At 40.8% G+C, this 57,671-nt stretch carries 47 protein-coding genes and 3 pseudogenes (2 of these 50 cut by a window edge); 1 reads left to right on the top strand and 49 read right to left on the bottom strand.

Annotation, left to right across the window (positions count from 1 at the left end; translation table 11 throughout):
- From AC0VYC_RS08415 to AC0VYC_RS08180, 48 genes and pseudogenes are all read right to left on the bottom strand, one after another.
- Positions 1–946, bottom strand: the 5' portion of a protein-coding gene (locus AC0VYC_RS08415) for an MrcB family domain-containing protein (protein ID WP_335350582.1). 161 nt of this gene lie to the left of the window's left edge; only the first 946 of its 1,107 coding nucleotides appear in the window; the start codon lies at positions 944–946; its stop codon lies beyond the left edge, outside the window.
- 112 nt (positions 947–1,058) lie between these two features.
- A complete protein-coding gene (locus tag AC0VYC_RS08410) occupies positions 1,059–2,237 on the bottom strand; it encodes a glycine C-acetyltransferase (RefSeq protein ID WP_475390032.1) in 1,179 nt (392 codons plus the stop codon).
- Complete coding sequence (gene tdh, locus AC0VYC_RS08405; RefSeq protein ID WP_335350584.1) at positions 2,237–3,301, bottom strand: L-threonine 3-dehydrogenase; 1,065 nt, start codon at positions 3,299–3,301, stop codon at positions 2,237–2,239. Before tdh ends, AC0VYC_RS08410 begins: the two co-directional genes overlap by 1 nt.
- A 178-nt stretch (positions 3,302–3,479) precedes the next feature.
- Positions 3,480–6,524, bottom strand: a complete 3,045-nt coding sequence (locus AC0VYC_RS08400) for an efflux RND transporter permease subunit (RefSeq protein WP_475389897.1) — start codon at positions 6,522–6,524, stop codon at positions 3,480–3,482.
- 203 nt (positions 6,525–6,727) lie between these two features.
- Positions 6,728–6,988 (bottom strand): stage V sporulation protein SpoVS, encoded by a 261-nt coding sequence (gene spoVS / locus AC0VYC_RS08395; RefSeq protein WP_003211281.1) that lies wholly within the window; start codon positions 6,986–6,988, stop codon positions 6,728–6,730.
- Positions 6,989–7,190: 202 nt separating this feature from the next.
- Entirely contained in the window at positions 7,191–7,985 is a 795-nt protein-coding gene (locus AC0VYC_RS08390) for a TIGR00282 family metallophosphoesterase (RefSeq protein WP_019744184.1), read from the bottom strand.
- Positions 7,986–8,074: 89 nt separating this feature from the next.
- Positions 8,075–9,637, bottom strand: coding sequence for a ribonuclease Y (gene rny, locus AC0VYC_RS08385; RefSeq protein WP_003211958.1), 1,563 nt, complete (start codon positions 9,635–9,637; stop codon positions 8,075–8,077).
- 300 nt (positions 9,638–9,937) lie between these two features.
- Complete coding sequence (recA, locus tag AC0VYC_RS08380) at positions 9,938–10,981, bottom strand: recombinase RecA (protein WP_007499478.1); 1,044 nt, start codon at positions 10,979–10,981, stop codon at positions 9,938–9,940.
- A gap of 177 nt (positions 10,982–11,158) precedes the next feature.
- A complete protein-coding gene (locus AC0VYC_RS08375) occupies positions 11,159–12,409 on the bottom strand; it encodes a competence/damage-inducible protein A (RefSeq protein WP_475389894.1) in 1,251 nt (416 codons plus the stop codon).
- A gap of 16 nt (positions 12,410–12,425) precedes the next feature.
- Entirely contained in the window at positions 12,426–13,007 is a 582-nt protein-coding gene (gene pgsA, locus AC0VYC_RS08370; protein ID WP_475389892.1) for a CDP-diacylglycerol--glycerol-3-phosphate 3-phosphatidyltransferase, read from the bottom strand.
- Between the two features lie 73 nt (positions 13,008–13,080).
- Entirely contained in the window at positions 13,081–13,992 is a 912-nt protein-coding gene (locus AC0VYC_RS08365) for a helix-turn-helix domain-containing protein (RefSeq protein WP_041507265.1), read from the bottom strand.
- A 23-nt stretch (positions 13,993–14,015) separates the two neighbouring features.
- Positions 14,016–14,807, bottom strand: a complete 792-nt coding sequence (locus tag AC0VYC_RS08360; protein WP_039166619.1) for a DUF3388 domain-containing protein — start codon at positions 14,805–14,807, stop codon at positions 14,016–14,018.
- 131 nt (positions 14,808–14,938) lie between these two features.
- A complete protein-coding gene (locus AC0VYC_RS08355) occupies positions 14,939–15,196 on the bottom strand; it encodes a DUF3243 domain-containing protein (RefSeq protein WP_003211590.1) in 258 nt (85 codons plus the stop codon).
- 72 nt (positions 15,197–15,268) lie between these two features.
- Positions 15,269–15,996 (bottom strand): annotated as a pseudogene (gene ymfI, locus AC0VYC_RS08350) (elongation factor P 5-aminopentanone reductase).
- Between the two features lie 29 nt (positions 15,997–16,025).
- Positions 16,026–19,144, bottom strand: a pseudogene (locus AC0VYC_RS08345) (MMPL family transporter).
- Positions 19,122–19,598 carry a MarR family winged helix-turn-helix transcriptional regulator gene (locus tag AC0VYC_RS08340; RefSeq protein WP_024720380.1) on the bottom strand — a complete coding sequence of 159 codons (477 nt, stop codon included), beginning with the start codon at positions 19,596–19,598 and terminating at the stop codon, positions 19,122–19,124. Before AC0VYC_RS08340 ends, AC0VYC_RS08345 begins: the two are co-directional and overlap by 23 nt.
- Before the next feature lie 151 nt (positions 19,599–19,749).
- The gene (gene yfmH / locus AC0VYC_RS08335; protein ID WP_024720379.1) at positions 19,750–21,042 is read right to left on the bottom strand and encodes an EF-P 5-aminopentanol modification-associated protein YfmH; all 1,293 of its coding nucleotides are present in this window, start codon (positions 21,040–21,042) and stop codon (positions 19,750–19,752) included.
- Complete coding sequence (gene yfmF / locus AC0VYC_RS08330; protein ID WP_041090422.1) at positions 21,039–22,319, bottom strand: EF-P 5-aminopentanol modification-associated protein YfmF; 1,281 nt, start codon at positions 22,317–22,319, stop codon at positions 21,039–21,041. Before yfmF ends, yfmH begins: the two co-directional genes overlap by 4 nt.
- Before the next feature lie 145 nt (positions 22,320–22,464).
- Entirely contained in the window at positions 22,465–25,581 is a 3,117-nt protein-coding gene (locus AC0VYC_RS08325) for an MMPL family transporter (RefSeq protein ID WP_475389889.1), read from the bottom strand.
- A 319-nt stretch (positions 25,582–25,900) separates the two neighbouring features.
- Positions 25,901–27,129: pseudogene (locus AC0VYC_RS08320) on the bottom strand (MFS transporter).
- A gap of 102 nt (positions 27,130–27,231) precedes the next feature.
- A complete protein-coding gene (locus AC0VYC_RS08315; RefSeq protein WP_008344706.1) occupies positions 27,232–27,957 on the bottom strand; it encodes a GntR family transcriptional regulator in 726 nt (241 codons plus the stop codon).
- A 164-nt stretch (positions 27,958–28,121) separates the two neighbouring features.
- Complete coding sequence (locus AC0VYC_RS08310; RefSeq protein ID WP_427243669.1) at positions 28,122–30,494, bottom strand: FtsK/SpoIIIE family DNA translocase; 2,373 nt, start codon at positions 30,492–30,494, stop codon at positions 28,122–28,124.
- A 110-nt stretch (positions 30,495–30,604) separates the two neighbouring features.
- Positions 30,605–30,841, bottom strand: coding sequence for a YlzJ-like family protein (locus AC0VYC_RS08305; RefSeq protein WP_008344712.1), 237 nt, complete (start codon positions 30,839–30,841; stop codon positions 30,605–30,607).
- The gene (locus AC0VYC_RS08300) at positions 30,838–31,566 is read right to left on the bottom strand and encodes a ClpP family protease (RefSeq protein ID WP_008344713.1); all 729 of its coding nucleotides are present in this window, start codon (positions 31,564–31,566) and stop codon (positions 30,838–30,840) included. The genes AC0VYC_RS08305 and AC0VYC_RS08300 overlap by 4 nt, the downstream gene beginning before the upstream one ends.
- 121 nt (positions 31,567–31,687) lie before the next feature.
- Positions 31,688–33,355 carry a ribonuclease J2 gene (gene rnjB, locus AC0VYC_RS08295; protein WP_008344715.1) on the bottom strand — a complete coding sequence of 556 codons (1,668 nt, stop codon included), beginning with the start codon at positions 33,353–33,355 and terminating at the stop codon, positions 31,688–31,690.
- Between the two features lie 171 nt (positions 33,356–33,526).
- Positions 33,527–34,393, bottom strand: coding sequence for a 4-hydroxy-tetrahydrodipicolinate synthase (dapA, locus tag AC0VYC_RS08290; RefSeq protein ID WP_008344717.1), 867 nt, complete (start codon positions 34,391–34,393; stop codon positions 33,527–33,529).
- Between the two features lie 30 nt (positions 34,394–34,423).
- The gene (gene dapG / locus AC0VYC_RS08285; RefSeq protein WP_019744173.1) at positions 34,424–35,638 is read right to left on the bottom strand and encodes an aspartate kinase; all 1,215 of its coding nucleotides are present in this window, start codon (positions 35,636–35,638) and stop codon (positions 34,424–34,426) included.
- Between the two features lie 92 nt (positions 35,639–35,730).
- On the bottom strand, positions 35,731–36,750 hold the full coding sequence (gene asd / locus AC0VYC_RS08280) for an aspartate-semialdehyde dehydrogenase (protein WP_017359063.1): 1,020 nt from the start codon (positions 36,748–36,750) through the stop codon (positions 35,731–35,733).
- A gap of 139 nt (positions 36,751–36,889) precedes the next feature.
- On the bottom strand, positions 36,890–37,483 hold the full coding sequence (dpaB, locus tag AC0VYC_RS08275; RefSeq protein WP_017359064.1) for a dipicolinate synthase subunit B: 594 nt from the start codon (positions 37,481–37,483) through the stop codon (positions 36,890–36,892).
- Entirely contained in the window at positions 37,480–38,382 is a 903-nt protein-coding gene (dpaA, locus tag AC0VYC_RS08270) for a dipicolinic acid synthetase subunit A (protein ID WP_047945907.1), read from the bottom strand. The genes dpaB and dpaA overlap by 4 nt, the downstream gene beginning before the upstream one ends.
- Before the next feature lie 123 nt (positions 38,383–38,505).
- On the bottom strand, positions 38,506–38,778 hold the full coding sequence (locus AC0VYC_RS08265) for a YlmC/YmxH family sporulation protein (RefSeq protein WP_008344726.1): 273 nt from the start codon (positions 38,776–38,778) through the stop codon (positions 38,506–38,508).
- Positions 38,779–38,839: 61 nt separating this feature from the next.
- On the bottom strand, positions 38,840–40,807 hold the full coding sequence (gene asnB, locus AC0VYC_RS08260) for an asparagine synthase (glutamine-hydrolyzing) (RefSeq protein WP_335350588.1): 1,968 nt from the start codon (positions 40,805–40,807) through the stop codon (positions 38,840–38,842).
- A 12-nt stretch (positions 40,808–40,819) separates the two neighbouring features.
- A complete protein-coding gene (locus AC0VYC_RS08255) occupies positions 40,820–41,374 on the bottom strand; it encodes a hypothetical protein (protein WP_335350589.1) in 555 nt (184 codons plus the stop codon).
- A complete protein-coding gene (locus AC0VYC_RS08250) occupies positions 41,343–42,338 on the bottom strand; it encodes a hypothetical protein (protein ID WP_096881426.1) in 996 nt (331 codons plus the stop codon). Before AC0VYC_RS08250 ends, AC0VYC_RS08255 begins: the two co-directional genes overlap by 32 nt.
- Before the next feature lie 25 nt (positions 42,339–42,363).
- Complete coding sequence (locus AC0VYC_RS08245) at positions 42,364–43,557, bottom strand: acyl-CoA dehydrogenase family protein (RefSeq protein WP_161565248.1); 1,194 nt, start codon at positions 43,555–43,557, stop codon at positions 42,364–42,366.
- Complete coding sequence (locus tag AC0VYC_RS08240; protein ID WP_475389881.1) at positions 43,523–44,833, bottom strand: type III PLP-dependent enzyme domain-containing protein; 1,311 nt, start codon at positions 44,831–44,833, stop codon at positions 43,523–43,525. The genes AC0VYC_RS08245 and AC0VYC_RS08240 overlap by 35 nt, the downstream gene beginning before the upstream one ends.
- Positions 44,820–46,076 (bottom strand): ATP-grasp domain-containing protein, encoded by a 1,257-nt coding sequence (locus AC0VYC_RS08235; protein WP_335350591.1) that lies wholly within the window; start codon positions 46,074–46,076, stop codon positions 44,820–44,822. Before AC0VYC_RS08235 ends, AC0VYC_RS08240 begins: the two co-directional genes overlap by 14 nt.
- 4 nt (positions 46,077–46,080) lie before the next feature.
- A complete protein-coding gene (locus AC0VYC_RS08230) occupies positions 46,081–47,211 on the bottom strand; it encodes a nucleotidyltransferase family protein (protein WP_335350592.1) in 1,131 nt (376 codons plus the stop codon).
- Positions 47,198–48,334, bottom strand: a complete 1,137-nt coding sequence (locus AC0VYC_RS08225; protein ID WP_475389878.1) for an aminoacyl--tRNA ligase-related protein — start codon at positions 48,332–48,334, stop codon at positions 47,198–47,200. Before AC0VYC_RS08225 ends, AC0VYC_RS08230 begins: the two co-directional genes overlap by 14 nt.
- A complete protein-coding gene (locus AC0VYC_RS08220; RefSeq protein WP_335350594.1) occupies positions 48,335–49,186 on the bottom strand; it encodes an HAD hydrolase family protein in 852 nt (283 codons plus the stop codon).
- Positions 49,187–49,189: 3 nt separating this feature from the next.
- On the bottom strand, positions 49,190–50,272 hold the full coding sequence (locus AC0VYC_RS08215) for an inositol-3-phosphate synthase (RefSeq protein WP_048001544.1): 1,083 nt from the start codon (positions 50,270–50,272) through the stop codon (positions 49,190–49,192).
- Between the two features lie 24 nt (positions 50,273–50,296).
- On the bottom strand, positions 50,297–51,103 hold the full coding sequence (locus AC0VYC_RS08210) for a histidinol-phosphatase (protein ID WP_041090464.1): 807 nt from the start codon (positions 51,101–51,103) through the stop codon (positions 50,297–50,299).
- 16 nt (positions 51,104–51,119) lie between these two features.
- Positions 51,120–51,893: an SDR family NAD(P)-dependent oxidoreductase gene (locus AC0VYC_RS08205; RefSeq protein WP_058337328.1), complete on the bottom strand. Its 774-nt coding sequence runs from the start codon at positions 51,891–51,893 to the stop codon at positions 51,120–51,122.
- Positions 51,894–51,907: 14 nt separating this feature from the next.
- Positions 51,908–52,636, bottom strand: a complete 729-nt coding sequence (locus AC0VYC_RS08200) for an SDR family NAD(P)-dependent oxidoreductase (protein ID WP_041507281.1) — start codon at positions 52,634–52,636, stop codon at positions 51,908–51,910.
- Positions 52,633–53,622, bottom strand: coding sequence for a phosphotransferase enzyme family protein (locus tag AC0VYC_RS08195; RefSeq protein WP_212360354.1), 990 nt, complete (start codon positions 53,620–53,622; stop codon positions 52,633–52,635). Before AC0VYC_RS08195 ends, AC0VYC_RS08200 begins: the two co-directional genes overlap by 4 nt.
- 16 nt (positions 53,623–53,638) lie before the next feature.
- On the bottom strand, positions 53,639–54,178 hold the full coding sequence (locus AC0VYC_RS08190) for a P-loop NTPase family protein (protein ID WP_475389874.1): 540 nt from the start codon (positions 54,176–54,178) through the stop codon (positions 53,639–53,641).
- A 14-nt stretch (positions 54,179–54,192) separates the two neighbouring features.
- On the bottom strand, positions 54,193–55,227 hold the full coding sequence (locus AC0VYC_RS08185) for a hypothetical protein (RefSeq protein WP_335350595.1): 1,035 nt from the start codon (positions 55,225–55,227) through the stop codon (positions 54,193–54,195).
- A 5-nt stretch (positions 55,228–55,232) separates the two neighbouring features.
- Complete coding sequence (locus tag AC0VYC_RS08180; protein ID WP_178930150.1) at positions 55,233–56,462, bottom strand: methionine adenosyltransferase; 1,230 nt, start codon at positions 56,460–56,462, stop codon at positions 55,233–55,235.
- A gap of 109 nt (positions 56,463–56,571) precedes the next feature.
- Between AC0VYC_RS08180 and AC0VYC_RS08175 the strand changes: the two genes are divergently transcribed.
- Positions 56,572–57,654 (top strand): serine hydrolase domain-containing protein, encoded by a 1,083-nt coding sequence (locus tag AC0VYC_RS08175; protein ID WP_335350596.1) that lies wholly within the window; start codon positions 56,572–56,574, stop codon positions 57,652–57,654.
- Here AC0VYC_RS08175 and AC0VYC_RS08170 read toward each other — a convergent pair.
- Positions 57,651–57,671, bottom strand: partial view of a phosphoenolpyruvate carboxykinase (ATP) gene (locus AC0VYC_RS08170; protein ID WP_144678812.1) — the final stretch only. Its footprint extends 1,149 nt past the window's final position; the window shows 21 of its 1,170 coding nt (coding positions 1,150–1,170); its start codon lies off the right edge, out of view; it ends in the stop codon at positions 57,651–57,653. The genes AC0VYC_RS08175 and AC0VYC_RS08170 overlap by 4 nt on opposite strands.

Below are 57,671 nucleotides of genomic sequence, written 5' to 3'. Positions count from 1 at the left end.
TTTCTTGTTCAGATAAGAAGAATGGAAAGTCATGGTGAGTCAACTTAGATCCTTTTACTTCTATAAGCTTCTCTTTTCCATCAGGGTAATAAGATTTAATATCAAATCCGTGACCATCTTCTGTTTCAGCTACCCAATCGACAGCTTCCGCTAATTGTTCCCGTCCCACTGCTTTTAATTGCTCTACTTCCTTATGATAAACAAATTTCTCTGCTATTCTACCTGTCTCTTCATTTTGCTTTGCTCTTTCTTCTCTTAATTGTTTATAAACATCTCTATGAATGATTCTTTTTCTTTTAAATTTGTTCTGATGTTCCACTTTTGGAATAAGGTCCTGATCCAAATATACTTCGTAAACAAAATCATAAAAAAACTCATTTAAAGAATTGATATCTTGTATTAATTGGTGATGGTCAAAATGATCAATATTATACTTTTTAAAGATCAATGAGCTTGCTACATATTTTTTAGGTCTTAATGATTTACCCAAATGAAAATCACCTATATGAAAGCCCTCTAGTCTTTTATGATGCTTTAATTCAGGCTGTAGCCTTTCCCTCCAAATGGCTGCCTCTTCCCTAATTTCAGATAGAGATAAATTTTCAGTTCCAGTTTCAATTGTTAAATAAAAATCTTCCCCATTCTCAGCGAATAAAATAACAATAAATATCCCTTTTTGTGTCGTTGTTTTTTGAGAATTAGGATTTGAGGTTAATCTCTTGTCTAAAAGTGCAATCCAAAAACATTCTGCAACTTTTCCATTTCCTGTAGATGCTTTAATATCGATCCTATCCAAATTCCTCATATGGCGTTTTTCTAATTCATAACGAATGTTGTTTGGGATTTCTTTATTAAACATGTTGTGAAAAGGGTGATTTTTATCTGTTCTCCCTTTGTTCTTATAATCTAAAAATTGTTCATGAAAATCTTTTTTATTAAATAACATTTGTCTCACCACTTACCTCAATAGATCTTTTTACATACATTATACATAACAAACGGTAGATTTGATGAAATATGGAAAGATTAGCGCAAAAGAAAAGAGAGCCTCAGCTCTCTCAATCAAGTATCTTCAGTTTTTTTGCTTCTTCTTCGATGATTGTCAGTGCACGGTCAAGCTCTTCTTTTGTGTGCTCTGCTGTGATGATGGCTCTAATTCTCGCTTTTCCTTTCGCTACAGTTGGGAAAGCAATGCCTTGAGCGAAAACGCCGCGCTCGATTAATGCTTTTGAAAAACGGAAAGTGAGTGCCTCGTCTCCAATCATCATCGGAATAATAGGCGTTTCTGTTGGTGCCACCTCAAATCCAAGACCGATGACTTTTTCTTTAAAATAGGCCGCGTTCTCCCAAAGTATTTCAATGCGCTCCGGTTCGTCTAACAGCACTTCAATGGCTTCTTCACAGGCTCTTGTGACAGCCGGCGGATGTGAGGTGCTGAATAAAAACGGTCTTGCTTTATGCTTTAAATAGTCGATTAAAACGGCAGAACCAGCGACGTAACCGCCTAGCACACCAACTGCCTTACTAAGTGTGCCAACCTGAATATGCACTCTGCCGTCAAGTTGAAAATGATTCACTGTTCCGCGCCCATTTTCACCAAGTACTCCAGACGCATGGGCATCGTCTATCATCACAAAGGCATCATATGCTTCTGCAAGTCTTACAATCTCAGGAAGCGGTGCAATATCTCCATCCATTGAGAAAACACCATCTGTCACGATAAGACGGACGCGGTAATTCATCGATTTCTTTAAAATTTTCTCAAGCTCTTCCATATTAGAATGAGCATATACTTTTTTATCTGCCTTTGTTAAGCGAATCCCATCGATGATTGAGGCATGGTTCAGCTCATCTGAAATGACAATATCATCTTTTGTGAGAATACTGGATAAGACCCCTTGGTTGGTCGTAAAGCCTGATTGGAATACGAGGGCTGCCTCTGTCTTTTTAAAAGCTGCGAGCTTTTTTTCAAGCCGTTCATGCATTGTCATCGTTCCAGCAATGGTTCGTACAGATCCTGTTCCAGCACCGAATTCATCAATCGCCTCTTTTGCCGCTTTCATCAGCCTTGGATGTGAGGTGAGACCTAAGTAGTTATTTGAAGAGAGTTGTATGACGGATTGTTCATTTAATGTCACCGTGGAAGATTGTTTGGAATCGATTTCTTTCAGTGTTTGATGGGTGCCTTGCTGCTTCATTGTGTCCAATTCATCTTGTAAATACGTAAATTCTTTCATCATTTCGTCCCCCTTTGATATGATGGCATGATCAGTACGACCTTCCCGCACGTACCATTTCTCATGAGTTCAAATCCCTTTTCAAAATCTTCAAATGGCAGCGTATGGGTGACAACCGGCTGTACATCAATGGTATTCGTTCTTAAAAGTTCGGATACTTGACGCCACGTCTCAAACATTTTTCTCCCCGTGATCCCTTGCACGGTTAATCCCCTAAAAACAATTTGATTCGTAATGTCAATGGTTACCGGCCGCTCTGGCAAACTTAGTATATTCACTTTCCCTCCATTTGCACAAGCTTCGAGTGCTTGATTAATCGCAACGGGATGTCCTGACATCTCACACATCACGTCTGCCCCTTCCATCCGCGTGAGCTGCTTAATCATGGCAACAGGATCATCTTTTCCGATATCCACGATATGATCTGCACCCATTTTACGGGCAAGATCCAGTCTGTATTCATTTTTATCAACAGCGAACACTTGGACAGCCCCGGAGGCTTTTGCAACCGCAATCGCCATTAAACCAATGGGACCACAGCCAAAAATCGCCACTGACTTTCCTGAAACAGGTGTATGCAGAACTGTATGAACAGCATTTCCAAGCGGTTCTTGAATAGATGCAAGTTCCACTGGCATTTGAGCTGGATTATGCCACACATTTTGTTCTGGTACTTTGACATATTCAGCAAAACAGCCATCAATGTCTACCCCTAAAATTTTCGTTTCGCTGCACAAATGCTGCTGACCCGTTAAACACATATAACACTGATTACAGACAATATGCGTCTCAGCCGATACAAAATCCCCTACTTTTGCTCGTGAGACTTGGTTCCCCGTTTTGACAACTTCCCCTGTGAATTCATGACCAAAAATGTACGGTGCTTTGACTCTCCCCTTCGCCCAATCATCCCAATTATAAATATGCACATCCGTTCCGCATATCGATGTAGCCTTTACCTGGATGAGCACTTCATGATCACTTATTTCTGGAATCGGCATTTCCATCATCGCCGCTCCGTAAGCGCTTTCTTTTTTAACAATCGCTTTCATCGTTCCACACATGACGTACAACCCCTTTGTTAAAAAACTTCTCCCAATCCGATCTTATCATGTCTTATTTTAGACGTAAATACCACTGTCTTTCAGGAGAAGACAAATGAACACTCCACATATTTTTTTAGATATTTTTCTAAAAAAAAAAAGCAAATCTCCTTTTATTCGGAGATTTGCTTTTAAGTTATCAGCGTTTTTTTGAAACGGCTACATATAAAGCCGGCACAATCAGTAGTGTCAGAATCGTTGAGAAAAAGACACCTGATACGATACAGATCGCTAGCGGCTTAAAGAGTGGGTCATTACTTAAAGCAACGGGCATAAGAGCGACAAGTGCTGTAAATGCTGTCAGCAAAATAGGTCTAATCCTTGCCCTCCCCGCTTCAATCACAGCTGCCTGTTGATCGAGACCTTGCTTGCGCCTCTGTTCAATAAATTCAAACAAAACGACCGCATTTCGGACAACAATACCTGCCAATGAGACAATCCCCATTGTGGCCATAAAGCTAAATGGCGTTTGAGTGACAAATAGTCCAATAATGGCTCCGGATATCGCTAAGTAAACCGTTCCAAGAACTAAAAGCGGCAGCATGAGTGAATTGAACTGGAAAGCGATGGTCACATAAATGAGCAGCAGGACTACCCCAAATAAGAGACTAATTTCAATAAAGAATTGGGTTTGATCTTCATTTTCTCCGCCCTGAGAAATGGTCAAATTCTTCGTTGCATCGCTTTTCCCAACTTCATTTATGACTTCTGTCATATCGTCTTTAAACGTATCTGATGTACCAGGATATGCCTTTAACGTGATCGTCGGCATCCCGTTTTCATGCGGAATGCTTTCAAATTGCTCTGTTTCTTTTTCCTTTACGTATCGGCTAAGCGGCTCAAGTTGAGGCATCCCCCCCTCATTTGTACTCACAGGCACCTTGATGTCTTTTAGCTTCAGTCCGTTTTGATGTGTGCTCATGTCTTGTTTCACTACGAGGTCGATGTCATCTGTTCCTTGTTTAAAGGTGCCTAAAGGAATTCCTTCTGTGACAAGGCCAAGCTGTCTGCTGACAAACTGAGCAGTGAGCCCATCCTCTGCCATTCGGTCACGATTTAATTCAAATGAGATGGTTTTCACCGGTTGATTGACATCGTCTGTGATCAGACTTGCTCCGCTTTCTTTCATTTCTTTTGTGAGCTTCTCTTTCACATCCACGAGCTTTGAAAATTGTTCTCCTGCAATGGTTACGGTCACAGGCGCTCCCGTTGGCGGTCCTTGAACAATGGTTTTCATAAAGATATCAGCATCTTTAAATTTCTTTCGCAATGGCTCTGTCATACGATCGATCAATGCTTTGCTTGTCATCTGCTCATTGTCTACTCTGACAACAACCTGACCCGTATGATCACTTGCGTTTGAGATACTTTCATTAAACAAGTTCGGCACACCGCCGCCTGCAAAAATGGCCGTCTCTTCAATGCCTTTTTGCTGTTTGATCTCTTGTTCTATTTTCTCTAAAGTTTCATTTGTTTTATCTAAGGTTGTTTCACTTGGTAGTGTCACAGTGACAACAACCTCTTTCTTATTCGCCGCAGGGAAAAACTCAAATGGTGTGGCGAAAATAAGCAAAAAGGCAAGTGTGGCAACGAGCAAACCACTTAATCCAATGAGAAGTGGTCGCTTCACGATGTTTGTCAGTACTCGATCTGCATAAAAATCGGCTAACCTTTTTAATGGTTTGCCTAAAAAGCCCGGTTCTTTTTGAATCTTCTTGTTCTTTCTTTTTCGGTTTGCTGTATATTGGTACACTGGCACAAGTGTCAATGAAATGACCATTGACGCAAGTACAGTTGTGACTAGAACAGACGGTAACGCTCGAATAAATGAACCGTTCGCACCAGAAAGGAAAACAAGCGGCAAGAAGGCAAAGACAACAGCTAGTGTTGACGTCAAAATGGATCCAGCCACTTCTTTTACACCTGCAATTGTTCCTTTAAGCGGACTTTCGTATTTTTTCATCTGCCTCAAAATATTATCGTTGACGACAATGGCGTCATCTACAAGTATCCCTAGCGCAATGATAAAGCCAATAATTGAAATTTGATTAAGGTCCACTTGTAAAAACGGCAGCGGGATGGTTCCGATCGTTATGGATAGCGGAATCGCAAGTGAAACGATAAACGCACCACCAATGGTTAGGCCAAGTGTGGTGACGACAATGACGGCGATGACGGCCACGATCGCTTCTTTGATTAAATCGTTAAAAATGGCATCTACTTCACTTTTTTGTGAATAGTAGTCTATCCAATCCACACCATTTGGCAGCTCTTTCTCTTTTTCAATGACCGCACTGACTTTGTCATACATTTTAGGAATATCCAGTCCTGGCTTAATATTGACTGTAAATGAATAGGCTGGCTTTCCGTTATATGAAACAATATCACTTTTCTCTTTTTCTACTTCTTTTAAACGACCAAGCTCACCGATTGTAACAGGCTCTCGGCTCGTTTTTGAGAAAATCTCAATCTTTTTCATTTGATCTAAACGATCATAGGCATCAATGGACAGCTTGACCTTTTCTCCATCTGCCTGGACGTCACCTAGAGGGGATGTGTCAAATTCTTGATTGATGGCATTTGTGACATCGGTCACGTTTAACCCGTTATCCTCCAGTTTACTTGAATCCAAGTTCAATATTGCTTGTTTGTCATTGAACCCTTTGATGACGACACCATCAACACCTTTGATGTCCTCCACTTTTTCTTTTAATGCACGCAGCGATTCCTGACTTTTTGCTAAATCAGATGAGTTACTTGCTACAATCATATAAGAACCAACTGGCACATTGCCAAACTCATCCTTTACATCTGGCTCCATCACACCATCTGGAAAAGAAGAGGCGGCATTTGTGGTTTCACTCTTGATTTGACTTGCCACCTTTTGAAAATCGGCTTGATCATCAATTTCAAGCACAATATTTGAGAAACCAATAGCAGAAACAGAGCTTGTCTTCTCTACACCATTGATATCAGAAATGGCCGACTCGAGCTTATTGGTGACATCACTTTCTACCTGTTTTGCATCAGCACCAGGGAAAACAGTCGAAATGGTTACAATATTTGCTTGAAACTCTGGCAGTTCTCGTTTAGGAAGCTGTGTAAACAAATAACCTCCAGCAATGAGAACGATAAAAAATAAAATAAAAACAAGCTTTCCCCTTTTTAAAAAAGCTTCAATCATTATTTCACCTACTTAAATATTTATTTTTGATGAAGTATTTTCAACTTAATCTTAATTTATCATCATGGTGAAAAAATGCAAGCTCTAATATGTCATTTTCTATCTATTTTGTGAAAGAAATATGTTATATGAGAAATGTATAGCGGTAAACAAAAACAACCTGCTTACATGATGTAAGCAGGTTGAAAATAATAAAATTAGAATTATCGTGGTTCAACAATCAGTTTGATTGCTGTTCTTTCTTCTCCATCGATAAGAATGTCAGTAAAGGCTGGAATGCATATCAAATCCACTCCGCTAGGCGCAACAAATCCCCTTGCAATGGCGACAGCCTTGACCGCCTGATTCAGTGCTCCAGCGCCGATAGCCTGTATTTCCGCTGCACCGCGTTCACGTAAAACGCCAGCTAATGCTCCTGCTACTGAATTTGGATTTGACTTTGCTGAAACTTTTAAAATTTCCATTTTTGCTCCCCCTTAAATTTACAATGGATAAGTGAGTGTTCATTAGAACAATCTTTGTTAGATGTTGCTATTTTTTTGAAAATCCATCCCCAAAATGTTTTTCAAAAATAGCAGGCTACCTACCATTTTTACTATATTCACGATAGAGGGCGCATATTCCTTCTTTCTGATTAATATTTTTCTGAAATAAATATGTGAATATTTATTCAAAGAAAATATGGTCATCATTTATCAAAATTCGATCAATTTTGACAGCTTTTTTCGACGGTTCGTCAATTTCTACGATCACTGCACTTAATGTCGTGCGGCCTTCTGCAATTTCAAAACGGACAGGGAGGCTCGTTTTAAATCGTTTAATAATCGTTTCCCGATCAACACCTAAAATACCGTCATAAGGACCAGTCATGCCAACATCCGAAATATAAGCAGTTCCTTTTGGCAAGACACGGTTATCTGCTGTTTGAACATGTGTATGCGTTCCAACGACACACGATGCACGGCCATCAGTATACCAACCCATTGCTTGCTTTTCACTTGTGGCTTCACCATGAAAATCAATAAAAATAAACGGTGTACGTTTTGAAGCTTCTGCTATGAGCTCATCTACTTTTTGAAATGGGCAGTCAATCGGAGGTAAAAATGTGCGGCCTTGCAAGTTGATGACAGCTAGTTCTTTACCTTGTTTTTTAATAAAAGTGAGACCTTTCCCTGGTGTACCTTGCGGGAAGTTTGCCGGACGAACAATATGGGGTGCATCATCGATGAAATCGAAAATGTCTCTTTTATCCCATGTATGGTTCCCCATCGTGAGCACATCAGCCCCAGCTTGAAGCAGCTCGTGATAGATTTTTTCAGTAAGCCCTTTCCCATGAGCCGCATTTTCTCCATTGACAATCGTAAAGTGTGGCTGATATTTTTTCTTTAGCTTTGGCAAGTATTCTTTCAGTGTATCTCTGCCAGGTGAACCAACGATATCTCCAACAAATAATATTTTCATACGTTTTGAACCCTTTCTCTTATAAAATGATCTTCTTATCAGTGTTGCATATTTACACAAAAAAATAAAGCGGCGCTAAGCGCACCGCTCTATTTTGCATACTCTACTGCGCGAGTTTCTCGAATAACTGTCACTTTAATGTGACCAGGGTAATCGAGCTCGTCCTCAATCCGCTTACGAATATCCCTTGCTAGACGGTGAGCTTCAAGATCATTAATTGAATCTGGCTTCACCATAATACGCACTTCACGTCCAGCTTGTATCGCAAACGATTTTTCAACACCTTCATAAGATTCAGAGATGTCTTCTAATTTCTCAAGTCTCCGAATGTAATTTTCAAGCGTCTCACTTCTTGCACCAGGGCGTGCTGCAGATAATGCATCGGCTGCCGCAACAAGAACAGCGATAATAGATGTCGGTTCTTGGTCACCATGGTGAGATGCAATACTGTTGATGACAACAGGATGCTCTTTATATTTCGTCGCAAGCTCAACGCCAATTTCCACGTGGCTTCCTTCTACTTCATGATCAATGGCTTTTCCAATGTCATGCAGAAGACCTGCTCGTTTTGCAAGCTTTGCATCTTCTCCAAGCTCTGAAGCCATGAGACCTGCAAGATGTGCAACCTCAATTGAATGCTTCAGGACATTTTGTCCATAACTTGTACGGAATTTTAAGCGACCGAGAATTTTGATGAGATCCGGATGCAAACCGTGAACTCCGACTTCAAATGTCGTTTGCTCACCCATCTCGCGGATATAATCATCGACTTCACGGCGTGATTTTTCCACCATTTCTTCAATTCGTGCAGGATGAATACGTCCATCCTGGACTAGCTTGTCCAGAGCTATCCTCGCTGTTTCACGTCTTATCGGATCAAAGCCCGATAAGATGACAGCTTCAGGTGTATCATCAATGATCAGGTCAATACCTGTTAACGTTTCTAACGTACGGATATTTCGTCCCTCACGCCCGATAATACGACCTTTCATCTCATCATTTGGAAGATTGACTACAGATACTGTTGTTTCAGCTACATGATCAGCTGCACAACGCTGTAACGCAAGTGAAAGAATGTTTTTCGCTTTTTTATCAGCCTCTTCTTTCGCCCGGTTTTCAGATTCTTTCGTCATGACTGCAATGTCGTGGGAAAGCTCATTTTCAACTTGATCCAGAATGATTTGTTTCGCTTCATCTCGAGTTAGACTAGAAATACGCTCCAACTCAGCTTTCTGCAAACGAATCATATCATCCACTTTGCTTTCCATCTCTTCAATATGTTGTTGTCGTTCATTCAGAGAATGATCTCTCTTCTCCAACAGGGACTCCCGTTTATCTAAAGATTCGTCCTTGCGATCAAGGTTTTCCTCTTTTTGAAGTAAACGGTTTTCTTGTCTTTGAAGCTCATTACGTCTTTCACGAACTTCTTGCTCCGCCTCTACACGAAACGAATGAATTTCATCTTTCGCTTCTAAGAGCGCTTCTTTCTTCAATGCTTCCGCATCACGCTTTGCATCCTCAACAATTTGTTCGGCCATGTTTCTTGCGCCGGATATTTTTGCTTCTGCAATGGTTTTACGAACAAAGTAGCCAACAACTAAACAGATTAGGCTCAGCAAAATGGAGATGATCGTAAACATCGTAGGCGACATATTTTCACCTCCTCTTGCTATGAACTTGGTTTTACAAATAAAGTGTCGGCATGTACATTGTTTTGTGTCTCAACATACAGGGCCTTCACAGGGAATGAGATCCTCACTGCCCTTGTCAAGTTTAAATTAGTTATCAATCATGTTAAGAAAAACAAGTGATACATTCCCATTGTAATTGTGTCGGAAATACTTGTCAAGCTAGTCAGACTAAGGCGTAAGTCGTTATTTCAAGCAAAGACAGAACTTTTGACCCGCTAGCTGTTATGTAATTGTAAAAAAAAGACGCTTTTCAGCGTCTTTTTAGTCATTCAATTCCAATTCTTCTTGTCCTTCTTCGTCAGTTGATTTCACTCCGTTTGTATCCAAACCGTAGTGTTCCCTGATCTGCTCCTGAATCATAAGAAGAATGTCCTTATTCTCTTTTAGGAATTGCTTCGCATTTTCACGTCCTTGTCCAAGACGTTCCTCTTGATAAGAATACCAAGCCCCGCTCTTTTGTACGATATCTAGTTCGCTTCCAAGGTCGATGATTTCTCCCTCTTTCGAGATACCTTCACCGTACATAATGTCTACTTCGGCAATACGGAATGGTGGTGCCACTTTGTTTTTCACAACTTTAATTCTCGTTTTGTTCCCCATGATGTCGTTCCCTTGTTTCAACTGTTCAGCACGGCGTACTTCTAAACGAACAGATGAATAGAACTTAAGTGCACGTCCACCAGGCGTTGTTTCAGGATTACCAAACATAACCCCTACTTTTTCACGAATTTGGTTAATAAAGATCGCAATTGTTTTTGATTTGTTGATAGCACCAGATAGTTTACGAAGTGCTTGAGACATCAAACGTGCTTGAAGACCAACGTGTGAATCTCCCATGTCTCCTTCGATCTCTGCTTTTGGTACAAGAGCAGCTACTGAGTCAATGACAACAATATCAACTGCACCACTACGAACAAGTGCTTCTGCAATTTCAAGTGCTTGTTCTCCTGTATCCGGCTGAGAAAGCAATAACTCATCAATGTTGACACCTAATTTTTGAGCGTAAACTGGATCTAGCGCATGCTCCGCATCGATAAATGCAGCTTGTCCTCCCTGCTGCTGAACCTCAGCAATCGCATGAAGTGCTACTGTCGTTTTACCAGAACTCTCTGGACCATATACTTCAATAATACGGCCGCGAGGGTATCCACCTATTCCAAGCGCAGTATCAAGTGCTAACGAACCACTAGGTACTGTTGAAATACGTGTATCTGTTTGCTCTCCTAGTTTCATAATAGAGCCTTTACCAAACTGTTTTTCTATTTGTTTAAGAGCCATATCTAAGGCTGCTTGACGATCACTCATTCTATTGTTTCCTCCTTTATCAATTCCACTATCTATACTATACCTTGTTTTACGTCATTTGCCAAGAAAAAAACGAACACATATTCGATTTTTTCTTGGCAGATTATTTAAGAAAAGAGCTGTTTCTATTAGAAAAAACGCTCTTTTATAAAGGAGCAAACCTCATAAAAAACAAAATTAACTTTCTTTTAATAATTTGAGAAGGTGGTGCAAACCATATTTCACAGCACGCTTGCGAATGCCTGATCGACTGCCAGTAAACATCCATTCAAACACGTCTGTCTGGTCTTTTGTCGATAGCCCGATAAATACTTTTCCAACCGGCTGTCCTTCGTGTGGTTCAGGACCTGCCACACCTGTAAAGCTAATACCGATATCGCTTCCCGTCAGTTTTCTAACGCCTTCGGCGATCTCTAACGCACACTCTTTGCTGACAGCACCATGAGAAGACAATGTTTCTGCACGGCAGCCCAGCACTTGCTGCTTGACTTGATTTGTGTAACAAACCACACTGCCGTTTAAAATGGATGATGCCCCTTCGAGATCTGTCAGCCACTCTGAAAACATACCACCAGTCAGGCTTTCAGCCGCTGCTACTGTTTTCCCGTGTTCATGCAAGGCCTTTGAAGCTTCAAAGGCAAGAGATGTATCACCATATCCGTAGAAGTACTCGCCGACCCGTTCTAAAATTTGTGCTTCTGTTTCTTTTAACAGACGCTCTGTTTCTTTTTCATCCTCATGCTTGGCTGTCAGCCTTAGCGTCACTTCCCCGTCAGCTGCAAGCGGTGCAATCGTTGGATTGGTCTGTGCATCAATTAAATCTTCAAGATCTGTTTCCAGCTGAGATTCACCGATGCCAAAGAAACGCAAGACAACAGACACGATTTTTTCCTTTAGGCCGAGTTTTTCAGAAATAAGCGGCTTCGCTTCGTTTTCAAACATCGGGTGCAATTCACTTGGCGGTCCAGGGAGCAGAATGTAAAACGTATCTCCCTCTTGTATAAACATACCAGGTGCCATTCCGAAACGGTTTACGAGCACATCAGATCCCTCTAGAACGAGCGCCTGTTTACGGTTGTTCGGCGACATATCACGTCCGGTTTTACGGAAGTATTCTTGAATAGACTCAAATGCTTCTTCATTTAGCACAAGCTCTTTACCGAGCGTACTCGCAATGGTTTCTTTTGTTAAATCGTCTTTCGTTGGTCCAAGACCACCTGAGAAGATAATAAAATTCGATCTTTCCTGTGCCACTTGAATGGCCCTTTTTAAACGCTCTGGATTGTCACCAACTGCTGTGTGGTAATAAACATTCACACCAATTTCAGCTAGTTGTTTGCTGATGAATTGTGCATTCGTATTCGTAATTTGCCCTAGCAAAAGTTCGGAACCGACTGAGATAATTTCTGCTTTTCTCTCTGACTTCAAAGCGTACACGTCCTTTTTAGTTAGAATTCTTTAAGGCTTCCCAGTTTTTCGCAAAGTAATCCCATCCTGAGACAACAGTGAAGAACACCGCTACCCACATGGCAAGATCACCAAAAGGGAATGATACAAGTTCAAACGGCAGGTTATGCAAAAGAAGTGCCGAAATCGCAATGATTTGCGCCCACGTCTTCACTTTTCCAAGCATATTGGCTGCGACCACTTCACCGCCTCCAGCTAAGACAAGCCTTAGGCCCGTTACAGCAAATTCACGGCTAATGATCACAATTGCCATCCATGCCGGTGTGAGATTGTATTGAACAAGTATAATTAAAGCCGCTGAAACAAGCAATTTATCTGCAAGCGGATCTAAAAATTTACCAAAGTTTGTGACTAAATTGAGCTTACGTGCATAGTAACCATCAATCCAGTCGGTTGTCGAAGCGACAATAAACAAGATCGCTCCAACAAGGTGAGTGACTTCGATGCTGACGTCACCAAAGCGCGCGGCACCCCAATCTAATGGAGCAAGCATAATCAACATAAACACAGGAATCAAGGCGATCCTAGAAAGAGTAATTTTATTCGGTAAGTTAAACATGAATTCCAATCCTCCAATAAAGCATTTTTTTATGTATATAATAGTAGGAACAAAAGAAAAGTCATCTACTTGCTTAAGATGACTTTTCCTTTCCTTTATTCACAATCACAATGTTTTGTGTCATGGTGTTTTTAGGGTCTAATTCGTACTTCAGCGTTTCGTCATTGACTTTGATATCGATTCCTGTTGCATTTCCTAAGCGGATATCGACTTGGGAAAGATCAGTTAAGTCTGTTTTAAACGATTCGCCATCTTTCAATTCACCCATCTTCAGCACTTTTCCAGATTCGTCTCTCACACGAAGCCATGAAGCTTGTGAGGCAGAAATGGTTAGCTCCATCTCTTCTGCACCTGATACTTCATACGTTGTCGTAGAACCCTCTGTATTCGTCGCCTTCAAAGAAACATCTTCATCGTCTTTAGATGAATCCTTTGAGGAATCGTCTTTTTCAGATGATTTTTCTTGATCATCTGACGAAGCTTTATCCTTTTTCTTTTGATCCTTTGCAAGCGATGAATCCTCAGACACTTCGTATTTTGATTCTGATTGCTGAGGAGCCGCCTGATTATTTTTTTGTCCGCTATCATGATTAACCGCTTGAACGATCACATAAATGATAGCGATCACCACAAGGATCCCTCCAATGATTAAAATCGTCGGAAGCAGCTCCAGTACCTTTGAGGCAGGCTTTGGCAGCTCTCTTTGCGGTTTAATATTTGATAATTTATCAGACACTTCATCGTTATACGTACTTGGTACATCTTTACGAAACTCTTCGAACAATTGTTCAGGATTCAGTCCAACGGCTTCGGCATATTGTTTAATAAACGCTCTGACGTAAAATTTACCTGGAATGATATCATAATTTCCTTGTTCTATTGCTAGCAAATAGCGCTTTTGGATTTTGGTTGCCGCCATCAGATCCTCCAGCGACATCCCTTTTTCCTCTCTGGCCTCAACGAGCCGTTTTCCCAATTCAGTCAAAACAAACACCTACCATTACCATATTAAAAATCGAAGCCAGAAAAACCAGAATGATCAAACACTTGTGGTTCTTCAGCGTGCTCGTATGTAATTTCTTCGTCTGCACTATTACGCAATTCAATGATGTAGTCGAAATCATCCATTGTATATTCTGAATTTTGAATAAAGATATCTGGATGCTCTACAACCTTTGTAGCAGGCAGTCTCATAATTTCTCTTAAAAGCTGCAAGTGCTTCTCAGAACCTCTTCTTGTCGACACAATCCCATCAATAATAAAGACGTTATCCGGGCTGTATTCATCTGCAATCAGCTGACTGCGAATGGTCTGTTTCAAAAGAGTCGACGATACAAACAGCCATCTCTTACTTGCACATACACTTGAAGCAACAATTGATTCTGTTTTTCCAACCCGCGGCATTCCGCGAATTCCAATCAATTTATGTCCTTCTTTTTTAAATAATTCAGCCATAAAATCAACAAGTAGACCAAGCTCGTCCCTTTCAAAACGGAACGTCTTTTTGTCATCCGCATCACGCTGAATGTATCTTCCATGACGAACAGCTAAACGGTCACGAAGTTTTGGCTGTCTTAGTTTCGTTACTTTTATCGTTTCCATTGTATTTAAAATTGATTCAAGCCGCTTAATTTGTTCTGTGTGGTCACAGCGAAGAAGCATGCCGCGTCTTGATACATCAACACCATTAATTGTCACAATATTAATTGAAAGCATCCCCATTAAAGAAGAAATGTCTCCTAAAAGTCCGGGACGGTTCACCTGTATCTCATATTCAAAATACCATTCGAGCTTTGCCAAATGATATTACCCCCTTCATTGTGGCAAATTTTTACCTTCCTTTATCATAAAGCATTTTCACATTTTTAGAAAGCACAATGTTGTGAAACAGTTAAAATAAAAAGAGAGGCACAAACGACCCCTCTTTTTGTTTAGTGCGAGCTATTATTTTCAACCAGTTTGACCATCATATTGGCAATTGCGCGCTGCTCATCTTCTGATGCGACGCTCCAAAGGTCAGCAAGTACTCTTTCTTGCTCATTCTTTGCTTCAACTTCATTAGCCAGGTATCCGCCAATTTCATACGCAAGGTTATTGATAGTATCATCTTTTAAGCCTTTATCCTGCGCATGATTTAAACGGTCTCCTAAAAAGTTTTTCCAATGGTCCCAGTTCTCAAGTACTGACATGTCGATTCCTCCATTCGAAAAGATGAATTACAGCCATAGCTTTTGTCATGGAGTGACGAATTATACACGTTTTTAACAGTACCAGCCGCCATTAACGGATAAAATTTGACCTGTCATATAACTTGACTGCTTGGAGGCGAGAAACCAAATGACATCGGCTATCTCTTCAGGTGCGGCAAGACGGCCGAGCGGAATCTCCTCTTCCATTATCGCAAGGTCTTCTTGTGTGAAGCTTTTCATCATATCAGTTTGAACAGCACCTGGTGAGACTGCATTTGCTCTAATTCCACTTGGGGCAAGCTCTTTGGCAAGCCCTTTAATGAAAGCATTTTGAGCACCCTTGACCATACTGTACAGTACTTCACACGAGGCACCCGTTTCCCCCCATATCGAGCTAACTGCAATAATATGACCTGATTTTTTTTGGATCATGGCAGGCAAAATAGATTGGGTAAGCTCATATGGACTTGTCACATGAAGCTGCACCATGCTGGCTAGATCTTCTTTTTCAATATCTGTCACTAAACCAACATGACTCTTTCCGCTATTTAAAACAAGAATATCTGGATCAAGCGGCAGGCGGCTGACAAGCTCTGCTGCTCCGCCTGTTTTCGCTAAATCAGCTTGGATGACATACGTTTCTACTTGATATGTTTCTTTGAATCAGCGGAAAGACGGCTAGCCGCTTGTTCATTTTGATGATAATGGAGCATCAGATGGCAGCCTTCTTGGGCAAGCTTTTTGGCTGTCGCCTGCCCAATTCCGCCACTGGCACCAGTAATCAGTGCCCAACGACTCATACTTTGTTCCTACTTTCTTTATGGAATCCTTATTCTTTTCGTTTAAATGGGAACCAATTCGCTGATCCGAACAATTTGACCATCACAGGTACAAACAATGGTAGCACAACGAGTGCATACAATAAAAGCCCTGTGAGGACAAGTGTTGCAATCTGTAAGAGTGACAATACACCTGATGGCAGCATCGCTGCAAATGTTCCTGCCAAAATGACGGCAGCAGACATAATAACAGATCCCATATTTTTCATTGATTCAGTCATGGCAAACTGGATGTCTTTTGTTTTGTATTCATTGAAACGTTCCATTAAGAAAATCGAATAATCGACTCCAAGCGCCATTAAGATGACAAAGCCAAAGAATGGAACAGCCCAGTTGATGCCCGGATATCCGAAGAAATGGGTGAAAATAAATTCTGTTACACCAATGGCGGTAAAGTACGTTAAAATCAGCGATCCAACTAAGTAAAGCGGCATCACGAGAGAACGGAAGAGAATCACTAGTATTAAGAAAATACCGATCATCATGTAAAAAACCGTCTTATTGAAGTCTTGGTCTGACAGCTGTTTTAAATCAGCGTTCATACTTGATACACCAGATACGCCAAATGAAACATCTTTTAAGTTTGTTTCAGGAAGTGCACGTTTGACGGAAGCCTCTACTTGTTTAATCGTTTTCATGGCGTCGTTTCCATATGGATTGTCTTCTAAGATGACGTCAATCTTTGTCATCTTGCGGTCATCAGACATATAGGAATCGAACACTTGCTTGAAAGCTTTGTTTTTCAGGACATCTTTTGGAATAAACCAACCGGCCATGTCTTGATCTGGTGCATTTTTCAGTTCATCTAAGTAGTCTCCTGCACCCATTAAGCCGTTTGAAATTTTCTCAAGTCCGTCTACACTTTTGTTTAGACCATCCGTCAGCTTGGTCAATCGTCACCAAAGCCGCCAATTTTTTCTTTCATTTGTTTTTGACCATTAATGATGTCGCCGGCTCCATTTGCAAGTTTAGGCATACTATCAGCTAACTGTCCTTGGCCTTTAGACGTTTGATCTAGCCCGTTTTCAATGGCTTCTAAGCCAGCAATCAGCTCATCAATTTGATTTGTAAATACTTTTTGTTGTTCTGAGGCATTTGCGATAAAAGCATCTGCTGTTTCAAGTTGTTTTTTTGCTTCTTTTGCTTGTTTTGCATAGCTGTCAGCCTGTTTGGCTCCTTCTTGCAAGGTAGTAGAAAGTTCCTTATATGAAGCTTTGATGGCTTGATATGATTGGTTTTCTTTCACTTGCGGAATTTGCTGCTCAAGTGTACTGAACTGTTTATTTGCTTGACTGATCAAAGCTTTCACATCCGCTGCGGCAGAGGATGAAGTATCGACTTGTGCCAATGCGGCTTTTAATTCTTTGGAAATGCTTTTATAAAGTGCCACTTGCTGATTCACTTGTGCGACTTGATCTGTTAATTCCTTTTTCGCACCCTTTATTCTTTCTTTAATTTCAGAAACACCTTTTTTGTTTTGATCAATTCCGTTTTGCAGTTCTCTCATCTTTTTTTCGACGTTTTGAATACCTGATTTTACGGATTCGGTTCCAGAAATCAATTTGTTAATGCCTTTTCCAGATGATTTAATTTGTGGTGTTTGATCCTCGATGGATTTACTCATGGTTGTAAGAGCATCTTGGATCTTTTTCAACCCTTCGTTACTTTTATCAAGCCCGCTATTTAGCTCTTTGGCTTGAGATTTCACGTACAGATCATTCAGTCCTTTTCCAACAGGGCGTGTCGCACTTCTTACTTTACTCACGCCATCTGTTTGTTCAATGGCGCGGCTTAGTTTTTCAACAGCAATCAGACCTTCGTTATTGTCTAAAAGATCGGATGATTTCACGACAACGGTTGCTGGAAGGGCTTCACCTGGTCCAAATTTGTCAGAGATCGTATTAAATGCATTGACGGATTCGTATTTATTGCCGATTTCGTCTAGGTTGTTATATGAAAGTGTTCCTTTATACATAAGAATCGCTGGAAGGGTAATAATTGCAACGATTAGCAAGCTGAGAAGTGGTTTCTTAAATGAAAAACGACCGGCTGTTTCCCACATTTTCGATTGCGGGTGGGCAATATCGCCTTTGATCGGCCAAAATAACACTTTTCCTAAAACCGCCATAAAGAATGGAACGACAGTGAGCAGTGCCACAATTAACACGGCGACACCAACCGCCACGGCGACAGCTGATTTATACAGTTGGAATTGGGCTAAACCGATACACGTAAAACCAATGAGGACAGCAATTCCGCTGAATAAAACGGTTTTACCTGCCGTCTTATATGTTGTAATAATCGCCTCAATCTTATCTTTTCCGTGAGATAGTTCTTCTTTAAACCGGCTTAGCAACAGGATGCAGTAGTCGGTTCCAATCCCAAACATGATGGCGACCATAAAAATTTGGGTAAAGGTCGAGAGCGGAAAATCAACATACTTTACTAGGTAAGCCACAATGGATTGGCTGACCAAATAGGAAAGCGCCACGGCCACTAAAGGAACGAACGGTGCCACTGCGGATCTAAAGACAAGCACAAGAACAATTAAAATAAACCCAATTGTAATGAATTCCGTTTTTTTCAGACCTTCTTGTGAGCTTGTGATGACATCATCGTCGATTAGCGGCTGCCCTGTCATTTCAAATTTCAGGTTCAGGCTCTTAAGCTTTTCATTGACTCTTTCTTTAAAATCGGATGCTTTGATTTTGTTCGAGTCGTATGTAACTGGAACAAGAAGTGTTGTTTGATCTTTAGAGAGCATCTGTTTTTTAATATCTTTGTTTGCATCAAAATAAGAAGTGATGTCTTCAACATGGAGATCTTGATCCTTTTCTAAAATCTCCATCGCTTTCTTTAAAGAGGCTTCTCTTTCTTTGACGATATCCTTTCCTTGAAAGACAATGACGATCGATTTTTCCGTATCCCCATTTTCAGACATGTTCTTTAATAATTGATCGGCGTAGGAAGAAGGATAACCATCTGGAACAGAAATCTGCCCTTTTTCTTTTGTTAATTGCGCCATATTAGGAGCGGTGATTAATAATACAGCCGCTAGTACGACCCAAAGGATCGTAATCAGCCATCTACCCTTTATGATTGCTCTCATTACTATGTTGTGCCTCCTCTTCGATGATAATTTGATAAATCTTTTCATATGTTTGAATAAATGATTCTATTTCTTTTTCATCAAATTTTTCTAAATATGACCGAACAAGATCCTGAAGCTGCTTTTCCATTCGGCTGACCACTTCTTTTCCTTCGGGTGTCACATAAAGATGAACGTTTCTTCGATCAGCTTGATCATGCTCTCGATAAATATAATCTTTATTAAAAAGACGATTGGTCATGGATGTCACAGCACTTTTGTTGACATTACATTCGATGGCAAGGTCTGTTGATGTACATCCTGGGTGTAAATTGATGTATCGAAGCGAGTAATATTGATCAAGTGTCAGTTCTTTATCGAGCTTTTCCGTGATCATACTCGATACTTTTTTCTCCATCATGAGATAGACGTCCGCATATCTCTGGATGAGCTGGGCAATTTTATTTTGTACCATATGCTGCTCCTTTAGTTTGATTGTTTAACTATTAAAGAGTTTAACTAATTACCGAAACAATTGTCAATCAATATCTTCGCATATAAAGCGCTTTCTTTAGCTGGACACAAAAAAGACAAACTCTTATATGTTGAGTTTGTCTTTTTTTCATTTATTTTGCTTTCGGTACGACTTTAAAAACTGACATTCTTTCTTCATCAATTTCTTCGTCTAAGATTTGCTGAATATCTGTTAATTGGATTTGCTCCAGTACTGGCACGACATCAAATAAGCTCATTTCTAAGAATGCGTATCGAGTGAATTGATTGGCGATGTACTCCGGGGAGTTCATTGCTTTTAAAAAGCTGCCAATTTTTTTCTTGCGAGCAAGTTCAATCTTTTCTTCTGTGATCAGGCTTTTTGCTTGAAGAAGCGTTTCTTTTAATTCATCTGCGAGTTGATCAGGGTCATTTGTGTCTCCGCCAACTGAAGTGAAGCCAAAGCCGCCTTCTTCCGTATAATCGTAGCTGAAGGTCTCATCAATTAAGCCTTTTTCATACATCTGTTCATATTGTAAGGAGCTTTTACCAAACAGCGTCTCTAAAATGAGATTCATTCCGAGCTCATGTTTTAACAGTTCATTGCCTTTTTTATGAGGATTCTTTGTTTTTAATCCAAACATACATTTTGAGCCTTGTACGTTCATTGGAAGTTCGTATTCTTTTCGGTACACACCTTCAGGCTCATTGATGTCTTTTCGTTTGATCTCTGGCTGGTCTGTAAATGGCTTTTTCGCCTGATTCGCTCGAACTTGATCTAATATTTGCTTCGGATCAACGGGACCGACAACAAATAGAAGCATATTGCTTGGGTGATAGAACGTTTCATAGCATTCATACAAATGATCTTTTGTAATCGGAGCGATGCTTTCTACTGTTCCAGCTATATCAATTCTCACAGGATGCTCTTGATATAGATTTTCAATCAAACCGAAGAATAAACGCCAGTCGGGATTGTCATCATACATGTTAATCTCTTGACCAATGATGCCCTTTTCTTTTTCGACTGTTTTTTCAGTAAAATAAGGTTCTTGCACAAAATCAATGAGTGTCTCAAGGTTTTGTTCGACATTTGAGGTGCTTGAGAATAAGTAAGCTGTTCTCGTAAATGTCGTAAAAGCATTTGCGGATGCTCCTTGTTTACTAAATGTATGAAACACATCTCCATCTTCTTTTTCAAACAGCTTGTGCTCTAAGAAATGGGCAATTCCATCAGGCACTCGGATCATGTCTTCTTTGCCAAGCGGCACAAATTCATTGTCGACAGAGCCGTATTTTGTTGTAAAGGTTGCATAGGTTTTGTTAAACCCTTGCTTTGGCAGTACATAGACGTCAAGTCCGCTCTCCATTTTTTCGTGATAGACCGTTTCTTGCAGCTGGTCGAATTGAATTGTTTTCACTGTCATGAAGCACCCTCCGTTCCTTTAAGAAAATAGGTCGTATCCCATTCGATTTTTTGACCCACTTTGATGATGTCCTCTTTTGTCACTCTGTCTAACGCTTCTAAAAAGGAATCGAGGCTCTCCCCTGTTGGCACGACGGCATGCTGATATAAGTATTCCGCTGTTCCATAAGACGTATCAATGGTTTCGAGTAGCTGATTTTTGACGACAGCCTTTGTCTGTTCAATTGCTTCATCAGAAAAATCGCCTTTTTGCATGGCATCAAATTGTTCTTTGATGATGTCTACTGCCTGCTGATAGTTGCCGACTTCAATTCCTGACATGACCATCATCAAACCTTTAAAGCTCTCAAGTCTAGAAACAGCATAGTACGCAAGACTTGCTTTTTCCCGCACATTGATAAATAGCTTTGAATGAGAGAAGCCGCCGAATATGCCATTAAACAAATGCAGCGCCGGATAATCTTCATCTGCTATCGTTGTATGTGTGCGAAAGCCAATGTTCAGCTTTCCTTGTTTTACGTCCTCTTCATCAATGACTTCTTTTGGCTCTATTTGTGATCTTGATGATTCGGTATTTTGTTTGACTGGCTCTCTCTCACTTGTTTTAAAGTATTGCGAGACCATTCGATTGATGTCTTGTTCATCAACGTCTCCCACAACATAGAGATCCAGCTGGTTGGACTTAAGTGCATGTTCGTATGCTTTAAAGAGCGCTTCTGCCGTAATCGCTTCGACGTCTTCCATTTCACCATTGACGTGCAGTGCATATGGCTCACCTTTACACATTTCCTGTACAAGTCTTAAGTTTGAATAGCGCATTTTGTCATCATAAACGGCTTGAATGCGCTGTTTCAATGTTCGTTTTTCTTGCTCAACGTACAATTCATGAAATACTCCGTTTTCCACGAACGGGTGGAATAAAAGTTCAGAAAGTAAGGCAATCCCTTTTTCTAGTAAAGGGGTTTGATCCTTTAAATATTTTTCATTCGCCATTTCTAGACGGAAGGTAATGATGTGATTTTCACCTTTTTTCGCCATGTCTGCGGAAACGGTCGCCCCATAGAGCTCGTCGAAATATGCACGAAGCTCTCCCGTTTTCGGCATTTTTTCTGTTCCTCTTAAAAGCACATGCGGGAAAAGGGAACGCATGGTGACGTCATCTTTGGATAAAGGCGCAAGCATTTTAAAAAGGATCGTCACGGTTTTAAATTTTTCTGTTTTGACAATATGAGTATGAAGACCAGGTGTATCAAATGTCTTCTCTTGTAAGTACGTCATGAGAAACCTCCTTTGTTCATCCTATTTATTATGTATTAGAACATAGCTGATATATACGTGAAACAGCCATTTAATAGTCATTATATCAATCAGAGGAAAGGATAGGAAATAAAAACGCCTCTGCTAAAAGCAGAGACGCAGGTTGTTATTTCATTCTAAACGGCCACCAATTCCATTTTCCAAAGATGCGAACCATGACCGGAATAAAGAGTGGTAGAACAACAAAAGCATATAATAAAAGTCCAATGAGTACGACCGTTGCAATTTCAACTAATGATAATACACCCGATGGCAGCATCGCAGCAAAAGTACCCGCTAAAATAGCAACTGCTGAAATAATGACGGACCCCATATTTCTCATCGCTGATATCATGGATGCTTGAACATGCTCTCCCTTCCATTCATTGAAACGATCCATCAGGAAGATCGAATAATCAATGCCAAGGGTCACAAGGATAACAAAGCTGAAAAATGGAACAGCCCAGCTGACACCATCGTAGCCAAAGAATGTTTTGAAAATCCATTCTGTTAAGCCAATGGATGTAAAATACGTTAATATGAGTGAAAGTGTTAAGTATATCGGCATGACGATTGACCTTAGTAATAAAACTAAAATAATAAAGATACCAATTAACATGAAAATAACCGTTCTGATAAAGTCACCGTCTGACGTTTCTTTTAAGTCAACATTTAAACTGGAGATACCAGATACACCGTAATTGGCATTTTTCAAACCACTTACAGGTAAATATTGATCAAGGGTTTCTTCGATTTTTGCTACACCTTTCATTGCTTCATTGCTGTATGGATTTACATTTAAAATTACTTCAAAGGTTGTTAATTTGCGATCTGGGGACATATACGTATTAAATATTTTCTTAAACTCATGGCGTTTCAATACTTCTTCTGGTATAAACCAGCCCGTTACTTCTTCATCTGGTGCTTCCTGAAGCTGTTTTAAGTAGCTGTCTGCCTCGGTAAAGCCGCTTTTTACTTGCTCAAGTCCGGAAATACTTTCATCTAATCCATCTGTTAATAGTGATAGTTTAGATGATAGCTGGTTAAACCCTTTTTTCACGGCTTTTTGGCCATCTGTCAGCTGATCTGCGCCATCTTCAATTTTAGGCATTTCTTTGATGAGCTGTTTTTGTCCTTTATTCGTTTCATCAAGACCATCATAAATTTGATCTAGACCTGTCATCAGCGCCTTTACTTGTTGTTTGATTTCTTTTTGCTTGCTTGAGAACGTTTGAATGACTTGATCTGCTTTCTTGATCTTTTGTTTAAAGGCAGATGCTTCCTCTTCATAGACACTCATTTGCTCTCCAGCTTGATCGAGCATTCCTTTTGTGTCTTTGAATACTTTTTTGATTTCTTTATATTCATTCATGTCTTTGATTTCTGGAAGCCGGTTTTCAAGCCCTTCAAATGATACGTTTTCATAGGATTGTTTCACTTTTTTAATCGTTGTCATCAGCTGCTCATTTGATGTTGCGTGACCTTCCAGTGTGCTTACGACTCGTTCAAGATCTTGAATCATGGTTTCACTTCTGCGGTATTCTTGCTCTAATTCTTTTTTCGCTTGTTTGATTTCAGTGCGAATGGTTCCTACGCCCTCTTTACTGCGCCTCACACCATCCTCTAAAGAAATGAGTGATTTCCTCACTTCTCCGATACCGCCTTTGATGGCTTTTGTCCCATCAATCAATTGATCAATCCCTTTAGCGGATTCTTCAATTTTTGGTTTTTGTTTGAGAAGTGCTAAGTTTGTTTCGGTCAAGCCATCTGTAATTTTCCCGATGCCCTCGTGACCTTTCCCAAGCTCTCCTCCCAGCTCTTTCGCTTGAGAGGTAACGTAGAGCTGACTTAACCCGTCTCCAACTGGGCGAGTGACACTGCGAACCGCTTTCACTTCCTCAATGTCATTTAACTTACGGGTCAGCTTTTCAATCATGACAATCTTTTCTTGATTATCGAGCTCATTGTCACTTTCGACAAGCACATTCAGCGGCAGCGCTTCACCAAAGCCAAATTGCTCAGATATCGTATTAAATGCAGACACTGACTCATACTTTGTCCCAATCTCATTTAAACTATTATAAGAAAGAGTGCCGTCATACATCAGAATCGGAGGAACAGTGATGAGTGCAACTACACCTAAGCTGATGAGCGGTCTTTTAAATGAAAAGCGCCCAGCCCATTCCCAAATCTTACTTTGTGGATGACGAATGTTTTCTCTTTTAGACGGCCAAAAAAGGGATTTTCCGAAAACCGACATAAAAAAGGGAACGATTGTGACAAGTGCAATGAGCAGGATGCCCACGCCTACGGCAACGCTGACGGCTGATTGGTACAATTGGAATTTTGCGAAACCAATACTTGAGAAGCCGACTAACACAGCTAAGCCGCTGAAAAAGACTGTTTTCCCTGCACATTGATACGTGATGATAATCGATTCTTTGACATCACGCCCTTGACCAATCTCCTCTTTAAAACGGCTTAAAAGTAATATACAATAATCCGTTCCTATACCGAACATAATAGCTACCATAAAAATCTGAGTGAAATTAGAAATAGGAAATGGTGTATATTCTACGAGAAAAGCCACAATACACCGGCTGACAGCATAAGAAATGCCAATCGTAATAAGCGGAACAACAGGTGCCAGTATCGATCTGAATACAATTATTAAAATAAAGAAAATAAAAATCATCGTGATAAGTTCAGTTTTCTTCAGACCTTGTTGAGAGCTTTTAATGACATCTGAGTCCACAAATTTTTGACCTGTCATTTCATATGAGACGTTGTAGGGCTTTAAAACTTCCTCAATTCGTTCTTTAACCTTCACAGCTTTTGTTTCGTAGTGGTCGAATTTGAATGGAACAAGAAGTGTACTTTTATCCTTTGATAAAAGTTGTTTTTGAATGTCACGATCTACATGAAAATACGAAGTAATTCCGTCAATGTGGAGTTCTGGGGCATGTGTCATGAGTGCAGCTAAAGCCTTTTTTAATTCCTGCTCTTTGGCAGGGAACAAAAGTTGTTCGGAGAATACAATCACACCAGTATCTTTTTTCCCATTATGATCTGAAAGCTTATCCAATAAGTGAAGTGCCTCAGCTGTTGGTGTCCCCTCTGGAACCTTTAACTGCCCTTTTTCTCTTGTTAATTCCTCTAAATCGGGCGCAGTAATAAACAGAATCACAGCTGTTATCATCCACACCATTAATACAATCCATCTTGCTTTAATTATTTGCAACATAGCTGCTTCAAGCTCCTTCTAGTTCATCAATCAATTTGCTGTTTTTGAGCGTGTCTGAAGTGCTGACTTCGTCTCCTTCAACGTGCTAATGGCAGGATGACCTATTCAATTGTCCTTTCGTGTTGAAGAAACGCATATCCATCATCAGCCACGAGCTCAATTTCTGCCTTAAAACAAAGACAGAAAATGAATGTTTTTGAACACCTCCTATTTGGGATAATTTAAAAGATATTACTATACATTAGTTTAACTATCAAAATTTTACATGTCAATTTATAAAAAAGAAAAAAGATGGCAAAATACCGTCTTTTTTCTATGTTTAAACCGTTTTCAATTGTTCACTTTCATCCTTTTCATCTGGCTGGATGAAAAAGAGGACCAAAAATAATGAAATGAGACTACATATGGTCGATAGAATAAAAACGATGGCGTCTCCTTTATCCATAAGAAATGCGTAAATTGGAGGTCCTAAAGCAACACCGATAAAACGCATACTGCTATAAAATGACGTAATGGTTCCGCACTGCTCTTTTTCAATCCCTTCTGTTATCAACGCATCAAGTGCTGGAAGCACAATGCCAATCCCTACGCCGCCAATACTTAAGCAGACAAACAACACGTAAAAACTGTGATTCCACCATAAAAATATATACGAAAGTGATAAAAGAGCCATACCAACAATGAGAAATATCCTCATTTTCCCCTTTTCTTTCCCGATTGTTTTCCCCGCAATATACGAGCTGATTGATAAGAAAAGGAGCGGGATACTTAGCAGCAAGCCTTTTTTGACACCCGTTATTTGATACGCTGCCTCTAGGTTATCTGATAAATAAAAGAGCACGCCAAAAAGAAGAAACATAATAAAACCACCAATAGCAAAAATGGCATAAAGCCAGCGTCCCTCATGTTTAAAAATCGTCTTTGTTGATTTTAAAAACTCTTTAAATGTAAGCGGATCTCCTCTTTCTTTGCGGATTCAACCATAAACAGAACCATCACAAAACTGATGATTGAAAAGAATGGAATGAACCAAAACGGCACAAACCAAAACCAAGAAGCGAGAAGTGCCCCAATAATAGGACTGAGTACCTTTCCAGCTGTATTAGAAGTTTCAATTGCTCCAAGTCCTGCACTTACCTCTTCATCATCGTGAAACAAATCGCCAATAAACGGCATGACGACAGGTGCCGCTCCAGCTGAACCAACACCTTGAAGGACCCTGCCAAATAGAATCCACATGTACGGTTCTTTCATGATGGTTGAGGCAACAGCTGCAACAGCTCCTCCAAGCCCTGCGATTAAAAGACAAGGCAAAAGCACCTTTTTCCGCCCAATTCGGTCAGATAAATAACCGGCAATCGGAATACACAAAATCGCCACAACGGAGTATACCGTAATAATGAGTGACACTTGAAAGGAAGTGATTGAGAGTTTCTTTTCTATCTCTGGTAATACGGGTATTAGCATCGAGTTCCCAAGCGTCATGATTAGAGGCACTGATGATAATGCAATAATATTCTTTTTACTGACTGTTTTCTCGCCCAACATCATTCACCCAATTCTATATACTGTTACGTATTAGTGTGGCACGTTTCACGGGTTTTATGTATAGACAAACAAAAAGCAACCGCCTATGGAAGCGACTGCTTTTTAAAATCGTTTACGTATGACATGAAAGCTGAATTTATCCGCTCGAAAATAATTGAGCGAGTATAAGACCGGCTGATCGTCTTGATCATAGTGCATTTGTTTCAGTAATAGTAACGCTGTTTCTGGGTCACATTCTAGTATCGGTGAAACCTGATCGTGATAACCAATCGGTTCGATGTCTGCCACGGCATATTTAATTCCGCTGTGCGGTTCTCTCCCAAACAGCTCAAAAAGCGACTCTTCCTCGTGAGTAAAAGAAGCGGGAAGATGTTTGACCGGAATTTTATCTAAACAATAGACGACTGGCTGTCCATCTGCTGTTCGAACGCGTTCCATTGAAAAAACCTTCTCGGATTCATCACACTGAAAACGAATGACATCATTCTCCGTCGGCTCCCCTTCTTGTGAGGACAAAAAGATGGTACCTGGTGTCATATTGACCTGTTCAATCATTTTTGTAACACTTGTCAGCTGTTCAATGCCAGTAGAAAAAAGCGGTCTTGAGTTGACGAAAGTCCCCACACCATGCCTTCTTATTAAATATTTCTCTTCTTCTAATATACGAAGGGCTTCACGAAGTGTCGCTCTGCTCACGCCTAAAAGCTTTGAGAGCTCAAATTCAGAAGGCAGCTTTTCTTTTTCGGCATATACGCCTGTTTGAATATCTTCTTTAATACGGTCAATCACTTTCAAATATAAATGGCGATTGTCTGTTTTGGTCGACATGTTTTCCCTCCGTCTAATCAATGCAAATGATAAGATGAGAAATCTCTATTCCGAGATAAGATGAACATAACTATATCATGTTTTTGCAAATAAATAAATAGTCTGACATCCAGTTGACATAATCAATATATCGTTAACTTTATGTTAGGAAAGCTCTCTTCGAATTATGAAGAGAGCTCGTCATGTTGTTCTTTTGAAAGGAGGACTTCTCTCGGTTTACTTCCTTCATATGGTCCGACAACCCCGCGCTCTTCCATTGCGTCAATAAGACGTGCAGCACGAGTATAACCGATGCGGAACCTCCTTTGCAGCATAGAAACAGAGGCCGTCTGCATACCAATGATCAGTTCAACTGCTTCATCATATAAGTCGTCGTCCACAGCCCCAAGCTGATCTTGCGTTTCTTCACTTGGGATCATTTCTTCTTGATATTGTGCTTTTTGCTGTGTGATGACATGATCAACGACATGTTCCACTTCTTCATCTGATAAAAAGGCGCCTTGTACACGAACTGGTTTGTTCGCACCGACCGGTAAGAACAACATATCCCCTCTGCCCAGCAATTTTTCTGCGCCTCCCATATCAAGAATGGTCCTTGAATCGGTTTGTGACGATACGCTAAATGCAATACGGGATGGAATATTGGCTTTAATGACACCAGTAATGACATCAACCGAAGGTCTCTGTGTGGCGATAATTAAATGAATCCCTGCAGCACGTGCCATTTGAGAAAGCCTTGTAATGGAATCTTCCACATCAGAGGAAGCAACCATCATTAAATCAGCAAGCTCGTCTACAATGACGACAATATAAGGGAGTTCTGGCTGCTTCGCCTCTTCTGATTGATTCATTCGTTTAATGTAATCATTGTACCCTTCAATATTTCTTGTACCCGTATGAGAAAACAATTCATAACGGCGCTCCATTTCACTCACCACTTTTTTAAGTGCCTGTGAGGCTTTTTTAGGATCGGTTACAACTGGAGCCAACAGATGCGGGATGCCGTTATAAACATTTAATTCAACCATTTTCGGGTCAATCATCATCATCTTTACTTCATGAGGTTTTGCTCTCATGAGAATACTAGTGATAATGCCATTTATACATACGCTTTTTCCGCTTCCTGTCGAGCCAGCCACAAGTAAATGCGGCATTTTGTTCATTTCAGCCAGCACAGCTTCACCAGAAATATTTCGGCCCAGTCCGATGAGTAGCTTGGCATTTGGGCGGTCATTTTGTTTCGATTCTAAAACCTCTTTTAAAGAAACCATCGCAATTTCTGCGTTGGGCACTTCAATTCCGATGGCGGATTTACCAGGAATCGGCGCCTCAATTCGAATGTCTTTTGCTGCTAATGCAAGGGCTAAATCATCACTCAAGTTGACGATCTTACTTACCTTCACGCCGACATCAGGGTATACTTCATATTTTGTGACGGCCGGTCCTAAATGAACTTGTGTCACTTTTGCTTTTACACCAAAGCTTTGGAAGGTCTTTTCAAGCTTTCTTGCATTTTCATAAATATTCTTCTTATCTGTTTGCTGACCTGAATGCTGCGGCTCAGCTAAAATATCAAGCGATGGCAGCTCATAATCCTTATTTTCAAGCTCCGTAAACGTCATAGGCGGAGCTTCTTTCGGTTCATCCCCTGTATCATGAGACAGACTGCCTTGTACAGTTTCTTGAAGAGGATCTGGCTCATTGACCGGCTGATCTTTTTGAACTTGCGGTGTGAGCATGTCATCTCGATCAGCAAAACTTGAAATAATCGGCTGACGATTGTCAGAAGCCTGCTCTTCTTCCTCGATCAAGATTTGATCATGATCTTCTTCGGCCTCTTGCAAGCGTGAACGTTTTTTCTTTTCACTTGTTCTCTGCGCAGGTGCATTCTTTTTCGCCTGCCTTATGCCTTTCATATCTTCAATAAATGCTTTCCACTGCTTCACCAAAAATTGTGATACAGGCAGCGTCACTTTTTTGACCATTTCTTGCAGTGACCGGTTTGTGATCAGAACAATGCCGATCAGCATTAGCACAATGGCCATGATTTGCGACCCTGCTTGTGCAAACAAGAAATAGGAGGCCGCAAATAATACGGCACCGATCATACCGCCTCCTAAATCGGGCGAGCCTGTCTCACCTTTCATATCCATTAAGAATAACTCAAACGTATTTCTGATCACACTTTGAGAGCCTATCACGCCTGCAGCTGAAAGATGCTGAAAAAGCTTCACATGGGACAAAAGCAAGATACTCGCAATGATGCAGTATAAACCTGCTTTTCTTCTTGTCAGTAAATCAGGAATTTGTTTTTTCCAAAAGATCGTCACACCAAAAAGAAATAATCCGATAAGGCAGAGAATAAACCATTCACCTGCAAAGAATCGGAATAGATGTACAAAGGTTTGTCCAACTACACCTAGCTGTAAAATGGCAATGATCGCTATGGCAATACAGACTAACCCATTTAGTTCATATTTCAGTTTTAGCTGTTTATTTTGTTTTTTTCTTGTTTTACGTTTTCTCTTTTTCGCCATACTCATCACCTTACTACAAAAGAAAATATAACCTACGAAAAGATCAGAAAGAAAGCAGCCTGGTTTTGGCTGCATCTTGTTGTAAGTTTTCCCTTTATTATAGCATAGAATCATTCATATGAGTCGGTTTGATTGGTGCCTAAATGTAACTTCAATCGCTTACCTGGTGCAAGCTCCTGATTCAAAAAGTCCATTGGATTCGTACTCATTACTTGAACGATTTCCGCTTCATCTTCTTTCATTTCAACCATCACTGGCACGCCCTGAATGTTTACCTGCTGGAGTTTGCGTTCTCCTTGTTCCTCAGCGTAAATGGCTTCATAAGGCATAGGTGTATATAAAATCATTGGATCAGCCCCTCGTTTTGTGCAGCCCGTTCTCCAATGAGCTCGTTCAGCTTTTTAATCGCTTGTCCAACGCCGCCGACTTCATGCATCAGCCCGTATTCCGCCGCCTCATGGCCAACGACATTTGTCCCGATGTCTCTTGTTAGATTGCCTTTAGAGAACATAAGCTCTTTAAATTTCTCTTCTGTAATGTTTGAGTGACTCGTGACAAAATTAATGACTCTTTCCTGCATTTTATCTAAGTATTCAAAGGTTTGTGGAACACCGATGACTAGACCGGTTAAGCGTACAGGGTGAATGGTCATCGTTGCTGTTTCGGCAATGTATGAATAATCACACGATACGGCGATTGGGACCCCAATAGAGTGGCCGCCGCCAAGCACAATGGATACAGTCGGTTTGGATAAAGAAGCGAGCATTTCTGCAATGGCTAGTCCTGCTTCTACATCGCCGCCCACTGTATTTAAAATGATTAGAAGTCCTTCAATTTTTGGGTTTTGTTCAACTGCTACGATTTGTGGAATGACATGTTCGTATTTGGTTGTTTTATTTTGTGGCGGCAGCTGCATGTGCCCTTCAATTTGTCCAATAATAGTCAGGCAATGTATGTTTGTATCTTGTGATAACTGCGGGACGGCTGTTTCACCAAGCTGTTGTATTTTGCTCATAATGCTATCTTTTTCTTCTGGTTTTCGCTCAGGCTGCTGTTCATTCTGTTCGTCCATTTGTCTCCATCCTTTCCTAAAAACTCTCCTCCTATTATGAACAAGATCGTCACATTCCATCCGCATTCATCATGTCACATCAAAAAAGCCCAAAGAGCTTGTGCTCTTTGGACTTTTCTCATCACACTTCCATAATAATTGGAATGATCATTGGCTTACGTTTTGTTTTTTCATATAGGAATTGATTTAGTACATCGCGCATGGATTGTTTCAGTGTTGACCATTCAACAATTGAGTTTTCCGTTTGCTCTTTCACAATCCCTTTGACCATTTCTGTTGCTTTCACAATCAGCTCTTCGGATTCTCTCACATAAACAAATCCTCTTGTGATGATCTCAGGTCCAGAAATTAATTGTTTCTTTTGTTTATCGAGCGTAATGACCACAATTAAGATGCCATCTTGAGACAATAGTCGTCTATCACGCAAGACAATATTCCCAATATCACCAACACCAAGACCGTCGATCAAAATGTTCCCTTGATGTACTTTTTCACCGATTTTGACGTTTTGACCTCTAAATTCCACAACATCCCCTTTATCAATTAAGAAAATGTCGCTTCGTTTCATGCCCACTTCTTCAGCAATACGAGAATGTGCTTTTTGCATGCGATATTCGCCGTTTACTGGAATTAAATACTTTGGCTTCAGTAAGTTCAGCATGAGCTTTAACTCTTCTTGACAGCCATGTCCAGATACATGCACACGTTTTTGAGCAAAAATCACTTGTGCTCCGCTTCTTGTAAGGAAATCCACCGTTTTTGAATAGGTGAGTTCTTGTCCTGGAAGAGGTGTAGACGCAATCACAACCGTGTCATCTTTTTCAATATGAAGCTGTTTGTGATTTTGTTTCGCCATTTTTGTTAAAGCAGCGAGAGGCTCACCGTGGCTTCCTGCTGTGAGAATGACCACACTGTTTTTCGCCATTTTTTTCACTTCTTGGACTGGAACAAATAATTCTTCGTCTGCTGTCACATAACCAAGTTTGATCGCAAGCTGAAGCGTTGTCATCATATTTTTCCCTGCTACTGCAAGCTTACGGCCATTTTGGTTTGTGGCATTAATGATTTGCTGTACACGATTAATATTTGATGAAGATACAGCGACAATCACACGATTTTCAGCATTGTACATCGCATTTGAGATTTCGTCTTGGACGAGCGCCTCAGAAGGTGTATAGCCTGGTTTTTCAGCATTTGCACTGTCTGAAAGAAGTGCTAAAACGCCATTGTTTCCAATTTTCGCAATCTCTCCGATGTCACAGGCTTGGTTAAGCGCTGGGGTTTGATCAAATTTAAAATCACCTGTGCATACGATTGAACCAAGAGATGTTTTGAAGCTGATTCCGACTGAATCAGGAATACTGTGATTCGTTCTAAAGAACGATACCTTTGTTGTTTCAAATGTAATGACTGACTTTGCATGAACCTCTCGCAAATCAGCTTTTTGATTGAATCCGTATTGCTTTAACTTTTCTCGAAGTAACGCAAGGGTCAGCTTCGTGCCGTAAACTGGTACAGACAATTTGCTTAAGCAATGGAATACGCCTCCGATTGCTTCATCATGTCCGTGGGTAAGAAAAATTGCTTTCACCCGATCAGCTCGTTCTGTTAAATAAGAGATATCAGGAATGACCACGTCAATGCCTAGCATTTCGTTTTCTGGATGCATGAGTCCTGCATCTACAACATATATGTCGGAATCAATCTCAATGACATATAAGTTTTTCCCGATTTCTCCAACGCCTCCCAGTGCAATAATTCTTACGTTCTCTGTATTTTTCTTTTTCAAAATTCTTATCCTCCTAGTCTCAAGCCCGTCCATCATCGCTTAATGCTATTATAACTGAATCTAATTTTAGAAAACAAGATGAAGTCACATTTTAAGAAAGTGTTTATGTATAAAAAACGGTCATACTCAGGGACATCTGAGAATGACCGCTTACGAATTTTTTTGTTTTGATCAGCTGTTTAATACGCTGCTTAAATTCAGTCTCTCTTCTTCTGATAAAGGTAAAAGCGGGAGTCGAACAGATCCGACATCTAATCCTTTCAGCTGAAGAGCTGTTTTGACAGGCGTTGGATTTGGCGCTGAGAACAGCTGGTTCATAATCGGCACCAGCTTTTGATGGATCAATGCTGCGTTTGCTGTTTGTCCTGAAGCGTAGCTTTTTAGCATTTGCTGCATATCAAGGCCTACGATATGAGAAGCCACAGAGACGACTCCTTTTGCACCAACCGCAACCGCAGGAAGCGTTAGGCTGTCGTCACCAGAATAAACGTCAAAATCTTCTGGTGTCTCTGCAATGATTTTTGTCATGGCATCTAGATCACCGCTTGCTTCTTTGATTGCGACAATATTCGGTATTTGCGCAAGCTTAATCGTTGTTTCTGGTGCTAATGAAGCAACCGTTCTTCCTGGTACATTGTAAAGCATGACAGGAAGAGATGTAGACTCGGCAATTGCTTTAAAGTGTGCATACATGCCTTCCTGTGATGGCTTGTTGTAGTAAGGTACGACAAGCATCACTGCATCAACGCCCGCTTCTTCTGCTTTTTTCGTTAGTTTAATAGACGCATTTGTGTTATTACTGCCTGTTCCTGCAATGATTTTACAACGACCATTTGCTAATTTCACCGATTGCTGAAAAAGAGCGACTTTTTCTTCAGTCGATAAAGTTGGCGATTCGCCTGTTGTCCCTGCAACGACTAAAGAGTCACTGCCGTTTTTTAACAAGTAATCAATGAGAATTGATAGCTTTTGGAAATCAATGTTGCCCTTTTTATCAAAAGGTGTAATCATAGCTGTTGCGATATTTCCGAAATTCATTTTTTTCACCTCATCATGATTCAATCACATTTATCTTGAAAGTTCAAACACTTCATGAAGGGCATTAACAGCCGCTCTCATGTTTTCTTCGTTCACTAACACCCAAATCGTCGTATGACTGTCAGCGGACTGTAAGATCGGAATATTTTGCTCAGATAGTGCAGATACAATCTTAGATGTGACACCTGGTACACCCATAATGCCTGCTCCAACAGCTGATACCTTTGCACAGTTTGTCGTGACAATCGGCGTATAGCCCAGATCTTTTAGGATCGCCGTTGCTTTTTCAGTCATTGCACCTGTCACCGTATAGACGATTTCGCTCGGTGTAATGTTGAAGAAATCGACACTAATTTGGGCATTTGCCATTGCTTTAAAGACTTCTGTTTGTACGCTGTACTGTCCCTCTTTAGCTGGGACTTTGATTTGTGTGACATCATTGACATGTGCAATACCCGTAATCAGGCGGTCGTACACATCATGACTCATTTTATCTGAGTAGTGTGATGTCACGAGTGTGCCCTCATCATCAGAGTATGTTGAACGGACCCTCATTGGTACTTTTGCTTGCATGGCAATTTCAACAGCTCTAGGGTGAATGACTTTTGCCCCTTGGTATGCGAGGTTACAAATTTCTGTGTATGTCACGACTCTCAGTGGTTTTGCATTTTCTACGATACGGGGATCTGCTGTCATGACCCCTTCTACATCTGTAAAAATATCGATGAAATCTGCCTGCAATGCAGCGCCTAACGCAGCAGCTGACGTATCACTGCCGCCTCGTCCGATTGTTGTCACGTCTCCATTTTTTGCAGCGCCTTGGAATCCAGCAACGACAACCACATCATGCTCTGAAAGTGCCGCCTCAAGACGTTCACACTTCATGTCAATAATTTTCGCATTTGTATGTTCTTTATCTGTCACAAAGCCTGCCTGTGATCCAGTCATCGCTACAGCCTTTAGCCCGTTTTCATTCAGCATACTTGAAAAAACAACAGCTGAAATATTTTCTCCGCAAGACACGAGTAAATCTTTTTCTCGGTTTGTCATATGCTGCGCATTGCCGTAAAGCAGACCTAGCAGCGTATCTGTCGCATAAGGATCGCCTTTTCGTCCCATCGCAGACACGACAACGACCGATTTATAGCCTTTCTCTTTTGCAGATAAGATATGTGCAAGTGCCCTTTTTCTCCCTTGATCATCTTTGACAGATGTACCGCCAAATTTTTGGACAATTATTTTCACTGTTTTCACTCCAAGTTCATTCTGACGTAACAGAAGAGAGCAGGCGAAAGATGCCTAACTCTCTTCTATTCGTCCTCATCATCCATTGAATGTTAAACTAATTTTAATGCTCGTAAGCTTTCTGCAATTTGAACGGAGTTCCATGCAGCGCCTTTTAGCAGGTTATCAGATACAATCCACATATGGAAGCCATTTGGACGATCCAAATCCTTCCGAATGCGGCCGACAAATACGTCGTTTTTACCAACAGCATCTGCAGGCATTGGATAAATTTGCTGAGACGGATCATCTTGTAATGTGATGCCTGGTGCATCTTTTAGGATGGACTTGACGTCATCAACCGTTGCGTCATTTGATTCAAGTTCAACGTAAACCGATTCTGAATGACCCGTTTCAATTGGTAGTCTCACACATGTTGCCGCTACTTCCAGCTCTGGCAAGTGCATGATTTTTTTCGTTTCATTGATCATTTTCATTTCTTCAAATGTATAGCCATTGTCTTGGAATTTATCAATTTGCGGAATCGCATTAAAGGCAATTTGATAAGGCATGACTTCTGGTTTCACATCTTCTTTATTTAAAATGGCTTGCGACTGGCTGTACAGTTCGTCAATGGCTTCATGTCCTGCACCTGATACTGCTTGGTAAGTAGACACAATGACTTTTTTCATGCCATACGCTTGACGAAGCGGTTCTAGCGCCGCTACCATTTGAATCGTTGAACAGTTAGGGTTTGCAATGATCCCTTGATGGTCATGCAAATCTTTTTCGTTTACCTCTGGTACGACAAGAGGGGTATTTTCGTCCATACGAAAAGCACTTGTATTATCGACAACAATTGCACCTCGTTTGACTGCTTCAGGAGCTAGCGCTTTGGAAACATTTCCTCCCGCACTGAATAGTGCAATATTGACCCCTTCAAAGCTTTCAGGTGTTGCTTCTTGAACGGTATACTCTTGACCTCTGAATGTCACTTTTGTTCCAGCAGAACGTTTTGAGGATAGTAGAGTAAGTGTATCCATTTCAAAATCTCTGTCAGCTAGTGTTTTTAACATTTGTTGACCGACAGCTCCAGTCGCTCCAACTACAGCTACATGCAATCCTCTTCCCATCAGTAAAACTCCTTCCGACCCATCCATGATTCTTTTCTTTCGGATGGCCATCCTATGACTTTTTACATTTTATTTTACCATAGAAAAGCAAGGCTTGAAGTACCTTTTTTGAATCTTTCATGATTTTCTAGTGAATCTATTATTCGTTTGATCCAATTAAAATGGGCTGAATTTGTCTATGCTGGAGCGCCTCTTCTACTGTTTTCGTCAGTAGATCCATATGCGCTACCATGGAAGTCGGTTTTTTGAATGGATCATCTTGGCCGAATGGAATAAAGAAAATATTCTTTGTCGACATGAGTCTCATGAGATTTGTACCATTTAAACCTAATGCATCATTGGTGGAAATGCCTAAAACGACAGGGCGATGATTACGAATGGTCGCCTTAGCAGCCATTAAGACTGGACTGTCTGTCAGTGCATTTGCAAATTTCGCCATTGAATTGCCTGTTAAAGGCGCAATGACCATACAATCAAGTGGAAGTTTTGGTCCAAGCGGCTCTGCTTTGACGATTGAGTCAATCGCTTGAAATCCTGTCAGCTTCTCAATCCGCTCAATCCAGTCCGCTCCTTCTCCGAATCTCGTATTCGTATTTTGCACCGTATATGACACGACAGGACGCACTTCTGCCCCTTCTTTCACGAGTGATTCGATTTGCGGAAAAACGGCTTCGTACGTGCAGTGAGAACCTGTTAAACCAAAGCCGATTCTTTTCCCTTTTAGTGTAGTCATGATTCCATCCCCCTTTTTTCCTCCGCAAGTTCACATAAGAGACCAGATAGCACTTTTGCAATGATCTGCCCGGCTGTCTTTGGTGCCACAATCCCTGGAAGTCCTGGTGCAAGAAGCGCCTTCACTCCATGCTTTTGTGCAAAGTCAAAGTCTGTTCCACCTGGGCGGGAGGCGATATCCAAAATGAGTGTCTTTGGTGTCATGCTGACGATGACAGATGAATCTAATACTAAGCTTGGAATCGTATTGATGATGATGTCGACATCCGTTACTTCATCTTTTAAACGGTCCATTGAAAATGGATCAAGTCCCATCTCAAAGGCTCGCGCTAAATGGGCTGTATCCGCAGCACCAACTTTCACTTCCGCACCTAGCGCCCGAAATGTGCGGGCAATGGTGAGCCCTGTTCGACCAAGTCCGAGAACAGCGACATGTGACCCATGAATCGTATAGTCCGTTTGCTGAATGGCCATCATGATAATCCCTTCAACTGTTGGAATAGAGTTATATATGGCAATATCATCTCGCTCAAACAGCTTCACAAGCTTCCGGTTCACCTGCTTTGCCATATTGTCTAAGTACATATTAGAAATACCTGAGTACAAGATACAATGTGCAGGGGTTCTTTCTAAATATTTAGCTTCTAGCACGACCTTCTCATTTGAAAAAACGGTGGCAACGACCCCTTCGTCTGTAGCACCTGATACCGGAAGGATCATACTATCCACTTGTTCAAATGGAAGCTCTGACATTTTCAGCTTTTCAGCACCAATAAATCCATGATCCAGCTGATCAAATCCGACCAAAAACACTTTGGCATGCTGCTGTGACAGCTTGCGAATGATTTCAAGCTGCCTAGCATCTCCCCCGATCACCGCAACCGTTAAACCGCTCAACATACTGACCGTTCACCTTCTTTATTTAAAAAAGTCTGTAATATTTTCCGAATCTCCCTTTCAGCATATGAGGAGAGGATTCAGCCTGTGAACAAATCGGAGAGAGAAAAGAAAAAGAGCACCCTTTTATGATGGGTGCTCTTTTTCTCCGTGCGGCTGAAGTTCTTCAGGCACATCGAGAATGATCATATCTGATCCTATTTTTTGAATGTGATTCCACGGAACGCGGATGTCATTTCCTTGTTTTCGAAAGCCAAACCATTTGACGGAAGGTATGATGAGTGCTGTAATTTGACCGTCCTGTTCATTTATTTCAAGGTCGGTTTGTCCAAGCACGCCAAGCCGCTCCGCTCTTTTAATATCGACGATCTCTTTTCCTGACAGCTCACTCAGCCTCAAAATCGCATCACTCCCCTTCCATATCATATATGCAGCAGGGATGGTGAATAGACCGGGCCTCTTAATGACTAGTTTGGAGCGGAAGACGCGCCCCTTTGATATAGTGATCATGCCATAATTCCAAGTTGTAAAGCATCCACACTTTTTGGTCCGCTCCATTTTTGTTCTTCTGATTCGAATGATGTCGCAAAAATTGTTCTAGCGGCTCTTTTTGAAATAATTGTGTTGCAAAGCTTTGTTGATCAAGAAGTTTCTCTTCGATTTCTCCCATTCTTTTGTTCATCCAATGATACACCGGAACCGGAAAACCCATTTTTCTTCTATATAATATACGCTTATCCACCGTTTGCTCCATTGTCTTTTTCAACATATATTTCGGAATATCTTGGACCTCACTTGTTTTAAGGCTCGATTGGAAAAATGCTTGCACTTTGCTAGGTAGCCCTTTATAAGGAAGTTTGTACTTGAAAGGCATATCGTTGACAAATTGGATGATGCGATGATCAAGAAACGGTACACGTGCTTCTAGTCCATGTGACATCGTCATCATATCAAGCCGGTCTAACAAGTTGGGTAAATGAATTTGTTGAAATAAATAGAGCAGTTTGTTTTCATACGACGCCCCTTCCATCTCTTTAAAGCAATGGGCGATCAATTGATTCATGTGCAAATCAGCAGAATCAATAGAATGAGCGTGCTGACCTAAGAGCTGCTCTTTGTCGCTATCCGTAAACCAAGCATATCTTTTTTTATAATGTTCCATTTCCCCATCAAGATGGATAAATTGATGCACCTGCTGCTGAAAGGACGGTTCAAATAATACCTTTGAAAGGATGGATGACAGCTTTCGGTTTTTTTGAAGCCATAAAATTTTACGCCAATCTGAAGGACTCCTAAATACACGACCATACCCTGCAAACAATTCGTCCGCTCCTTCACCACACAAAACAACCGTTACATGCTTTTTTGCTTCACGTGACATATGGTAAAAAGCGACTTCATGAGGAATGGAAAGAGGATGATCTCTTCGCTTCACAACTTCTGGCAATAATTGAAAGTACTCTTCTTCACTCATTCGATGCGAGTGAAGCTTGACGTTGTATTGTTCTGCTGCGAGCTTGGCATAGCTTTCTTCAGAAAAACCTTCCTCTTCAAAGCTGGTCGAAAAACAGTGAATATTCTCGTTCGCATATTTGGACATCAAAGCAACAATGGAAGTCGAATCCACTCCTCCACTCAAAAAAGCTCCTACAGGTACATCAGACATCATTTGTTTTTGGACACTATCTTGAAGTAATTCAAACAATCCCTTTTGATAATAACGTTCTCCCCTGTCAATTCCATCAGATGGGAAAGGATATTGCCAATAGGCCTCTTTTGTCATTCCTGTTTCATCTATTTTCAAGATGACCCCTGGGGGTAATGTTTGAATTCCTTGAAAGAAAGTTTGCTCGCCGATCGCATAACGGAAGGATAAATAACTAAGGACAGCTTCAGGCTGAATGGCAATTTGTATATCTGGATGCTGAAGAAGAGCTTTCATTTCCGATCCGAAAATAAGCCCTCCTCTACATTCTGAAACATAAAGCGGTTTAATCCCAGACCGGTCTCTAAATAAAAAGAATTCTTTCTTCTTTTGATCCCATATCGCAGCTGCAAACATTCCATTTAATTGCTCAATAAAAGAAATACCATATTCTTCATAGCCATGAACAAGTACTTCTGTATCTGTCAGCGTACGAAACGTATGACCTTTATTCCATAAGTCCTCTCTTAGTTCTTGGAAATTATATATCTCGCCATTTAAAATCACACAAATAGACTCATCTTCATTTGTTATTGGCTGCGGCCCAGATTGAATATCGATAATGGAAAGCCTCGTATGAACCAAACCAACTGAGTCGTCTTGATATACACCACTATCATCAGGTCCACGCATACTAAGTACGTTTTTCATCTTCAGTAAGATGTGTGGATCAAGTGGTGCTTTGTTAAAATGACAATAACCTGCAATGCCGCACATAGACATGGCTCCCTTCCATCACTGATCTGACTGCTGGATCGTCATTGCGAAAATATGCATAAATGGATTATCTTGAAAGCGGATTTCATCAAAAACGATTTTTTGCGAGAAGGAAAGCGAATCAATCCATAGGGTTGATGTCAAATGATGATTGATGCCGGCTACCGTATGAATATAATCAAATGCATAAGCCAATCGATCATCAAATGCAGGTTCACGTTCAATCACATCGGTTAATGAAAGACGAGACTCCAAGACAACGGTCCCCTCTCGTAATAATGTCATCTTTTCATAGAGATTACCATTAGATGAACAGCCAACGACATGGAGCGCTTCTGCTTCAACTGCCTGAAGTTGAATAGACTGACCCTCTAATTCAATATTGTCTCCTTGATCTTGATAAATGAACTGAAAAGGAATGCCTTCGACCAAAGAGTCTTTCACGTTCATGACCAACTCAGCCGGCAAAGAAGCCCCGCCAATGGTTAATTGGCCTTTTTCATATTCATTTTGATATGTGATACCTCTGTTATTGACATAATCATGAAGAGTGAGGGGTTGATAGGTTTTCATTTTGAATCACCTCTTTTAGTTGCGTGAGAAGGCTTGTCTCCACTTCTAATGTTTTTTGAAACCGATTCGACGTCCTTTCAATCATACTGCGAGGATTTTTGCTGAGGCCGACTCTAGCTGTAAAATTAGCAAGCACTGTCCAGCTTTGATAAGCATCTTCAAATGCTTGAATAAGGGGTTGTAAATGCTCATTTTCATATGATGATAAAAATGTCACCATATGTTTTCTGGAGTTGGCGACATCCTTTAGTCCTTCAAAATAAACATTGTCTAATAAATTACTATTTTCATCGCCTTTGATACTATCTATATAATCTCTTTGAATGACTGAAATTGCATCAAGACCTGTGATAGCTCCAGGCAATTCAAAATGTGGCGGTGCCCCTTCTAATATGGCGACATGCTCTTTTAAAACTTTCATTACATCCGGTTCTTTCTCAAGGTCAACCTGTTTGATCCATTTATAACGATTTTCGGTTCGAGGCGTATGTTCGTAGACAGAGCGTGCGGCTTTCATCAAATGATCTTTACTCAATGTGCCATGATAAGAATAAGCATGGTCACTGATCACTACATGATCATCATTCACCTCAAGTACTTCCAATGTATGATATCCATGTTCTCTTTCAAAAAATGGACAGTACGGTAATTCAAATATATCTAAAGAAACAGACACAGTGCCTCTCTCAGGATGCTGTTTAAAAACCCGATTCATATAGAGGTCTAATTCCTCTTCGGTGTAAAAAATTTCTTCTAAATGAATGCCATTATGATGCAGAATATCTTCACGAAAATGTTTAAAGGAACCGATCAAAACAAATCCTTGGTCTTGAGATCTATAAACAAGACCAGCTTGCCTCCAAATCCTGTCGATTTGAATTCCTTGTCTAAGAAGCATGGCTGCAATCGTTAATTGAGAACAGTTTAAATAATTGTTTCGGTAAATAGGTGCTGCAGTAGCCACATATGTCTCCTCCTTTTTTACGCCATCATACCCAGCGATTTTTTAACGGGATAATGCCCAGCTCTTTTTTCGCAATCACTTCTTTTAATACATCTTCTGAAGGTGGATGAAATTTTGCCGCTTTCACATCTCGGCTTAAGCGCTCAAGCAAAGATCCTTGCTGTAATGAAGAAAAACCCTCGACCTGAGAAGCCAGTTCCACGATTTCTTCTGCCGCCTGTGTCACAAAGTGTTTAGTAATCAGCGTCTTCGTATACAACTCACTCGAGTAATGAGTTTGTTTCTTTTCTCGATCTGCTTGCTGGGCACAGGCCATGAGCTGAGAATGTGCAACATCTAATTTCATTTTCATATCTGCAATACGAAATTGTTGACCTGGTAAAAAGGCTGATTTTTTCTTAGAAATTCGATCATTCCTTTTATATGCCATACCGAGGGCATGTTCATATGCTGCCTTTGCAATCCCGTAATAAACAGCGGTAACAGCTAAACGAAACCAATAGATTAAATGTTCAGTATCTTCTATTGCGTAGCCTTCCCGCCCGATGAGCTGATGATCGGGTATAAACACTTGATCAAAATGAATGTGATGACTCATCGATGCTCTCATTCCCGAATAATTCCACGATTCCTCCACCGCAGCACCTTCACTCGGTAATGTCATTAAAAGCGCCGTCATTCCATATTGAGATGTACATGACGACGGGGCATACTCACAATAGATTGGCAAATATTTAATGCGCGGTGCACCTGTCACAGTAAACTTAGTTCCACTCACAAGATATCCGCCATCTGTTTTTTCGGCGGTGATGGTTGGAATTCCCTCCATTTGCTTTCGCTGATAAATAAAAATCACATTCGGGTCGCTGACAGAAGCGATGAACTCTCCTGAATGCCGAATATCGTCAAATACCGAAGCCTGCTGCTCACTTGTCAGCACTTCAGAAAATGCGCCGAGCGAATAGTAATGCATCGCCATAATGAGGCCTGTTGACGCACACCCTTTAGATATGTGTGACAACAAGGTGATCGTTTCTTCAAATCCATATCCAAGACCTCCGTCTTGTTTTGGCATATTGGCGACATGTAATCCACAATCAATCAGCTCGTCTAGATTCTGATGTGGGAACCGAGATTCGGCATCCAGCTGCCCTGCTCTTTCTGAAAATTGGAGAATGAGACGATCAATCGTTTCTTGTCGAAGCTCTGTCAGTTTCATTTCCACCCCTCCTTTGTCTAAAGAGTGATCTATTTTGTTTCCATAAGAGATCTTCCGGGGTCCCTCTATCTCGCACAACATAATCGTTCCCCTCAAACAACAGTAGCTCAAGCGGAGAAGAATGACCTAAAAATAAGGTAGGGCTGTAGCTCAGTCCATATGCACCAGATTTCTCAATACAAAGAAGATCCCCTACTTCCCCTTGCGGAAGCTCCACCTGCCTGCCAATTAAGTCTTCTGGTGTACAAAGTGGACCAACAATTGATTGTTTCACTACGTCTGCGGTGTTGCTGGAATGTTTAATGAGCCGCATAGGGTAATTATTGCTGAGCAGTCTGCCTCTAAACGTCATCGCTTGATGATGATGCATCCCGCCATCTGCTATTAAAAACGGCTGCCCTTTTGATTCTTTTACATATTGTATGGTTGTTAAATAAACACCACATTCTGCTAAAAGAAATCTCCCCATTTCGATAATAAACCTCGGAAATTCAAGCTCAGTTTCATATGATCTAATCAAATCCGCTACGTGTTGAAATAGCCTTTCAGCATGAAGCGGGGTTTCATGCTGAAAATACGGAATGCCAAAACCGCCACCTAAATCAACCATCTGGCATGTTCGTCCATATTCATTCTTGATTCGAACAGCTGTGTTAAGTGTGTATTCAAACGATGATAAAAGCGATGTTTCATCAAGAACTTGAGTTCCCAGATACATATGGATCCCTTTAAATAGCAGCGAATGATCATACTTCTGAAACAGATCAAATACATCATTCAGTTTAGATTCATCTATTCCAAACGGACTTGGAACTCCGCCCATTTTTATTTTGGCCCGTGACTCAATTGATTCTGGATTGATCCGAATGCCTACTGATGCCTGCTTATCTTGACGTTTTGCAGACTCAGCGATGTAGGTCAGTTCTTCCTTAGATTCGGCGATAATACAATAGATCTCATGCTGAACAGCGGTATCAATCTCTTCCTTCTGCTTACCCGGTCCAGAAAAAATGATTTGCTGCGGTGAATAACCTGCTTTTATCGCCATGAAAAGCTCTCCTTCAGAAGCCACTTCTATACCAGTTCCAAAAGACCGTAACAATGATGCAATCGAGACATTTCCATTGGACTTAAATGAAAAGAACACCTCAGCTGTTTGATGGAGCCATGATGTAATGTGCTCATAGTGCTCTTTCAATGCATCTCCATCGTATACATACATCGGCGTCCCATAACGATTCGCTTTCTCTAAGAGCGTAAAGTCATTTTCCAGCACTACTCCTCCTCCTTTCTGATGAAAATTCCATCTCATCAAACATTGTCAGCATATGAATCTGCTTGTCCTTCTTCATATGGTAAAACAAGATAAACAATCGATAGTGCCACATATCATCAGATCTCGTCTTACCAAAAGTATAAATAAAGAACCCGCCATCTTCTCCCGGATTAAGTGCTTCTGTTACCTCCGTTAAGACATCTTCAAATGGCAGGTCAGCGCGGCATGAGAATCTTTTAAAGCGGCTTTCGATATATTCGTAGGTTGAAAAAAAACGACAAATCAGTGGGAGTAAATAAGTGACCTGTGTGAACCGGGCATTTATTTCGATGATCGGTATGAGCTGTTCATTTTCATCAATAATTGAATCGACACCAACCACACCACGATACCCTTCATCATAAAGAAGCTCTATGATTCGATGCATGCTTGCTTCGTATTCACGTTTTTTGTCCAATTCATACACAGGCGCAAAATCTGTCCCTAAGTAAATGCCGTCCTCATTAATTTTCTGCTCTGTAATGGAGAGTAAGTGTGACCCCTCCTCTTGAATGAGCAATTGGGCATTTAAGGACCGTTTAATCGGATGCCATCCCTCTAAGAGCAAATCCGTTTCGATATTCCTTCTTTCAATAAAGGTCAGCAGCTGCATAAATTCTCGGTCATTTTTTAAAATACGCAGCCCCTTCCCAGATGATCCATAAGGTATTTTCAGAACCATTTTGGAGAAATTCTTCGCCTTTAATTCTTCATACGTCTGTTTTAATTCGTCAGCATGATGACAGATAGCGCCGCACGTGACGTTAAACAGATGTTCTTCTGCCCATCTTCTAGTAGAAATCTTATGATTGAACCGCTTTACGAGTGTAGCATTTGAGCCGTATATCGTTCTTTTTTCAATCAATGCTTCTTTTTCAAGGGATTCATCTAAAAGATACGGTACAATCAGTCCATTTAATTTAAATGCTTGGTCTAGTTGAGTCATATGCGGAAGCTGGACACCTTGATTTTCCAAATAGGCTAAAAAAGCTTTATCAGGCTGATGATGCAAGATGACATGATGCTCTTTAGATGCAATCAAAAGCAGTTGTTGTTCTTGCTGAAGAACCAGATCATTTTGAACATGGTCTGTCATGACTGGTAAAGCTCTTGTTTGATCCCAGCTTTGTTCTTGATTCATATTTCCATACCATATCACGTCATTTCTTCCCTTAAAATCAAATAGCGAGGCCGGATCTTTCATGACACTACTCCTTATGCACAGAATGCTTGTTAATATCTAAAGATCGATTAATATGAAAGAATCGTTTACGAATTGGTTGATTCCAAGTATGAACGACATCATTTGCATCCAGCACTTCGGATAAATAAGTAAGCGATTCAGGCTGAAGTGCATCCATGACAAGTTCAGGAATCGTTTGAGGAAAGACCTCATTCACATAATGAAAAGCAAAATAGACCATCTTTTCAAAGCCATACGCTTTCGTCTGGCGGACAAACAAATCCACATCGAGTAGGTCTTCCTTCATAAACATGCCATATATATCTAGCAGTTTATAAAGCAGTAAATCTTTCATTGACTCCACTTCATTTAAATAAATCGCTTCTTTATAAAAATGAATACATAGGAAAAGAAGCATATCCTCTTCTTTTAAAGACCATACAAGGTGTTCGTCAACAGACGTTTGAATTCGTCTAGACAGCATTTCTTTGACGATTGAATCCGTTCGGTTTCCTGTCATGAGGTCAACTGAAAACTGAACATCAATTTTATGACAATCAATAAAGCGGCAATCTGGTGTAGGTTTCATATAGGTGTAGGTTTGATGTGAGTTCATGATGAGGTAAAGGATGTCTTTGCGTTTGGCAGGTGTGACTTTCTCCGTTTCATAGTTCCAAGAACCTTGAATATAGCCTAATTCGTTTAATACGTGTCCAGTTTCTTGCAGCTGATCTTGTGAGATAAAGAGATCGTTGTCTCCAAACAAGCGAAGACCAACATCACCGTATGCCCACTGGCCAATCACACTTCCTTTTACAATGGCATATTCAATTCCTTTTTGATCAAGTGCTTGAAATAACTGATCATTTAACTTGATATTGTCTCGAGCCGTTTCTAGTTGACCCTTATACATAATCTCTAATGACTTTAAAAAATAAGTCGCTTTAAACTCTTTTCTTAAATGAATGGCATAACGTTTAATATTCTTCCACGCAATTCCTGCTGTCCGATGAACATGCAGCATTCCGAGAATGACATTCCAGTCTTGCTGCTTATACAAAAGCTCCTGCATCTCTTCAATTTGACTCGCTTTTAAAAAAGGAGTGGATAAAGTGAGAGCTGTATGTTCTTCTTGAGTCAGATTACTTTGCAGCATAGCGCTCCTCCTTTAAATGAAGCATGTCTTTCGGCCAATCCTTTCGATTTCGACCGTATGTTTGTAAAAACACTTGAACCCAACGATCGATCCCAAATGCCGCACAACCTGAATAAAGCGGCAGACCATCTTCTCCGCTAATATGGAACCTTTCACAAAGCATCTCTCCACAGTCGTTAAAAGAAGCGATTGAAACGTCTTTCTTTTCTGTCACAGCGACTAATTCATATTTGCTATTAGCCATTAATTGATAATTCGCTTTATCCATATCATCATAAAAGAAAAAAGGGTCATTTGCGGTCGTGACCTTTCCACTTAGACCAAGTTGATGAAAGCATTCCCATGTGTTCTCAAGGAGTGTTTTTCTCGTTTCATTGATAAATTCTTGATGACCAATAAAGACAATTTCGCGCATACTAAATTCTATTTTCCTGAGAGGGTCCACTTTCCAAGAGATTTCATGTCTAAAACATTGCCCCGTTGCTGTCATCATTTGATTGTCTGTATACGTCTTCCCTTCCCATTCCTCATAGCAGTGATAACAAATACACGGCTGTAAAAAACGGCCTGCCTGCTGGAAGTGTTCAGGCTGAAAACCATGATGCTTTTCTCGAATATCATCAATGATTTGATAATCATGAGGGATCTCAAAAACAGAATAAATATTTTGTGGAAAATTCGTATGATACTTACATTTTTCCATTAAATCTTTACTGATCGTCGAAGGGTATCGCCTTACTTTCGCTCCAAGTGAAATCCCTATATTTAAAAATAATTGATCAAAGTAGTTTGAAAGTTCCAATTCAACTTCATCATAGAAAGTTCTTTTCTGATCTTCCTCGCTTAGTTTCGAATGAACAGGCTCACTAGATAAATGAATATTTGATTTTATTTCTTTTTCACGAAATCTCCGCAGCTGTGCGATATTTGACGATAGATTCGAAAACGCAGTTGATATTGCCTCTTTGTCTCCCATTTTATCTACGGTTACTTCAATCATAGATTCCTCTTCGTTAAGAGCCACGTGCACAATATGAGCAGATAAAAATGAAACTCTTTCCATAAAATCCGATATCATTGTCTCTTCTAATGCTTCTGGTAAAGGCAGTTGAAGGGTCCTCAACTAAATACCTCCCTTTTCATTGATAACGTGCGGCGTTTCAAATGATTGTAAAACTTTAAATAGATAATCAGAAATAGGCTCCTGTAAATGAACATCACTTAACTCAATCGCCGACGGATGACTATCTTGAACGGCTAGCCCCCACTTGGCCTTCTTCAGCATCAGCCTGTCATTATGACCATTTCCAAAGGCAATCACACGATCTAAATCTCTTTCTCCAAAACAATCGAATAAATGGTGCTCAAGCATGTCTGCCTTACAAATCCCTTTTGGAGATATGACTTGAGCATTTAAAAACTGGGCATCTGCTACGTCGCAATGACAATTTTTTAATTGTCGAGCAAGATCCACTTTTTCTTTTGGTAAAATAAATAGTTTTGTGACACGCTCAAAGTTGAATTCTTTCTTGTGACCAACCTCTATTTTTTCTCGTGGAAAGCTATATAGCATGCAGTATTTCAACTTAGCGCTTTTACTTGATGCCACGTGCTTTCCATGAGATTCCATGACAAATTCAGCTTTTCCATCAAGTGATGTGATGATCTGTTGGCATAAAGCTGCATCTACATACTGCTTCACCTCAAATGTTTTCTTTTCATGATGACAAATGACATTCCCATCATTCAGCAAAACATCATGATGAAATAAGGCGAGTAGAGATCGATCTAAATCCAGAGAGAAGAAAGAATCATAGGTTCTTCCTGTCACAATAATGGGTATAATGCCTCTTTGGCGCAGCATGTTCACTGCGCCATGGACATCACCAATAAGCTCGCCTCTGTCATCAATTAATGTTCCATCCAAGTCAAAAGCGGCAAATTTTATCTTGCGAAGATTGAGTTCCGCTTCCACTGGTTACACCTTTTTCAGCTCAGCATTTGCCACATATTCATTGAACAAACGTAATGATTCTGAATCGACTTGTCCAATTGGTGGACTCTTAAATAAGAATGGGCAGACGTCATGTATGACACCGCTATGATTCATATCTTTAGCTGCTTTTGCAACACGCATCGCATTCGCAATGACACCAGCTGAATTCGGACTATCTTCTACTTGTAAACGAATTTCAAGTGAAATGTCAGAATCTAAAACCGAATTCCCTTCTAATCGCAAGAAGCAGACCTTATGATCCCCTAAATAGCTGACATAACCATTTGGACCTGCTGCCACTTCACTGGCATCAATACCTGAAGCGAACAATGCTTTTCTCTTCGATTTTTGCTTACTCGTTGATCTCATAGGGTTGGCTAGGTTTAAAAAGTCCGTATTGCCTCCAACATTTAGTTGGTACGTATTGGTGATATCAATCCCGCGGGATTTTAAAAGTTCAATTAAGGCTGTATGCAGTGTGGTTGCACCTAAGTGACTTCTTAAATCGTCTCCAAGGAGCGGGGTATCCGACTCTTCAAACATTTTGACAAACTCAGGATCATTTGCCACCGGTTCAGGTGTCGCATTAATAAAGGCTGTTTGAGCGTGTGCACACGCCTCTGCGTACACACGAACTGCTTCAAACGAACCTGTTGGTAAGAAGCAGACGAGTACATCTGCCTGAACATCTTTTAACCTTTGCGTCACATCATGTGTTTTCATATTCAGTGAATGTTCATGTGGTTGAATGCAGTTGGACAAATCTCCTTCAAGTCCATCACATAACGGACCTGCTTCGACGGTTACTTGGAAAAACGGAACATCGATATGTTTCACTGCAGCTGTTGGTTTAGTAAAAATGGCCTCTGATAAGTCTTTTCCGACTTTATTTTGATCTACTTCAAAAGCTGCAACAAATTCGACATCAGATAACTGATAGCCTCCAATCACGTCATGCATAACACCAGAGAGCGTATCTTTCTTTTCCTTAGCCAGCTCAACAAATTGAACGATACTTGACGCACATGATCCTACTCCTGCAATTGCTACACGAACTTTTGTCATTTTCATAACCCCTTTTTTATGAATTTATAGAGCCAATTTTCGCTTTTGACGAGATTGAAAAATACACCATTCCTGGTAACCTAATTCCTTCAGCGTTTGTTTCACTTTCAGCCAATCATCTGCCACGCGGGCGGGCTGATGAGCATCTGAGCCAAACGTGACATCCACACCATAAAATTTGGCTCGCTCTAATAGATCCATTGATGGATACCAGCCTCCGCAGTCTTTTGTTTTGCCAGAGGTATTCACTTCAATCACAGAACCACTCTCCGCAATGACTTTTAGTGCATCATCGACAGCTTCTGTTTTGAGATGAGCAATTTCTGGATAAAAACCTTTTAAGGCGTCAATATGCCCTAAAACGTCGAACATTTGACTCTCAGCAGACATCTTAATCAACTGGTAATACGTCTCTTTTTCAATGATGGCTTGTTGCTCTGTGATTCGTTCCCAGCGTTTCCGGTTGAATAGATCGTATCCATTACTGACATGAACCGAGCCAATGATATAATCAAATGGATAATGTCGATACACGTCTCGGTAGAGGGCTTCGTGTTCTGGAAAATAATCAGATTCAACACCTAATAGCACGTGAATTTTCCCCTCATATTCCTTTTTCAATTGCAGGACTTCCTCTACATATGATTGAAATTCACTCTTTGCCATCGCTACCCATGGTTTAAAATGATCGGCCTCTTCACCAAAAAACGGGGAATGATCCGATATTCCGATACATTCTAGACCTAGTTTAACAGCCTCATCGATATATTCTCTGATGTTTCCCTCCGCATGACCACAGCGCTGATGATGTGTGTGCAGATCAAATTTCATCAAAATGTTTACTCCTCTACATGGCAGTATAGCCGCCGTCAACCATTAGATTTTCTCCTGTGATAAAACTCGCTTCATCAGAGAGAAGAAAGATGACAGCAGATGCGATCTCTTCTGGATCAGCTGTTCGTTTTAACATGTGCATCCCTCCAATATCAGGGTGCTGATTTGCTTGCTCTCTTGTCAACCCAAGTTCTTCCAAGTGAAATCGTTCGTTATTTTTGTTCCACACCGTACCGGGATTCACTGCATTCACACGAATACCTGCATCCGCCAAATCCATTGCCATGCATCGCGTCATATTCACAACGGCTGCTTTTGTTGCGTTGTATGTTAAATATTTCGGCTGGGCAATATGACCTGAAATGGAGGCAATATTTACAATGGATCCTTTTCCTATTTTTTCCATGTAAGGTGACGTGTGTTTGACGCATAGGGCTTGCCCCATAATATTTAAGTCCATGATGCGCCGCCATTCTTCAACAGTAGCTTCAAGGCCACGCATGATAAAAACGGCTGCACAATTCACAAGCATGTCAATTTTCCCAAAATGATCGACTGTTCTTTCTACCATTGAGACAATGGCTGCCTCATCAGCAATATCAGCTTCTATAAACAACACATCATATCCAATTTCTTTGAGCCTTTTTTCTGCTGCTAATCCGTAATCTACATGGTGATCAGCAATGACGACTTGCGCACCTTCTTGTGCTGCTCGTTCTGCGACCGCATATCCAATCCCCTGCGCCCCGCCTGTCACAATCACTGTCTTTTCTTTCATCCCTCGCATGTAGCTGCCTCCTCTTACCACTGAAGTCTTTTACCGTCTCTTAGTAGCTCTCCTGTTGGTCCATCTCGGGGGAGCTGTGCCGCCCATACGATTCCTGATGCCCCTTCCTGAACAGTTTTAACAGCCTCTGATGTCCCCATGTCCGTTTGTACCCAGCCAGGACAAACCGCATTCGCAAGAATAGAAAATGGCGCCCCCTCTAAAGCCGTGACTTTTGTCAGAACGTGCAAAGCCGCTTTTGACATCCTGTAGTAAGGACCGCTTTTTCCGTCACGCCTAACATCGTTTGAAGCGGAGATGGCGGAGAGCCTTCCCATGCCGCTAGATACATTGACGATTCGTCCATATCCAGCCTCTTTCATGTAAGGGAAAACCGCCTTGGTCATTCTGGCTGCGCCATACACATTGACATTCATCGTTTCTTGAAGTGTCGATACAGGAAGATCTAAAAAAGATGGAAAGGCGTCATCCATTATGTTGTCAAGAAAGACTCCCGCATTATTAATCAGCACATCCACTCTTCCGTACGAATCCTTTATAAAAGCCGACAGACGTTCAACCGACTCTTCGTTTGTCACATCCAGCTGGTATGGCACAACCTGCTCATTTATATCAGAAGCAGCTAATTCAGCATTTTCAATCTGCCGTGCTGTTAAAATGACAAGCATGCCATCTTGCGCAAGCTGTCTGCACACTTCTTTTCCAATGCCTCTATTTCCACCAGTGACAACAGCAACCTTCAAATCCTCATCTCCTTTTGGAGATACCATTCTTCTTTCAGCTGGCTTGATGCAGATTCTAGTGCTTCCAAGGACCAATCAATATACCAGTTCAATAAGTGAGGTGTGTAAGTATGCAGAAGTGTTAAATACCGCCCTGTCGGAATATATAAAAGTCTGATAAAACCAGATATAGAACGCCACTCGTTTTCAGATAAGTCATTGGCATATGCCTTTAAAAATTGAATCGTTTTCACAATGTCTAGTTGAAATGTTCCCCGCTTGATTCTCGTTAACAAAAAAGCAGATATGGCTGCATCATAAATTCGTGGTCTATAACCTGCTGTATCAAAATCAAGAACCATGGCGAGCTTCTTATGACGGATGAGCAGGTTGCCAGAATGAAAATCACCATGTGTGACAGCATGTGGTAATGCCTCATACAGACTAGGATTTAGCAGCGTGAGTACATTCATCAGCTCCTGTTCATACACTTTAAGCAAAGAAGCAGCCTTTTTAGAAGAAACGACTTTCTTTAATACACTTGCCGTCTTATCCAGTGTTTCGTCCGGTGAAGTTATCCAGTTTTTCAATTCACAGTTTGGGTTCACAGGCCCTTTCGGTAAGTTCTTTAATGAATGAAGTTGTCTTAATACCCGAATGGCTTCTTGTTCATCTGAACGATTTCCCATTTCATATGGCCTTCCTTCAAAATAGGGCCGCAACTGCCAAAAATGTTCTTTGAATAAAATGGTTTTACGACCGTTCTCTGCCTCTATCATTGGTTGAATCGGGAAACCATGATCAAGCAAAGCATCTGTTAAATCTTCTAAATATTGAAGCCACTTTGCATCATGATTTCTCGCACATTTTTTTAAGACAAAGCGGTTTTTAGCATCCTCTACAAGCCAGCCTTCATTAGGGCTTCTTCCGTTTAAAGGTGTTAAGCGGATTGGCTGTTCCGAAAACCAATATTTCAGGACATTATCAGCATCATCAGATTTCATCATGTCCTCACCCCTTTTTCTAAAGGTTTTTGATTTTCCTAAGTACCAGATCTGCTGCTTCCTGCTTGTCTATGCGCAGGCATTTCACACGTGATTCTTTTTTTAATTTATGAAAAAGCTTCTCGTTTTGATGGAGCACCTCTGGATACACATGAAAGGCATATGAGAAAAATTGGAGCGCATTACCTATTCGCTCCTTATTTCCATTCCAAAGTTTTTCCCTTGTCATGAGCCGCTTGAACGTCCTTTTCATGAGACGGGGGAATGTCTTCCTTCTCTTCACATCAAGCCATATGATCGTATCAGCATATTCAGTCAAGATATGGTGAACAGATGAATATTGACCATCAATCACCCATTTCTTTTGTTTAACAACTTCATGGACGTTATCGATAAACAACTTCCGATCTGTTTTTTTCCAGTTCGCTTGCCAAAATAGGGCATCGAGCTCATAGTGAGGTAACATGAATTCCTGTTTCAAGTGATGGGCAAGGGTCGTTTTTCCAGATCCAGGTGGACCAACAATCCATATTCGCTGGCTAGCTCCTTCATTATTCAAGTGGTTCCCCCCTGTTACAGAACACGTTCATGCTTTTGAATGTCGTTTCTCACTTTTGTTAACAGATCTAATGATTCATCCCAATTGAGGTTTTCAGTTAATTCAAATACTGGTACTTCGCTTGAATGAATGGACACATCTTCACATAACAGATCTAGTGATTCCTCCGAAAAGCCATTTTTCTTTAACAACTGGCCAAAAAGTGTATGTGCGGGAGTCAGCCTTGTTTCAGGTGTACGAAAATAGTGAATCATTCCCGCCATTGCTTCTACAGGTCCTGGTGACAGGTGAATGCCATTAAATCGAGTACACACGTTCGTTAAACCAAACTGTTTTTGCTCCGACAGCAGCATGTGTTTAAAAGAACCTGCTTTTGCCTCTTTAGGGTCCGTTGCACCGATAAAGTCTTCTCTTAACATCCTCATGGGCTTCTTTGAAAAACATTCCATGACGATAATAGACTTTGCAGGTGCAGTGAACCACTCAATTTGACAAGGGTGGAATGAATTGAGCAGAAGCATCTGTTCTCCATCCACCTCGGCCTTTATGGCGTATGTGCCCGCACCTAGCTTGTCCACCTTCATGTTCCGTGTAAGAAGCTCTAAACCATATGGCGTAAGCTCTTCGTACTTTTGTAAAAATTGATGGCCTCCATATATGAAATGTTCCTTCTGTTTAAACTCTGGATATTTAAAGAACAGCATCTTTTTTGCCGTATCTGACAATTCACTCAGACCGTTTTTAGAGATTTTGTTCAGCATCCCATATTGTTTTTCTATTATTTTCTTTTCTTTCAAATATAAGGATGATATAACGCGCACGGCTCCTATTTCTATATCATGATTATCTAAGCGTAGGAAAAGTTCATCTAGTATTCGATCAAGCTGTACACCTTTGTGGATACTGGTTAATTCAGGCTTTAGCATCAATAGAAGATGATGTTGATTCAATTGTTGGTGTTTTTCAATTTCATATGGATGAATGGTCACTGCCATGGGTTCTTTTGTATGAATACATGCATGAACGGCATCAATGACTTTTTCTTTCATCCTAATTACCACATTGTCACGCCTTTAAAAATTAAATCTTTTGTCACATCGCCCATCGAATGAACCGCATTCATGACAATGTCTTCAATTCTCTTTCTATCCACTTCATTTCCATCCCACTGTTCAATACGGACGGCAATTTCATCAGGGTTGTGGAGCGGTGCTTCTTTTGAAGTAAAGATATGCACTTCTGTTGGCTTTTGAATGGTCTCAAAAATTTGATCCGCCAATCGTTGTGCGAGCACTCCATACAATTTCCCTGTATGATCAAGCGGGTTTTTACCAGCCGGCGCTTCAATACTCATAGACCGCATTGGGGTGATCAGTCCATTTAATCGATTTCCTCTTCCAACAACACCTACATCGCCTGTATCTGCTACAGAACCAAGTGCTGTTAAGTACGGGCGACCATTGCGATCTGTTGCGTTCAGCATAAGATCAGGGGTAAGTCCTAACGTTTCATGAATATAGCGAGCAATTTGATCCTGACACTCTTTTTTACGGGCAAAATATTCCTCAAGACTATGAATATCTTTTGCTAGAAAAGGCATGTTTACTATGAGTTTGAAATCTTCATGACGTCTGCTTCCAAATATTTTCACATCCCAGCCGGTATCTGGGTTCACCTTTTTAAATTCTGGTCCATTCACATAACGCTCTGTATAGAGAACGAGTTTCTCAAGACGGCTTAACGGGGCATGAGCATGCAGTAAATTACAGTCATTTGAAACAAGCTTTGGATTCCCGATCTCGATCATGTCTGTTTCAACCATCGGACGATATCTTGAATTTTTACGGCCTGCCCCTTGATGATCAACAATACGGCAGTCAATGACGAGATGTTCGTCAGCATCAAATCCGGTCGTCACCTCTGATAACACATCTTTGGCTGCATCGAAAAGAATCTTTTTAAGAGGAATCGGCTCATCACCGTATGCGTATGCCCCTTTTCCAGCAAACACAACTTGATAAGGTTTGACCATTGTTCCTTTCCCATACGTTACATCAGCATCTCCACCAAGAAGCATCACTTTGTCAAACCAGTGGTGTGCTACTCTGCCGAAATGCTCCATGCAATATTGAGAATAATATTGAGAAGCTCTTTCTGCGATGGCGTCACACATCGTATCTGGATGCCCTACTCCTTTACGTTCTACAAGCTCATATGGAATTTGTTCGATATCCTGGCCATCGCCTTTTAAAATATCAAGAATGGTTTTTTGAATTGTTTTCATTATCAATCGCCCGCTCTCTTTTAAAATATAAAAATATTGATCCTTTACCTTAAAACAACATGAAACATTTGGTAATATATATATATTCTGTATGAAAGAGGTGTCTATTTTGATCAATGAATCGATCCTACAACGCTTGCAAGATACAACCACTGATATTAAGAAGTTATTGAATCAACATCAAATTCCTGGCTGCTCTATTTGTATTTCTCATGAAGATAAGCACATTTGGTCGTGGCATGAGGGCCTAGCTGATATTGAAAGCGGCACCCCTGTTACAAAAGACACAACCTTTCGAATTGGTTCTGTGACTAAGCCTTTTACTGCAATGGTCATGATGAAAATACGAGAGGAAGGATTGATTCAACTCGATGAGCCTATTCATACTTACGAACCTTTACTATCTTTCATAAAAAGTCACATATCTGAACCAATTCCACTCACTTTCCGAATGATTGCCTCTCATATCTCAGGCCTGCCCAAAATACTCGATAAAGCAACTCATCTGCGAGATATGACATTAGCTCAGTGCATGGAAATACTGACTATTTTTACACCGCCTTGGTCTATCATCAATTATTCCAGTCTTGGCTATTCAATCTTAAGTAAAGTACTAGAAAAAGTGAGTCAACAGCCATTTAGAGAATTAATGCATACCCACATACTAGAACCGCTCGATTTGCAGCAAACTGGATTTATTGAAACTGCTTCGACAGCCAAAGGGTATACCCTTTCTTCCTCTGGTCTTTCCGGCATATCTTATCCAAGTGCTGAAACACCATCTTGGGAGGACGGTTCAAGCGGACTATTCTCTACAGCAGACGATTTGATTCGATTCATTCAAGCTCAATACGACGGAAACCGTCTGCTTCATCAGCATTCGCTAAAAGAAATGCAAAGCCCCGTTATGGTTGAAGAAGATTTCACTAGAGGTGTTGGTCTTTCATGGTTTTTGAGACCTTTTAACGGATTCACCTTAGCTGAACATAGCGGAGAAATTAAAGGCTTCACCTCCTATATTGGCTTCATTCCAAAGCGTAAATTAGGTGTTTGCATTCTCTTAAACTCTGACGAAAGGCTCGCACGGCCGATTGCCGACATGCTCTTTCAAATCATGCTGCCAGCAGATCACGAACAGATGAAAAAGCGTGAAGACCGGCTCAAACGAATGTTTAGACAATCGTCTCTTTAAATGGAACTCACTTTTTT

The sequence above is a fragment of the Bacillus sp. iso_77 genome, from assembly GCF_056173625.1.
This window is presented reverse-complemented; position numbering and strand designations above follow the sequence as displayed.

Coding starts and splice junctions, on each gene's coding strand:
- yfmF (WP_041090422.1), bottom strand. CDS start 22,319: ATGACGTACTTACAAGAGAAGACATTTGATACACCTGGTCTTCATACT.
- tdh (WP_335350584.1), bottom strand. CDS start 3,301: ATGTGTGGAACGATGAAAGCGATTGTTAAAAAAGAAAGCGCTTACGGA.
- dpaA (WP_047945907.1), bottom strand. CDS start 38,382: ATGTTGAGCGGTTTAACGGTTGCGGTGATCGGGGGAGATGCTAGGCAG.
- AC0VYC_RS08195 (WP_212360354.1), bottom strand. CDS start 53,622: ATGATGAAATCTGATGATGCTGATAATGTCCTGAAATATTGGTTTTCG.
- AC0VYC_RS08235 (WP_335350591.1), bottom strand. CDS start 46,076: ATGAAAGATCCGGCCTCGCTATTTGATTTTAAGGGAAGAAATGACGTG.
- AC0VYC_RS08340 (WP_024720380.1), bottom strand. CDS start 19,598: ATGGTACAAAATAAAATTGCCCAGCTCATCCAGAGATATGCGGACGTC.
- rny (WP_003211958.1), bottom strand. CDS start 9,637: ATGTCGCCTACGATGTTTACGATCATCTCCATTTTGCTGAGCCTAATC.
- AC0VYC_RS08215 (WP_048001544.1), bottom strand. CDS start 50,272: ATGACAAAAGTTCGTGTAGCAATTGCAGGAGTAGGATCATGTGCGTCA.
- asd (WP_017359063.1), bottom strand. CDS start 36,750: ATGGGAAGAGGATTGCATGTAGCTGTAGTTGGAGCGACTGGAGCTGTC.
- dapA (WP_008344717.1), bottom strand. CDS start 34,393: ATGAATTTCGGAAATATCGCAACAGCTATGATTACACCTTTTGATAAA.
- AC0VYC_RS08390 (WP_019744184.1), bottom strand. CDS start 7,985: ATGAAAATATTATTTGTTGGAGATATCGTTGGTTCACCTGGCAGAGAT.
- AC0VYC_RS08230 (WP_335350592.1), bottom strand. CDS start 47,211: ATGCTGCAAAGTAATCTGACTCAAGAAGAACATACAGCTCTCACTTTA.
- spoVS (WP_003211281.1), bottom strand. CDS start 6,988: ATGGAAATTTTAAAAGTTTCAGCAAAGTCAAATCCAAATTCAGTAGCA.
- AC0VYC_RS08180 (WP_178930150.1), bottom strand. CDS start 56,462: ATGAAAACAATTCAAAAAACCATTCTTGATATTTTAAAAGGCGATGGC.
- AC0VYC_RS08245 (WP_161565248.1), bottom strand. CDS start 43,557: ATGAAACTGACAGAGCTTCGACAAGAAACGATTGATCGTCTCATTCTC.
- recA (WP_007499478.1), bottom strand. CDS start 10,981: ATGAGTGATCGTCAAGCAGCCTTAGATATGGCTCTTAAACAAATAGAA.
- AC0VYC_RS08355 (WP_003211590.1), bottom strand. CDS start 15,196: ATGTCAGTACTTGAGAACTGGGACCATTGGAAAAACTTTTTAGGAGAC.
- yfmH (WP_024720379.1), bottom strand. CDS start 21,042: ATGACAGTGAAAACAATTCAATTCGACCAGCTGCAAGAAACGGTCTAT.
- AC0VYC_RS08310 (WP_427243669.1), bottom strand. CDS start 30,494: ATGGCGAAAAAGAGAAAACGTAAAACAAGAAAAAAACAAAATAAACAG.
- AC0VYC_RS08255 (WP_335350589.1), bottom strand. CDS start 41,374: ATGAAAACCTATCAACCCCTCACTCTTCATGATTATGTCAATAACAGA.
- AC0VYC_RS08400 (WP_475389897.1), bottom strand. CDS start 6,524: ATGATTGAAGCTTTTTTAAAAAGGGGAAAGCTTGTTTTTATTTTATTT.
- AC0VYC_RS08210 (WP_041090464.1), bottom strand. CDS start 51,103: ATGAAATTTGATCTGCACACACATCATCAGCGCTGTGGTCATGCGGAG.
- AC0VYC_RS08205 (WP_058337328.1), bottom strand. CDS start 51,893: ATGCGAGGGATGAAAGAAAAGACAGTGATTGTGACAGGCGGGGCGCAG.
- AC0VYC_RS08315 (WP_008344706.1), bottom strand. CDS start 27,957: ATGTCGACCAAAACAGACAATCGCCATTTATATTTGAAAGTGATTGAC.
- pgsA (WP_475389892.1), bottom strand. CDS start 13,007: ATGTTTAACTTACCGAATAAAATTACTCTTTCTAGGATCGCCTTGATT.
- AC0VYC_RS08300 (WP_008344713.1), bottom strand. CDS start 31,566: ATGGACGAACAGAATGAACAGCAGCCTGAGCGAAAACCAGAAGAAAAA.
- AC0VYC_RS08305 (WP_008344712.1), bottom strand. CDS start 30,841: ATGATTTTATATACACCTATGCCTTATGAAGCCATTTACGCTGAGGAA.
- dpaB (WP_017359064.1), bottom strand. CDS start 37,483: ATGACTACACTAAAAGGGAAAAGAATCGGCTTTGGTTTAACAGGTTCT.
- AC0VYC_RS08325 (WP_475389889.1), bottom strand. CDS start 25,581: ATGTTGCAAATAATTAAAGCAAGATGGATTGTATTAATGGTGTGGATG.
- AC0VYC_RS08410 (WP_475390032.1), bottom strand. CDS start 2,237: ATGAAAGAATTTACGTATTTACAAGATGAATTGGACACAATGAAGCAG.
- asnB (WP_335350588.1), bottom strand. CDS start 40,807: ATGTCTATGTGCGGCATTGCAGGTTATTGTCATTTTAACAAAGCACCA.
- AC0VYC_RS08185 (WP_335350595.1), bottom strand. CDS start 55,227: ATGAAAGAAAAAGTCATTGATGCCGTTCATGCATGTATTCATACAAAA.